We start from the raw sequence: 55699 nt of genomic DNA, 5'->3' as shown, positions 1-55699 counted from the left end.
AGGGCGGCCACCCGGCCGGGGTGGGCTGCGGCGGTACGTACCGCCTGGAGGCCGCCGATGCAGTAGCCGGTGACCGCGACGGGTCCTGCGGCGACCTCGGGCCGGGCGCCGAGGAAGTCGAGGTAGGCGTCGGCGTCGCGCAGTGCGCGCTCGGCGGTGTGCGCCTCGATCCACGGCATCAGCCGGGCGAAGATCGCGGGCCGGGCCTCGGCCCCGATGTGCCCGGGAAGGTCGAACAGCGGGGACGATCCTTGCCGGTAGAAGAGGTTGGGGACGAGTACGCAGTACCCGTGCCCGGCCAGCTCCCGGGCCATCTCGGCCAGCGCGGGCCGGATGCCGAAGCCGTCCGGGTACATCAGCACCCCCGGATGCCGCCCGCCGTCGTCGGGGAAGGCGGCGAAGGCGTCGGCCAGGCCGTCCGCGGTGGGAATCTGCAGCGTCTCGATGAGCATGAACTCTCCTGTCGTGGTTGATGTGTTGAGCCCGAGATCAACACGACAGAGGCGGAGCCCGCGCGGCGGCGCAGGATCCCCGACGGAACAGCGGGCCAGCCCCGGCCCGTACGGCGCTCAGCAGAGCACCGGGTCACCGATCCGTGCGCGGCCGAAGGCCATCCCGGTATCCATGGGCGCACACCCTAGTTCAGCCGGAATATGATCGCGTCGATCGGCCAGGGGGGTCGAATCTTTTAGGGCCTCTGGGGGCGACGCCGTGGGTGTCATCGTGGGTGCAATTGTCGGGGTATTTGTCTTCGTTGTCGTCTGGTGGGTCGTACGCACCTACAACCGGCTCGTCCGGCTGCGGAATCAGACGCAGGCTTCGTGGGCGCAGATCGATGTGCAGCTGAAGCGGCGGCACGAGCTGATACCGAATCTCGTCGAGGGCGCGCGCGGGTACGCCGCCCACGAGCGCGGCACCTTCGAAGCGGTCACCGCCGCGCGCGGGGCAGCCGTGAGCGGCGAGCTCGGTGTCAAGGACCGGGCTGCCGCCGAGGACGCGCTCACCGCGACGCTGGGCCGGCTGTTCGCGCTCGGCGAGAGCTATCCGGAGCTCAAGGCGGACCAGCACTTCAGCACGGTGCAGACCGAGTTGAGATCGGCGGAGGACAAGATCGCGTACGCGCGGCAGTTCTACAACAGCGCGGTGCAGAGCTACCACACCGCCCTGGAGAGCTTCCCGGGGAACATCGTGTCGGGTCTCGGCGGCGCGCACGTCCGGCGGGAGTACTTCGAGGCCGCAGGTGTGCCGCAGGAAGCCGCCCAGGTGAGATTCGCGTGACGCTCACCGAACAGCTCTACTGGGGCGGCGCCGCCCTGATCGTGCTCTGGCTCGTCGCCTTCGGGCTCTCTCTGCTCGCCACCCGCAACGGCGCGGTCACACCGGGACCCGCGACCCAGGAGTTCGGGGACGCCCCCGAACCGCCGGCCGTGGTCAGCCTGCTCGGCAACAACTGGCGCGGCGTGGAGTACGCCGCCGCGGCCACCCTGCTGGACCTCGCGGCCCGTGGCCTCGTCGAGCTGCGGCAGCCGGGCGACGACCCGGTCCGCAGCACCGTCCACCTCACCGAGGCGGGCCGGGTGGCGACGGGTCTCACCCCGTACGAGCAGCGCGTGCTGGACCGCGTCACCGCCCGCACGGCGAACGGCGGCGCCCCCATCGGGGCGATCGCCTTCCGCGACGACGAGCGCGCGGCCGCCTGGAACACCGCGCTGCGCAAGGAGATCATCGCCGAGGCCCGGCTGCGCGGCCTGTCCCGGTCCCGTTTCGCACCGCTGCTCGCCAGCACTCTGCTGACCTTCGCGTTCGTGCCGGGTGCGCTGTTCACCGTGGCCGCGGTCATGGGACATCACGGCATACGCGGCGCGATCTTCGTCGGTGTGGCCCCCGGTGCCGCGCTCGCCTACCTCCTCACCAAGGCGCTGGGCGAGCGGGCGACGCGCAACGGCCTTGAACGCGCCGGGCATTGGTACGGTCTGCGCGCCTGGCTGGCCGGGCACGAGGACTTCGCCCAGCTGCCGCCCGCATCCGTGACGGTCTGGGACCGCTATCTCGCGTACGGGACCGCGCTCGGCGTCACCAGCCTGACCGGCCGGCTCCTGGGCTTCGACTCCGGTGACCGGCGACGGGTCTGGTCCTCGTACGGAGGGACCTGGCGCCCGGTGCGTATCCGCTACCCGCGCCTGCGCCCCGCCTTCGGCGCCTCGACCGGCCGACTGCTGCAACTGGCGGCAGCGGCAGGCCTGTTCGCGGCCGCGCTCTGCGCCTTCGCGGTGCTCCGGCAGCCCGACTGGGCGGTCGCTGCCGAAGCGGGCAGCGGCTCGCTGCGCCGGCCGGGGCTGGTGCTGAGCGCCGGCTGGGTGGGCAGTGCGCTGCTCGGCGTGGTGGTGGCCGGCAAGTTCAGCCGCTGGACGCTGCTCGTGGCGTTCCTGTCGATGATGCCCGGCAACTTCGCGAGCGCCGACGATGGCTGGTTCCACGACGCGGCGGCCCAGGACGGGCCCCTGGCCGTCGAGTTGGCGGTCATCGCGGCCTTCGGCGCGCTGGCGGCGTACCTCCTGGTGCTCGCCTGCCTGGAGCGGCGGAGGCCCGACACGATCACCGGCGAGGTCCTGCGCATGGAGACGCGCAAGGGGCGGGGAGTGGCCCGTTTCCTGGCGCTGGACGAGGGGAACACGGACCTGACCACCGCCTGGGCGCTGCCCGCCGCCGCACAGGGCATCGCGACCGGTGCCCAGGTACGGCTGAGGGTCTCGCGCGGCACCCGCACCATCCGCTCCGCGGAGCTGGTGAAGTACGCGGCGCCGGAAGGCGACCGGGCGAAGGCACCCACCCAGTCCTGAGCCCCCACGACACGGATCAGGCCCGGTACCGAGAAGTCGGTACCGGGCCTGATCCGTGTGTCCGGTCCGTACGCGTCAGGCCCCGGCCTGAAGGCGGAGTCCCGCCAGGGTCAGGTCGAGACCGGCGAGGAACTGTGCCTTGTCGTCGTGCCCGTCGAACTCTTCGACGATGTCGTGCACGAACGGGTACTCCTCGGTGTCGAGCTCACGCCACATCGCGGCGTAGCGACCGAGGAACTCGTCGCGGTCCACGACGCCGTCGAGCACCTCCGGGGGCGGTTCCTGTCCCATGTCGGCGGCGTTGGCGACCACGGTGCCCACGATCGCGGACACGGCGTAGAACCTCTGCTGCGGTGTGAGGTCGAGCCGGAGCGCCTGCTGCCCCAGCTTTTCGTAGAGCCGCAGCGAGTTGCCCTCGACGCCGATGTCGCGCATGAAGTGCGCCCCCAGCCACGGCCGGTCCACGATCGCGTCGAACAGCACGACGGCCATCATGCGCAGGTCGTCGATCGGGTCGCCGCTGTCGGTGTGCCCTTCGATGGTGGTCAGCACCCCGCTCAGCACATGGTCGACGGCGCGCTCGAACAGGTCGTCCTTGCCGGAGACGTACCAGTAGATGCTGCCGACGCCGGTGCCCAGCCGGGTCGCGAGGGCGCGGAGGGTCAGCGCCGGCGCACCCGCCTCGTCGAGCAGGGCCACGGCCGCGGTGAGAACGGTCTCGATGGAGTGCGAGGCCCGCTGCCGCCCCCGGGAAGGGCGGTCGGCGGGGCGTGGTCGCGGGCCTGTCATGGTTCCCATCCAATCACAACTTGCGCATTTATCGAACTACGTTCTATGGTCGAACCACGTTCTATTGTAGAACGTCGTTCGATAGTCGGCGACGTTCCGAGAGGAGGTCGCCATGACCACGCCCGCCACCGATACCGCGCCCGCCGCCGCATCGCGCACCTATCCGTCCCTGCGCGCCGCATGGATTCCGCTGGCCGCGCTCTGCCTGGCCTTCTTCGTCGAGATGGTCGACAACACGCTGCTCTCGATCGCACTGCCCACCATCGGCCGGGACCTCGACAGCAGCACGACCTCGCTGCAGTGGGTCACCGGCGCCTACTCGCTGACCTTCGGCGGCCTGCTGCTGACGGCAGGCTCGATGGCCGACCGGCTCGGCCGCCGACGCGTGCTCCTGGTCGGTCTTGCGGTGTTCGGCCTGCTGAGCCTGGCCGTCGTCGCGGTCAGCACCTCGGGCGAGCTCATCACCCTGCGGGCCGGCCTCGGCATCGCCGCGGCAGCGATGGCCCCGATCACCAACTCGCTGGTCTTCCGGCTGTTCGACGACAAGGCGCTGCGGATGCGCGCCATGACCCTGATGATCATCGTCGGCATGTCCGGCTTCATCCTCGGCCCGCTGCTGGGCGGCACCGCCCTGGCCCACTTCGAGTGGCAGTGGCTCCTCGTCGTCAACGCCCCGATCGCGCTGATCGCGGCCATCGGCGTACGCCTCGGAGTCCCGGCCGACCGCCCGGAGGACCTCACCAAGGACAAGCTCGACCTCCCCGGCGCCGCCCTGAGCGTCACCACCATCGGCCTCGCCTGCTACTCGCTGACCAGCGGCGTCGAGCACGGCTGGCTCTCGGGTGTCACCCTCGCTTCGGTCCTCGGCGCCATCGCCGCGGGGATCGCGTTCGTCTGGCACGAACGCCGCAGCGCAGCACCCATGCTGGACCTCCGCCTCTTCTCCGACGGCACCGTCCGAGGCGCCGCCATCGCGCAGATCGGCACGGCCATCGCGATGGCCGCCGTGATGTTCGGGCTGATCCTGCACTTCCAGTACGCCTACGGGTGGAGCCCCGTGAAGGCCGGCCTGGCGAACCTGCCGCTCATCCTGACGATGATCGCCGCGACCCCCCTGTCGGAGTGGCTCGCGAAAAGGTTCGGCCACCGCATCGCCTGCCTGGTCGGCGCGGCCTGCCTGGCCGGCTCACTGGCCGGACTGTCCTGGGGTGTGTCGCACGGGTACGCCGCCATCGCGGTCTGCATGGTCGTGATGACCATCGGCCTGCGCACCGTCATGACGATCTGCGCCGTCGCGCTCGTCGACGCGATGCCGGCCAACCGCACGTCGATCGGCACGGCGCTCAACGACACCGCCCAGGAGGTCGGGACCAGCATCGGCACCGCAGTGGTCGGCACCATGATCGCTGCGCTGGTCGCCACACAACTGCCCGCGGGGACCTGGAGCGACGATCTGGTGGCGTCGTTCTTCCACGGCGAGCGGATCACCTACGGCGTACTGGCGGTCGTCGTCGGCCTGATCGCGGCAGTCGGCGCACTCACGCTCACCGACTCCCACTCCACCGAAGAGCACCCCGCCTGAGCCGTCAGCGGCGGTCGATCTCGGCGATCAGCGCCTCGACGCGGACCCTGATCGCGTCGCGGATCGGACGTACGGCCTCGACGCCCTGGCCGGCCGGATCGTCCAGGGCCCAGTCGAGATACGTCTTCCCCGGGAAGACGGGACAGGAATCGCCGCAGCCCATGGTGATGACGTAGTCGGAGGCCTGGACGGCCTCGGTGGTCAGCACCTTGGGCGTGGCGGCGGAGATGTCGATGCCGGCTTCCGCCATGGCTTCCACGGCGGCCGGATTGACCCGGTCGCCGGGGACGGAGCCGGCCGAGCGGACCTCGATGCGGTCGCCCGCGAGGTGGCCGAGGAAACCGGCGGCCATCTGCGAGCGGCCCGCGTTGTGGACGCAGACGAACAGCACGGAGGCGAGCGGGGTGTGCGGCGGGGTCGGCATGGGTTCTTCCTTCGCGGTGAACTGACATCAGTCCGGAGTGATGTGAAAGTATCAGTCCATGATGACGTCAGCCGACACTGACCTGATCCGGATCCTCGCCGACCCGCTCAGGCTCAGAATCGTGAACCTGCTCGCCCACGAGACCCTGTGCACCACGCACCTGGTCGAGGAGACGGGGGCCAGGCAGACCAACCTCTCCAACCACCTCAAGGTGCTGCGCGAGGCCGGGATCGTGGAGACGGAGCCGTGCGGCCGGTTCACGTACTACCGGCTCAGGCCAGACGTCATCGCCGCCCTGGCCGGGCAGTTCACGGAGCTCGCCGAGACCGCCCGTACGACCGCCGAGACCGGCCGGAAGCGAGCCTGCTGATGGCCGCCACCGCGCAGGCGAGGGCCGAGGACGGCTCGATCGTCGCCGGACTCTCGACGCTCGACCGCTTTCTGGCGGTGTGGATCCTGCTCGCCATGGTGGTCGGCCTGGGCCTCGGCCGGCTGATCCCCGGCATGGACGACGCCCTCGCGAAGGTCGAGATCGGCGGTATCTCGCTGCCGATCGCGATCGGCCTGCTGGTGATGATGTATCCGGTCCTGGCCAAGGTCCGCTACGACAAGCTCGACGCGGTCACCGGCGACAAGAAGCTCATGCTGTCGTCGCTGGTCGTGAACTGGGTCGTCGGACCGGCGGTGATGTTCGCACTGGCCTGGATCTTCCTGCCCGACCTGCCCGCGTACCGCACCGGCCTGATCATCGTCGGGCTCGCCCGCTGCATCGCCATGGTGATCATCTGGAACGACCTGGCCTGCGGCGACCGCGAGGCCGCCGCCGTGCTCGTCGCCCTCAACTCCGTGTTCCAGGTGGTCGCGTTCGGCCTGCTGGGCTGGTTCTATCTGGACCTGCTGCCGCAGTGGCTCGGCCTCGGAGACGGCCAGGGCCTGGACGTGTCCGCCGGGCACATCGCCCTGAACGTGATCGTCTTCCTCGGCATCCCGCTCGTCGCCGGATTCCTCACGCGCCGCATCGGCGAGAAGAAGCTGGGCCGGGAACGCTACGAGTCCGACTTCCTTCCGCGGATCGGCCCTTGGGCGCTGTACGGCCTGCTCTTCACCATCGTGATCCTCTTCGCCCTGCAGGGGAAGACGATCACCTCGCAGCCGGTCGACGTCATCCGCATCGCGCTGCCGCTGCTCGTCTACTTCGCGGTGATGTTCTTCGGAACCTTCCTGCTGGGCAAGGGGATCGGCCTGCCCTACGACCGTACGGCCACCCTCGCGTTCACCGCGGCGGGCAACAACTTCGAGCTGGCCATCGCGGTCGCCATCGGCACCTTCGGGGTGACGAGCGGCCAGGCGCTCGCCGGTGTCGTAGGACCGCTCATCGAGGTGCCCGTGCTGATCGGGCTCGTGTACGTGGCGCTCAGGCGGCGGAGCGCATGGTGAGCAGCTGCCCCATGGCGGCGAGCACGGACGCCTCGACCCGGTAGTAGACCCAGGTGCCGCGCCGCTCGGAAGTGAGCAGGCCGGCCTCCTTGAGCTTCTTCAGGTGGTGGGAGACGGTCGGCTGGGAGACCCCGACGTCGGAGATGTCGCACACGCAGGCTTCCCCGCCCTCGTGGGAGGCGACGAGCGAGAACAGGCGCAGGCGCACCGGGTCGCCGAGCGCCTTGAACATCCGGGCCGCCGTGTCCGCCTCGTCGGCGGTGAACGGCCGCTCCGTGAGCGGCGGGCAGCAGGGTGCGGCGGCCTGGCCGTCGGCAGGCCGGCCGAGCGGCAGCACCTTCGTATTCGACATACGTCTATGTTGACACACATCGATTCGATAAACGTCTATGTTGACGCTTGTCGAATCAGGTGCCATCCTGACCGCACGCCACATCGACAAACGTCGAAACAAAGGGGAATCACCGTGCCCGCCACCGCCAACGCCACAGCCGGCGCCACCGAGAACCTTCCTGTCGTCGTGATCGGGGCGGGCCCCATCGGTCTGGCCGCCGCCGCTCACCTGGTCGGACAGGGCATCGAGCCGCTGGTCCTGGAAGCCGGGCCGCAGGCCGGAGCGGCGGTGCGCGCGTGGTCGCATGTACGCCTCTTCTCCACCTGGGGCGAGGTGGTCGACCCGGCCGCCGAGAAGCTCCTCGCCCCCACGGGCTGGACCCGCCCGGACCCGGCCGCGTACCCCTCCGGCGGGGACTGGGCCGAGAGGTACCTCCAGCCGCTGGCCGACGCCCTCGGCGACACGATCCGTACGGGAGCGCGCGTCACCGGCGTCTCCCGCGCGGGCCGCGACCGCATCGTCGACGCCGACCGCGGGACCCAGCCCTTCACGGTCCACATCACCTGCGCCGACGGCCGCGAGGAGCGTCTCCTCGCCCGCGCCGTCATCGACGCATCCGGCACCTGGTCCACCCCGTCCCCGGCAGGTGCCGACGGCCTCCCGGCGCTGGGCGAGAAGGCGACCGCGGACCGGATCTCCTACCAGGTCCCGGACCTCAAGGACCCGTCCGTACGGGCCCGTTACGCGGGCAGGCGCACCGCCGTCATCGGCTCCGGCGCCTCCGCCTTCACCGCGCTGGCCACCCTCGCGGACGTGGCCGAGGGCGCCCCCGGCACCCACGCCGTATGGATCCTGCGGCGCGGCATCTCCGGCTCCACCTTCGGCGGCGGCGCCTCCGACCAGCTGCCCGCCCGCGGCGCGCTCGGCCTGGCCGCGAAGGCCGCGGTCGACGACGGCCACGCGGACGCGGTCACGGGATTCCGTACCGAGACGATCGAGCGCGACTCCGAGGGCCGGCTGATTCTGGTGGCCGAGGACGGACGCCGCCTCGATGCGGTCGACGAGGTCATCGTCCTGACCGGCTTCCGCCCCGACCTCTCCTTCCTCTCCGAACTCCGCCTGAACCTCGACGAACGCCTCGAAGCCCCCGTGGACCTGGCCCCGCTGATCGACCCCAACCAGCACTCCTGCGGCACCGTCTACCCCCACGGCCACAACGAGCTCTCCCACCCCGAACAAGGCATCTACCTGGTCGGCATGAAGTCCTACGGCCGCGCCCCCACCTTCCTCGCCATGACCGGCTACGAGCAGGTCCGCTCGGTCGCAGCCGCGCTCGCGGGCGACCCGGAAGCCGCCGACCGCGTCGAACTCACCCTCCCCGAGACCGGTGTCTGCGGCGGCGCGGGCCTCTTCGACACCCCCGAAGCCGAGCAGGGCGAGTCCACCGGCGGCTGCTGTGCGACTCCCGCCACCCCGTCTCTCATCCAGCTCGGCGTCGGCGCTCCGGCCACCTCCGGAGGCTGCTGACCCACGTCCGGCCCACCCCGCCCAGTAGGAGGTATTCCATGTCCCGCGTCCAACTCGCTCTCCGAGTGCCGGACTTGAACGCGTCCATCGCCTTCTACAGCAAACTGTTCGGCACCGAACCGGCCAAACTCCGAGACGGCTACGCCAACTTCGCGATCACCGAGCCCCCGCTCAAACTCGTCCTGATCGAAGGCACCGCTGAGGAGACGACCCGCCTGGACCACCTCGGCGTCGAAGTCGAGTCGACCGACCAGGTCCATGCGGCGACTGGACGCCTGGCCGAAGCGGGCCTGGCGACCACCGAGGAGAACGACACCACCTGCTGTTACGCCCTCCAGGACAAGGTCTGGGTCCATGGCCCCGGCCAAGAGCCCTGGGAGGTCTACGTGGTCAAGGCCGATGCCGACAACCTCACCAAGCAGCGGAACAGCCCCTGTTGCACCACCGCTGCCGACGCGGAGACCGCCGAACCGGTAGCCGCAGGCAGCGGGTGCTGCTGACCGCCGATGGCTGACGTCCGCATCAGCGGGGCCGCGACCGACACCGAATCCTGGTCGCGGCCTCGCGCCGTCCTGCCCGCGCTCTGCGCCACCCAGATCACCAGCTGGGGCATCGTCTACTACGCCTTCCCCGTCCTGAACCCAAGGATCACCGCAGACACCGGCTGGTCCACCACCTCCACGACCGCCGCCTTCTCCGGCGCGCTCCTGGTGTCCGCCCTCGTCGGGATACCGGTCGGCCGCATCCTCGACCGCCAGGGCCCACGCGCGGTCATGACGGCAGGCTCCGTGCTCGCCGTCATCGCGCTGCTCACAGTGGCACACGCCACCAACATCCTCGCCTTCGCCGCAGGTTGGACCCTGGCAGGCATCGCCATGGCGGCCACCTTCTACCAGCCCGCCTTCGCGGCCGTCACCCGCTGGTGGGGCGACCAACGCATCCGCGCCCTCACCGTCATCACTCTCGCAGGCGGCCTCGCCTCAACCGTCTTCGCGCCCATCACCGCAGCCCTCGCCGCCCACCTGGACTGGCGCACCACCTACGACATACTCGCCATCACGCTGGCTGTCGTCACGATCCCGGCGCACGCTCTGGCTCTACGAGCACCCTGGCCAACTCGTCCATCGCCACTTCACTCGCGCCGTGACAGGACGGCCGAACCGATAGTCCGCACTCGCCCGTTCCTGCTCCTGGCCGCCGCCCTCACCCTCAACGGCTTCGCGATGTACGCCGTCGTGATCGCGCTCGTCCCGCTCCTCACCGAACGCGGAGCGAGCCCTGCCGTCGCCGCATGGGCCCTCGGCCTCGGCGGTGCCGGCCAGACCCTCGGGCGCATGGCCTACGCCGCCCTCGCCCGCCGCACCGGCGTCACCACCCGCACAACACTCCTCATCGCAGCAGGCGGCGCCACCACGGCAGCACTCGGCCTCGTACCTGGACCTATTCCGCTCCTCGTTCTGCTCGCCGTCACGGCCGGCATGGTCCGCGGCAACCTCACCCTCTTGCAGGCCACAGCCGTCACCGACCGCTGGGGCGCCACCGACTACGGCCGCCTCTCCGCACTCCTGGCGGCCCCCGTCACCATCGCCTCCGCCCTCGCCCCTTTCGCCGGCGCGGCCTTGGCGCACGACCTGGGCGGCTACCCGGTTCTGTTCGTCCTTCTCTCGGCGATCTCGCTCGCGGCGAGTGCTCTGGCCCTCGCGTCCCGACCTCGTTGAGGCGCGCCTCGCGGTGCCCCAGCTTCGCGAGAGAACAGAACCCGAGCAGCTAGTCGCCGCAGTTCGCGGCGTACCCCGCACCGGGCGCCTGCGAGAAGCCGACCAAGATCTTCTCCCAGATTTGTCCCAGGGGGCCGACTGCCTGCGGGCTGAGCGGCGCGGTTACCGCAGCCAATGTCCGTATCAGGTGAGGCTCTTGCGGCGCGCGCGCATGGAGTATGTCGTCGCCCCGCCCGGCCTGCTGCTCCTCGACCAGCCGCCGCTCGTGGCGATGGCCCAGCCCTTCTGCTCCTTCATTTGCGCGGCGAAGGTACGGAGGTCGTTGATGGAGCAGCCGCAGGTGAAGGTGACGTCGATGTCGAGGTACTGGCTGCGAGGGTTGTCATCGCCGTACGGCGCCTTGATCCATTCCACCTTGTGGATGTGGTCCTTCAGGCCCGTTCGATCCTCGTCATGCTTGATTCCGAGTGCCTTGGCGAACTCGTCCAGGACGTCGATCTCGAAGAGGTCGCTCGACCACTGGCCGGGCCAGACGGCGAAGAGCCGGGACTTTCCGGCGACCGCGCGCTCGTAGGCGGCGCGCTGGTCTCCGTGAGTCACGGTGCCGTCCCCATGGACCTCGATGTAGCACGTGGTACTTGAGGTGTACGGGAAGTCTCTGCCGGATGCGGCTGCGCTTCGTGGTTCCATCGGCCCCCCATGTGGCTCTACGACGGTGTGCTTCGTTCGATGCCAGTGAACAACAGGTGGGCGCTGCCGGGGCACATCTGGTGAAGGGACTGACGGCATCCAGTGAGGCGGCAAGTTGGGCCGGCTCACGTGTCGAACAGGCTCTCCTGGACGTTCTCGACGACACCCCGATGCGGGTAGTGCAGGCCCAGCAGCATGAAGGTCTTGGGGCGAGAAGCGACGTTGCCCACGAAACAGTGCACGGCCTTCTCCGGAGTGATCATCCGGTCGAACCAGCGCTCACGCAGCTTGTCCTGCACGGCTTGCTTCCCATATCGACCAAGGAACTTGCGATACGACTCGCCGGCCTCCCAATCTCTCAGCCCCATGTCGTGTCCGCTGCACTGCTCGTCGGCGCATCGGAAGGAGTATCGAAATTCCAGCGGTACCCACTCCAACTGGCGGAGGTCCTGGTCGATGAGGTCCAACTGGTTGGCGATGGCGGCTTTCGATGCGGACCAGGGCTCTGCGGGCTCGAAGCGGAAGCCGGTGAACTCCGCCGGGCGGAAGATGCCGAGTGAGGTGCCGCGTGCTGCTTGGTCCCGCTTGATGGCGCACAGAGATGGGGCCACGAGTGGCCGGACATGTGAGAACCGCTCGTGCCAGCCGTCCGCCGTCCCGATACGGTCGATGACCTTGAGGGTCTCCAGGTTGGGGCGCAGGCTCTCGGGGCGGCGGTCCCCGCGGTGCCGCTGCACGTCCACTTCGACGATGGAGTACTTGGCGAACTGGCTGTCCTCGCCCAAGAGACGGAAAGGTACCGGGAAAAGGCGCACGTGTTCTGGCGCCCCTTGGTCCAGCCGTATGCCGGCCACGCAGCTCGTCTCGTGGTACTTCGTGGACAGCTCCGGATACGTCTTGACCGTGATCATGATGCGTGCCCGCTGCCAAGTTCCAACCATTGCCGCCCCCAACTCCCCACCACCTGCGGGAGATTGGAAATCATGGCCGGTGTGAGCGCAAGGGGGCGTGCAGGCAGAGCAGGTGTGGTCAGGCCAAGGGGGTAACTTGCAGCGAGGTGCGTTTGCGGAGCGTCTCCAAGACGACCTGGCGGTGGCAGCGCTCCTCGTCCTTCTCGAAACAGAGCACCGCGACGCGTGACTGAACGGCGTGTTCCGCCAACGAGTCGAGGTCGGACTGGGCAGTGTCGGAACGCAGCAAAGTCCGGAACTTGGCGCGTCCCTCGGTGATGCGTCCCTCCCAGAACGGTGCCCGGTTGTCCTTGGGATTCCCCAGGCCACGCAGGTGGGTGTACTCGATTCCCGCCTCTCCGAGGGCCTGGTCGAGGCGGGTCTTGCTGAAGCCTGGCTTGCGGCTGATCGGTGTGAGACGCACGTCGGCCACCACGCTGATCCGCGCGTCGAGGAGAGAAGTAACGAACGAGCCGATGTCCCGGCCCTCGTACCCGGCAGACCATAGTCCTGGGCTCGCTTTGCACTGGTGGAACAGCTCGTCGAGGGAGAGCTGTAGAGCTTCCGCGAGCGCACCCATGGTGAAGAAACCTGGCTGGATTGCTCCCACGTTCTCAACGCGGGCGAGCGTGCTGACGGAGATGCCCGCTTCCTCGGCCAGGCGCTCACGCGTCCATTCGCGCTCCTCGCGCAAACTGCGTACACGCTGTGCAAGCATTCGGGCACGAGCGCGCTCGTCGGGATTTGCAGGGTGACGATGGGCCATGAAGCCGGAGCTTAACGGAGTTTCGCATCACCACTTGGCACGCGGTGACACCAATTCCCAAAGACCGCAGCACAGTTGGTGGTGCAGCACTCATAGAGGTCGCGCTACGTGGTGGGTGGGAGAATGCGCATCGCCATGACGGAGCCGTCGGGGCGAATCGACACCGGCCCCCACTTCGGGGCTGTCGTTGAGGTTGGCCAGTCCGCCCGCTCTCGGTATACCTCTTGCCTGTACGACGCGACGTCTCCGTGCTCCAGGTGGTTGAACAGTGGCTCCGCCAGGCCCGAGAAAGCTTCCACGCGGGTCTTGTTGAGACGGAAGACATGATCGGTGCCCACGAAATTGGTGCCGTGGATCGTGTACTCCGCGTCCTTCACGCTGTCGGCACCTGCATACATCGGCAGGTCGAAGTGCCGTTTGCCCTGTTCTTTCGTCAGGTACTGAGCGGTGGGCCGCCCTCCTCCTGTGAATGCGGTCAGCGCGGCTGCCTCCGTGCGGGCCAGCACCTGACTGAACCAGCCGAAGAGATCGGTGCTCACCTGAAACCCGAAGTCGTTGACGTCGCTGCTGCGCGCTTGTGACGGCATCTTCATGGTGGTGTGTTCGTTTCGGTCCGTGAGCTCGATATCCAGGTTCGGTGTGTCCTTCTCCCCGCGGCCAGGCCGGAGCAAGACCTCTCCAGGCGCCTCGACTACGTGTACGACGATGCTTCCCTTGTCGGCGAGCTCGGTACCGAGGAGGAATCCGGGAGTGCGCCCGTAAGCCCCGATATGTACCGAATCCAGGTGGGCCGTGCCTGTCGCAAGCTGGGCGTACACCTGCGCGGGCTTGCCGTGGGTCCCCTTGCTGGCGATCAAGAACACACGAGACGGTTCCCCTGGCCGCCAGACCTCCAGGATGAAGTTCGGACGCCGAAGCAGGGCCTCCGGTCGCCGACCCTTCGCGGGGCCCTTGTTCCTGAGGGCCCAGCCGGCCTGCAAGGCGATGTCGGAGTCGATGAGGGAGACCATGTGGTCGGGATACCGGTCCTTGAGGAACTGCTCGGCCACGAGGACGGCGAAACCGATGCCGATCTCCGACGATTGGTTCGCTTTGTAATACCGTTCCGGGTTCCGTCCCTCACTCGACAGTTCCAGGTATCCCGCCCGGTCCTGACCGAGTGCCTGGCAGTACTTCAAGCTCTGCCAGTGTTCGGCAAGACCCCGGCCTGCTCCCTGCCGCGCCAGAACGAGCCCTCGCCCGATGGCATGCAGTGCCTGCCAGGGGGTGATCTCGATTGTTTGGGCGGCACCGCGCCCCTGGACTGGGCGGAGGCCCGAGCGTCGGCGCAGGACCGGTAGTTCTTTTCCCTTGCGCTTCTTGTCCTCTGCCTGCGCTTCGGTCGCCACGTTTTCGACCAGGTCCCGTGACGAGCGAACCTGCACGTGCGCCCGCCTGGTCAGGCCGTCCAGGATCTGTGCTGCCGGCTTCGCTCCATCAGTCATAGCTCCCCCTCTGACCGTGCTCCGTCAGTGCCGTCCAGGGCCGGACGGTATGGCTGAGTCAGTGGGCGCACACAAGTGCGCATCCATGAGGGGCTGGCTGGTTTGCATCTGCGTGGGGCGGTAGAGACCGCCGCCGAGTCGAAGCCGACGTGGGCCGGGCGGACAGCTGGGAGAACCCGACCAAGATCTTCTCCCAGATTTCTCCCAAACGATCTCCGGAGACGCAGAAAGAGCCTGACCCTCAGAGAGGATCAGGCCCTTGACCTGGTGTTTCAGCTGTCGGGGTGGCGGGATTTGAACCCACGACCTCTTCGTCCCGAAGCAATCCGATCATGTCGTTGCGCTGTGATCTGTACGGGCCTGAGCTGGAGGAACTGTCCCTGAACGTCCGTGGTTGTGCGCTGCGGTGCGAGCCCGTTGTGTGTCAGTTGGTGTTACACGCTTCAGGTCTCGTCCTGTGCGGCCGGCGGATCAGGGAGCGATGCCTTGTTGGCCACGGCCTCAGCAATCGCGGCCACAAGTTGCTCCGAGTGAGTGTTCAGCCATCGCGTAAAGGCCTCGCTTACCGCGGCTCCCATGGTGTCCGGGACCGAGACGTTATGCAGGTAGAGCCAGTCGGCGAATGCTTCCTTGACTGCTTGCTGTGTGGCTTCGTGCTTCGCGCCCATGGCGCTCTCAGGCTGCGAATCCGTCTCGCTGTCTGGCGTCACAGGGAGGCGGCCGCCCCAGGCGCGGTCAGTCAGGTCGCCCCAGACGCCCGGGGCGACAGTGCGGGGATCAACGCCCTCGCTTGGGGTGGTGGTCTTGTAGGTCCCACGAGGCTGTTCGGAGCGGTCGTAATCCTTCACCCAGAACACGCGTCGGACGAACCCGCCCGGCGAATCTCCGCTCGGAGAGCCCGGCTTGAGTACGGAGTACCCGACGCGACGGCCTTGTCCGCGCCAGGACACAGGACGCCGACGGGTGCTGGCGTCGACAACGAGCGTCTGGCGTACGTAGTCGAACGTACTGATGTCCTCGGTCCAGATGATGCCGTCTTCGTGGCAGATAGCTTCGCGATCTTTGGTCACGCTGTTCCCTCCCCGGGTGCGTTGTGGCAGGAGAGATTCCCCTCTGTCGGCCTCGGCACTCATCACGACAGAGGGGACACAAGAGATCAGTACGGAAGTCGCCTTCGGCGCCTACGCCCTCAGGGGTCGGCTTCGCCGACGGGCTGCAACACCCCGGGGTGTTACAGCCCGTCGGGACTGGACAGCCCGGACAGCTGCTGTTTCTGCTGTCCGGTTGGTTATCCCAGGTCAGAAGGTGTATCCGGACAGCCGGACAGCTGGGACACCGATCCATGCAGATTGCTATCCGCTACCTCCTGGCTATCGGCGGATGGTTGGTCGCGTGATCCGCATGCTCGGTATGGATCCCTTCCCGTCGCACGCAGTCCTGCCATCCTTGTGTAGTTCCTTGATGGCTGCCCGGATGTGCATCTGCCGCGCCTCGCCCAGAGCGCTTCCCATGATCTCTTCGTGATAGCGATCTACGCCGACGACAGCGCGCTGCTGCAGCAGACCGAGTATGTTCCGCTTGATTTCATCAATCCATCCACGCGCCCTCTGCTCCTCCTCTTGCTCGAAGAGGTCGGATTCGTCGAAGAGAGTGCCGTTCCTCGACGGAGGGAGGATCTCGCGGCGCCATTGCGCTTGGGCGTGGCTAATTGCCTCACCGAAGAGCCAGAGGCCATCTCGGTGGCGGCTGAACAACACCAAGTGGTAAGCCGGTTGGTGGTGCTCTCGATTGCGCACTGGGAGGGTCCATGAGTGAGCTCTAACGGCGGCTCCTACTCGTTGAGCGAAGCCACCAGCGATGCGCTCGACTGCCTCGCGGTTGTCAGCTGAGTCCAAGAACTCGTCGCGCCACCAGTCTCCTCCGCAGGCCGCGTCCATCGCTTGGAGGGTTGCTTGCTTCCCTCGTGGTTCTTTGGTGCTGGTCAGCAGCCCACCAATGCGGCGTACGGCATTGGCGTTGAAGTTCAGCAGCACTTCGGTTGCGTCCCGGCCTGTAGCCCCAGCGGGTTCCCGTGATCCAAAGAGTTGGGTGGTCAAGGCGTCGAAGCTGAGCCCCAATCCGAATGGGTCGATGAAGGCAAGTAGTGGTGCCCCCTGGGCCTGCTCTAGCACGTAGCTCAGATGCTTCTCGACCTTGCCGCTGAGCGCCTCCGCCGTAAGACCGCGCCCGCGGGCCTCTGAGACGAGCTGGTCCAGTCGCCTGTAGTCCGCTCGGCGCCGTTCTATGAAGTAGCAGTCGAGCTGGCGGATGCTGGCTACCTCGGCGGCGGAGTCCAAGATCAAAGCTGGCGACCCGGGTGTCCCGTCCTCGTAGCGTCCCGGACCTGCGTATCCGTCGAGGTACACGACTCGGCCGCCTGGTGCCCACCGGCCTACCTTGGCGGCGAAGGGCTTCACATACCGCTGGAGAATCTCGTGTTTCAAGAGGGCGGCTGCCTTCTTGCTCACAAAGAACTGGCGTGTGGCATCGGTGACTTCCTCGCCCGCCGACTCGCCACTGAGTAAGAGCTCTTCGCCATCTGCAAACTCGGGCTCGATCAAGATCCCGCCCCCTCCATGTTGGATGCAGTTGCATCTGACATTTTGGGTCGGGTCGCGCGCGAGCGCATCCATCTTGCCGTGTTCGATTGGACGAGTTCTCGGGGCTGAGTCTGGCCTAGGCCTTGACGGGAGCGGGGAGTTCGTCCCAGGTGCGACCCTGCAGCAGACGCCCGTTGGCCTTGGGGGTGCGTCCGCCCCACTGCTTGAAGAAGAACGCCACACCGTCTGCCTGGCACGCATCACGGATCGAGGTTGCCCAGTCCTCGTGCATCGGTCGGTGACGAGGGCCGGATTCACCCCCCGTGATCACCCAGTGAATCCCGTCCAGGTTCAAGTTCCTCAAGGGGCCGAGCAGGGGCTCACACGAGAGGAACCGAACTGCGGCCGGCACTAAGCGCAGGTCGTCAACCCGCGGTAGTTCCTTCGCAGTCTCGACTGACACCCCCATCCACAGGTTCGATGGCCACTCCAGGCGATCGGCAACCTGGCGCAGGCGGTGGGCTCGTTTAGTGAGTACTTGATATGTGTGCTGGGGGGTATCGGCCATGACCTGAAATACCTGTTGCACGTAGTCAAGCGGTACGCGCGCATGGAACAGATCAGACATGGAGTTCACGAAGACGGTGCGAGGACTACGCCATTGGTACGGCACCTGAAGGGCGTCCTGGTGTAACGAGACGCCGAACCCTGGTCCGGATGTTCGTGGGTCCCCGTCGGTTTGGTACTTGCTTGAGCCCATTGCCTTCAGCCGCTTTGACAGCGCCAAGGCATAGCAGTTGTCGCACCCCGGGGAAACGCGATCGCACCCGGTTGTGGGATTCCAGGTGGCTTCCGTCCACTCGATGCTGCTGTGATCGCTCACAGACTGCCTCCCCTCCTCGCACCACACACGTCTCACGGTCGTGTGCGACTACATCAACGACTTAGGCCCGGATCAGGCACCTCATCCAATCACTCGGGCTCCGATGCTTGGGCTCTCTCCGCTACTTGCTGCTAGGTCAAACCGCCTGCACCATGCAATCGAGCTTGTGTTCGATTCTACGGGGTTGGTGGGCATATGGCACCAGTAAGTTCGGCTGTTGTGTGGCGACGAAGCTTGAGCGTGTGACTCCGAAGTCTGAGGAGACGTAAAGCTGTGCCACCGGGGGTGGTTGATTGCGGTGATCGCAGCACCTCAGGGGAGTTGCCCCGGTAGCCTGCGGACTGGTCTGTTCTATGAACATGCGGTCCCACACCATGCGGAGGCACTAGATCGTGGCGTTGCATCCCCTCCAAGGCCCGCTGGACCGCATGGTTGACTACCTGAGCGACGCTCAGCGGCTACATGATGTGATCCAAGAGCGTCTCCAGCAGACGACGGCGGACCGCCGTGCGAAGGGGAAGACTGGCGGTGGACAGCCGGGGAAGCAGCACTCTTCCCTGAATCGTGCCGTCGTAGTGGCTGCCGTTGGGGCGCTCGAAGCATTCAACGAAGATCTTGCGTTGACCGCGCAACCACTCGATCCGCAGGCAACTCCGCCATCGCCCTGGTACCAGATCGATGGCAAGTACGGGATGGTGCAGACGCCGAGCCCCTACAACCTGCGCAAGCTCTATTGGACCTTTTTTCGATACGACCCGACGCCCGACTGGGAGTGGGCAGTAGAGGTTGCCCCTGCCGAGTTGGGAAAGGGCAGTACTTGGCGAGTAGGAGCCACGAACTACCAAGGGGCCGATGCCGCGTCGTTCCTGGACGCCATGGTCAAGGTTCGTCACGGCTTCGCTCATCAAGACAAGGCTCAGAAGCCTCCTGCCTATGCGGGAATCGTGACGCTGACTCCGGCTGCCAAGATTTCTATCCATTCACACCACGCCAGGAACGCCCTCAGCGTCCTGCTCCAGTTTGCTGTGCTGACTACGCACGGACTGGCTGATCAACTGCCGATCGCAGGGCGATTTCGATGGTCCAACAAGATGGTGGCCGCAGGCTGAGGGGACCTGCTTCGGAGTACGCCAGCGGGCACCATGGTCACAAAGAACTGGAAAGGCGCGCCCTCGCTGTAACTGGCGAAGCCCGTGTCCTTCGGCGTTGGCCCACGCTGCAACACGCTGAGGCGCAGGGCGCTGACGCCTCAGCGACCATTGTTGGCCGCGCCTTGCGGTAGATAACAGGCTGGACGCTGGGGTCAATTGGCACGCCTTCGGTAGCGGCCATCGCAGACCCGGACAGTCCGTCCGGGTTCCTTTGAGTCACGTCTTTCACTATCGAGTGAAGCAGGCAGGTCAGAGACCGTCTGTCCGCTTCGCCACCGCCTCGGTACGGTGAAGCAGGCCCCTACTCGCCAGGAGGCAGTACGCATGCGTGGTCTTGGAGATCACCTCAGCATCGGGGAACGGATCGCCTTCTACCGCAAGCGCCGTGGCTACACCCAAGAGGTGTTGGCTGGGCTTGTGGGCCGTAGCACTGACTGGCTTGCCAAGGCGGAGACCGGCCGGCGTCAACCGCCCCGCATCGACATGCTTGCCGAGCTGGCGCGGGTGCTGCGGATCTCGCTCGGGGACATCGTCGGGCAACCCGTCCTGATGGAAGACGACAAACAGCAGGACGACGTACCGGCCGTACGTGATGCGCTCATGAGCCCACGTCGTCTCTCCCGGCTGCTCTTTGGCCCGCAGGCCGATACGCAACTCCCCGCCCCCGGGCCGGTAAGGCCGATCGTTGAGCGGACGTGGGACGACTACCAAGCGGGTCGGCTTGGGAGCGTAGTAGCTGCGCTCCCTGGCCTGCTCCAGACGGCTCAGGAGTTGGAGGACCGGGCGGTCCGTTCGGCAGAGGAGCGCCGGGACTGCTGGGCTGTCTCGGCGCGGGCCCATCATCTCGCGGCGACCACCCTGGCGAAGGTGGGCGAGTCAGATATCTCTTGGCTCGCTGCTGAGCGTGCGATGCGCGCGGCGGATGAGTCTGGTGATCCGCTGGTACTCGCATCTGCGGCGCGGTCCGGCACTCACGCGCTGCTTGCTAACGGTCGCTATGACGACGCGATGGAGCTGGGGGAGACCACTGCCACGTGGCTGGCACCTCAGATCCAAGAGGATGACCCGGAGGCTCTGAGCCTGTTGGGCATGATCTATCTGCGTGCGGCCATCGCTGCGGCTCGCCACCAAGACCGGGGCACCGCGACGAATTTGCTTGGGCGTGCGGAAACACTGGCCAATCGGCTGGGCTCCGACGCGAACCACTGGCAGACAAGCTTCGGGCCGACAAACGTCATGCTCCATAGGCTGTCGGCGGAGCTCGACTTGGAGAACATCTCGTACGTTGTGGAACACGGTCAGGTCGATGTGGACCACATGCCACCGGAGCGCGGTGTCTCCCACCGGATCGACTACGCCCGCGCGCTCACCCTCGCGGGTCGTGGGGACGACGCCTTCACTGAGCTGCGCACCGCAGAGAGCACATCGCCTCAGCTCGTGCGGAACAATCCCCGGGTACGGGAGACGTTGCGTGATCTCATCAAGCAGTCCCCCGTGACGGGTGGAGCCCGGTCAGCCGAGGTGTTCGTCATGGCTCAGCGATGCAAGGCGGTGCAGTGAGTACGAAAGCGCGCGGGGTGCTTGGAGTCGTGGGTACAGGGGCCGGCGGAGTGGAGGCCTTGCGGACAGGGCTTGTTGAGCCCGCACTCGATCGCGGTTGGCAGGTGGCGGTGACGCTGACGCCGACCGCGGGCGAGTGGCTGCGGGCGCTCGGAGAGGTCGAGAAGCTGGAAGACTTGACGGGCCTGCCCGTACGCGATGCGCCGCGGCTGCCGGGGGAGGCGCGACCGCACCCGCCCGTGGACTGCTTCGTCGTTGCGCCGGCCAGCGCGAACACGGTGGCCAAGCTGGCAGCGGGAATCGCCGATAATCAGGCGCTCACGCAGGTAGGGGAGGCGATCGGCACCCTTGATCTGCCAGTCGTTATCTTCCCGCGCATCAACGCTGCGCACGCGCGTCATCCCGCGTGGAATCGACACATCGAAGCGCTGCGCGAGGCTGATGTACGTCTCGTCTACGGGCCCGAGGTCTGGCCCCTGTTCGAGCCGCGCGAGGCGACACCCGGCAGGGGGCTCCCTTGGGGAGCAGTGCTGAACATGGTCGACGCCACCTGTTGCTGATGCTTCGTCAACCTGCTTGACCTGCAAGGAGATAGGACCCGGACACACTGTCCGGGTCCTCTGCATTTCCCGGTCGCATGCTCATTCGCATGTCAGGGACCAGCGTGCGATGGAACGAGCGGGGCGGAATCACCCCCGCTGAGCTCGCTTTGATCAGAGCGAGTCTGAGTGAAGCGCGAGCCACAGCCGAACGGCTGCTGCATCGCGCTGACGCACTCACGGTGAGGGCGGAGTCTCGTGCCCAACGAGCCGCTCAAGGCGATCGAGCCGGGCATCGAGTTTCTGGAGCGTCTCGTGAATCACGCTGAGCTCCGAGGCGAGCGCGGTGAACGCCGGGCTACTCCCGCTCTGGGTGCCGAGCGGAACGGCAGGGTCGCGAACGAAGGTGCCACGGCCCTGCTGGGAGAGCGCCAACCCTTCATCCCGAAGCTTGCCGTAGGCGCTCTGAACTGTCATGAGCTGAACGCCAAGCTCCTTGGCCAGCCCGCGGGCGGCGGGGAGTTGGGAGCCAGGACCGTACGTGCCATCTGTGATCTGCGCGCGGAACTTCGCTGCGATCTCCTTGGCCGTCGGCTTGGGTGCTTCGGGGCTGGATTCCATGCCTCCGAGCGTAACTGTCCTAGGTCAATTTCGGATTCCCGCAGCACCTCCTCTTGACAGACAGATTGACCTAGGTCAATCTCTAATCACGCCCGGAGGGCCCCGTGAAACGGGCTCGAAGGAAGCGCCCGTTCCTTGAGAACTGAACAGCGTGAAGAGGCCACCGCCACCTCCGATGGCGGCCCGCGCAGGGCAAGACCCCCGCGCACTGACGCATCCACCAGCGGTTCCGACCGCTGGCGGTTGCCCTGAGCGTCCGCGGCCGCGCGGTCGGTCAGGGGAGCCGAACGGTTCGGACTTCCACTCTCTGCCCGGTGGCTGGACTCCCCAGCAAAGGTCGCCTGCCGCCGGGTTTCTCCCTGTTCCTCCGTCATCAGGAGTGATCCACATGCGTGCATACATCGGCGGTCATCAGGCCGTCACCGCAGAAGACTTCGTAGAGCTTGCCCTTGGCACACCGGTTGAGTTGTGGCTCGGTGTCGAGGGCGAGAGCGAGATGGAGCGCATGGCCCGCGAGGACGCGGCCCGCGACATCCTCGCGGACGAGCCGGATTTGCCCGACCGAGTGAGCCGGGTTGCCGCGCAGGCCATTGAGGCCCACGCCCCGGAACTCTTCAACATCACCCCGCTGCTGCGCCCGCTCTCTCGCGGTGCGGTCCACGCTCTCCCGCTGGGTATCACCCGACGCGGCAAGGGGGTGGCGGCATGACCACCGCAACCGATGTCGCGCGGCCGCAGGTTCCGCCGTTGTCGACGCCGGAGACGTGGCTGTTGGGCGTGGTCGCGGTGCTCGCGGCAGGGGTGGGCGGCCTGGGTCTGGCTTCCTCGTTCGAGGCGGTGTCGACCGCGGGCGCCCGCTGGGGATTCGCCTCTCCGTGGATGCTGCCCGTCGGTATCGACACGGCGATTCCCGTGTTCACCGCCGCGTTCCTGCTGCTGATCCGCACTGACATGCCGTTGGGCTGGGTGCGGTTCGTGCCCTGGGTGCTGACCGGGGTGACGTGCTGGCTGAACATCGCGGCCGGACAGTCCGTGTCGGCAAAGCTCGCGCACGGCACGATGCCACTGCTGTGGGTGGTCCTCTCCGAGGTCGCCGCCCACGTGTACGCCTCGCGGATCGGTGCAGTGACCGGCCGGCGGATGGAGAAGATCCGCCGCTCGCGCTGGCTGCTCGCTCCGCTGTCGACGTTCTCGCTGTGGCGTCGGATGACGCTGTGGGAGGTCACCTCCTACTCCGTGGCGCTGGGCAGGGAGCGCGAGCGTCAGTTGGCCCGTGCGCAGCTGCGGCAGGAGCATGGGCGCCGCTGGCGCTCGAAGACCCCGCGCCCGGAGCGGGTGCTCCTCAAGCTCGGGGAGTTGTCCCCGGCAGCGGAGAAGCCCGCACCGCTCCCGCAGGAGGAGAGCGCCAAGCCGCCGCGCAAGCGCACCGCCAAGGCCAAGGCGCCCAAGGCGGCTCGGACTCCGGCTGAGCTGCTGGCCGAGACGCGGAAGGCCACAGCCGAGTGGGCGGACGATGCGATCAACGCTGAGGCCATCCGCACCACGCTGCACTGCTCCGCTGCTAACTCCCGTGTCCTGCGCGACCTGTTGCTGGGGGAGCGGTCTGACGGGCGACGGTTGCACACGGTTGACGCGGACGGAGCAGCGGCCTGATGTCCCTCACCTTCGCCCAGTGCTACGACCCGACCGGCGCCCAGTTCGGGGTTCCCACCTACCCGTGGCGCCTTGCCCCCGAGGGCTACGCCACCCGTCGACAGCTCCGTACCCAGGGTTTGCGCCCCGGAGGTCAGCCCATCGCTGCACAGGCGATGCGCCGCCACCGCGGCCGTAAGGCCGGGGTGCAGGTCGCCTACCTCTACCGCGTCGACCTCGCGCTGCCCGTGCGGCCGATGACGTCGCGCAAGTGGGGTGCGCTCGCGCTGGCGATGCTGGCCCGCCGCACCTGCCCCGAATGCCACGTGATCTACAGCTACTGCCTGCCGACCTCACTCGGCATGTGCCTGCTCTGCGCCTACCCCGAGGAACAGCGCGCCGCCTGAACCATCCCGCCCCGGCATCCACGCCGTGAGGGTGCCGGATCGAATCCGGCCCGGGGCACGCACAGCCAAGCGGGGTCCGGACGGTAAGCCGTCCAAAGCGTCGTCCGGACCCCTTCCAACCGCAGTACGGAAGGAACCCTCAGTGAAGCACCCCGATGACAACGAGCTGTTCAAGCGGCTCGAAGCAGAGATGAACACCGACTCCAAGGGTGAGGTAGTCGACCTCGGCAAGGCCCGCACCGCGCGGACCGGGTCGGGCGACTCCACCCCTGTCGGGTCGGGCAACTCGTCGGCCGACTCGGTGCCCGACTCCAAGGGGTCCGGGTCGGGCGACTCGGAGCCGACCGGGTCGGATGCCTCCGCCCCGACTTTGGTGGATCCCCGGACGCCGACGGTGTCGGGCCCGGGTCTGATCGACCGGATCAAGAACTCCAAGCGGCTGGACGTCATCCCCGGATGGGCGAAATCGCGTGCAGAGTTCAAAGACGCGATGGGCTGGCTGGCCGGACACGCCGGGCACACCATCGCCTTCCACGCGGTGCGCGTGCCGTTCCAGTACGGGCCCAAGCTCGTCTGGCGCTCCCCGAAAGGTGCTCTCAACACCCTGGGCCGCGTCGGTCGGTGGGCCGTGGACGCGGAGGGCGAGCCGCTGCGACAGGCTGAGGCCCGCCGCGAGAACACCGAGCTGTACTTGAAGCTGTCCAAGCAGCGCGATCGCCGGGTGCGCCTGCGGATGATCCTGACCGCCATGGGCGGCGTCTTCGCCCTGGTCACGCTGCTGTTCCTGGTCTTCGGCGCTGCACCGATGACGCAGTTCATTGCCGTCGTGGTGGCCGTGTTCGGGTTCGGTCTGGCGGGGGCGCCGGCCGATGCGCCGCTCGCCTCGCGGGCCGTGGTCAAGACCGAGGTCCAGAAGCTGACCAGCGACATCGTCGTCAAGGCGATGGCGTCCATCGGCATTGGCCAGATTGCCACCGCGGTCGCCAAGGGACAGGACGGCATCCGGTTCGTCTCCCCGATCACTCGCGAGGGACCGGGCTGGCGCGCGGACATCGACCTTCCCTTGGGCGTGACCGTCGCGGATGTGGCCGACCGTCGGGCCCGCCTCGCCTCCGGACTCAGGCGTCCGCTCGGGTGCGTGTGGCCCGACGCCGACCCCAACGAGCACGAGGGACGGCTCATCCTGTGGGTCGGTGACCGGGACCTGTCCAAGACCGGCATCGTCAAGTGGTCGCTGGCCAATGCCCGCCGTCATGACATCTTCAAGCGCATCCCGTTCGGCATCGACCCGCGCGGCCGTGCGCAGTCGGTCCCGATGATCCAGCACAACGTTCTGATCGGCTCGCTGCCTGGACAGGGCAAGACCGCCTCCGTGCGGGTGCTGGCGTGCGGGGCGGCCATGGACCCGTCCGTGGAACTGTGGCTGCACGAGAACAAGGGCACCGGTGACCTGGACGCACTGGAATGCGTCAGCCACCGGTTCGTCTCCGGAATCGATGACGAGTCGATCAAGTACGCGGCCGACTCCCTCAAGCTGCTGCGCGAGGAGGTCATGCGCCGGGCTGCGTCGATGAAGAAGCTGCCTCGGGACCTGTGCCCGGACAAGCGCATCACCCGGCAGATCGCCGATAAGCGGGCGCTGAAACTGTGGCCGCTGCTGGCCATCTTTGACGAGTGCCAGAACCTGTTCGCCCACCCCAAGTACGGCAAAGCCGCAGGTGAAGACGCAGAGTTCGTCATCAAGCTGGGCCGTGCGCTCGGGGTCATGCTCGTACTGGCCACGCAGCGCCCCGACAAGGACTCGCTGCCGACTGGGATCAGCGGCAACGTCTCCATCCGCTTCGCCCTACGCGTCGCGGGGCAGGTCGAGAACGACATGATCCTGGGCACCTCCGCGTACAAGAACGGTGTCCGGGCCACGTCCTTCCGCCCGGAGATCGACGCCGGAAACGGCTACCTCGCCGGCGCCGCCACGCTGCCCGTGGTGGTGCGCACCGCCTACCTGGACGACAACGCCACCCACGCCATCGCTCAGCGTGCCCTCGCGCTGCGCAAGGCGGAGGGCACTCTGTCGGGGATCGCGATCGGAGCGGAGTCCGAGACGGCTTCGGGCCCGTCGTACGACCTGCTTGCCGACATTGCCGCGGTCGTTCCCGCCGCTGAGGAGCGGGTGTGGAACGAGCGGATCGCCGCTCGCCTCTCCGAGCTGCGCCCGGAGGTCTACGGCGGGTGGAAGGGCGAGAACGTCACCTCCGCGCTCAAGCCGCACGGCATCACCACCCGCGGTATCGCCGGGACATCCGACGAAGGGGAGCGCACCACCCGGCGCGGCATCGTCCGCGCGGACCTCCTCACCGCCATCGCACAGCGTGACGAAAACCGGGGCGCTGCCTGACCCCGGAGCGGTGCTACCGGTAGCGGGCCCACCTGCTACCGGTAGCACCCCCGCTAGCACCCCAAAGCGCACCCCATCAGGGATCTAGCAGATAGCACCCCACCTGCAGAAACCCCGAAAACAGCCCGGGAGGGCCCCCGATGACCCCCATCACCGCTGCTATCGCCTGCCTGTTCGCCATCACGTTCTGTTACGCGACGATGTGTGCGGGCAGCCCGTTCGGCCGCTGCCGCAAGTGCAAGGGCTTCGGCTACCAGCTCACCACCGACCGCAAGGGCAACGCCAAGCGCGGCAAGGACTGCCGCCGCTGCAAGGGCTATGGGCGCCGGATACGCATCGGCCGCTGGCTCTTCAACCGTGCCCAGCGCATCTACCGCGAAGGCACCCACTGACCCTCACCCCAACCCACCGAAAGGAGGTTCCGCCCATGGCCGTCACCGTCTCGCTCGTGGCCCTGTTCGGACTGGTCCTGTTCTTCCTGCTGCGTTCCAACACCCTCGGCTACGGGGCCGCGTTCATCGCCGTGATGTTCGGCTTCTACCTCGCCAGCACCGGAGCAGCGGGCCCGATGAACCAGCTCAGTACCGCCGTGATCGACGCCATCCGCAACCTGTGAGGAGCACGTCATGAACGAACCGATCATCGCCCGCCACTGGCTCGCCCTCGCGGCGCCCAAGGCCGCCCCAGCTATCGCCACTTCCACCGTGCTGATCCTGGGCCGGATCTGGAACGCCAACGGAGCCGAACACAGCACCGGCAACGCCGCGTTGATGGTCGTCCTGGCCGCCGGATCGGCAGTGGCTGGCGCATTCGCCGCGGGCGGCCGCTCCGGTGACAGCACCCTCGCCGGGACCGCGTTCGCGACCTCCGGAACCCTGGCCCTGGCCGGGGTCGCCGGATACGCCGACGGCATCTCGCTTCCGCTGCTGCTGTGGGCGCTCGCCACTGCGGTTGCCTACGGACTCGCGGCCCGCTACTGGCGCACCGACCGCCGCGAAGCCGTGGCCTACGAGCGCCAGAACAGCGAGCGGCACGAGACCCACGCCCATGTGGAGCGCGTCGAAGCCCTGCGCGCCGGGGCACAGATCGAGGTCGCCCGCAGCGGCGCCGCGTACGCCGAACAGCTCGCCACCGCGCTCATCACCCGCGCGACCCTGCCCGGCTACGACCCCGCCGCACTCACCGCGGCCGGACTGCCCGAACTCCCCGCCCCCACCCACCTGGAGAAGTGATGGTCTTCAACCCCGCGCACTACGCATCGCATTGGCCTACCCCGGAAGCCGCGTACGCGCTCGCTCCGAGCATCCTCCGCGAGATCGGATGGACTGCCGACCAGGCCCTCACCTACGTCCGTACCGACTTCCACAGGCGAGTGGCGGACCGGGAGTTCTGGCTCCGCAAGGCTGCTCTGCTTGACCGCATCGCTGTGACCGACGAGAAGGCGGGCATCTACGCCGACGCGATCGACGTCGCGGTGAATGCGGCCCGCCGCCTGCTGAGCATCGACCGCGAACAGGGACTCGGGCCCTCTGGATTCGGCGACGGCCCGTACGTGCCCGAGCACCCGGACAGCATCGCTGAGCCGCGCGGCTACGTCCGCCAGGAGTACGCGATCTGGGCCAAGAACCCGAACAACCACTAGCAACGCCGCGGCGGCGGGACTCCCCAGCAAAGGTCGCCCGCCGCCGCGGTTCTCCCCGCCCCGTCCGAAGACAGAACAGGAGAGGTCCAGAATGCCTCAACCCACACCGTCCGCGCTGCCCCAGGCCGCGCAGGATGCCGCCGCCCGCGGCTGGCACGTCTTCCCGCTCATCCCCGGCGACAAGCGCCCCGCCATCCGGGATTGGGCCCAGCGCGCCACCACAGACCCGGAGCGCATCGCCCGCTGCTGGGCCCACGCCCCGTACAACATTGGCATCGCAACCGGCCCTTCCACTTTGATCGTTGTTGATCTGGACCGGCCCAAGACCGAGGGCGACACTGCGCCGGCCGAATGGGCCGCGCATGGCGTGCATGACGGAGCCGACGTCCTCGCGGTGCTGTGCGAGCGCCACGGTCAGCCCTTCCCCTGCGACACGTACACCGTGCGCACGTGGAGCGGCGGCACCCACCTCTACTTCACCGCACCCGAGGGGGAGCCGCTCCGCAACACGACCGGGGACAGCGGCAAGGGACTGGGCTGGAAGGTCGATACCCGCGCCGTGGGCGGTCTCGTGGTCGCCGCGGGCAGCACCTTCAACGGGCTCCCGTACGAGACCGCGCACGAAGCGCCCGTAGCTCCGCTGCCATCCTGGCTGGCTGAGATTCTGCGTCCGGCCCCGTTGCCCGCGCAGCAACCCATCGCCATCACGCTCGCCACCGACCGGCGCGGCAAGTGGCTGCGCGCTGCGGTCGACGGGGAGCTGACGCGCGTCACCGCCTCCGGGGCGAAGCAGCACAACAGCTCGCTCTACCTCGCCTCCGTCGCCCTGGGACAGCTCGTTGCCGGGGGAGAGCTGACCGAAGCCGACGTCACCAGCCAGCTCGCGGCTGCCGCCGCGCAGGTCGGGCAGAGCGAACGCGAGGCACTGCGCACCATCGCGTCCGGCCTGCGCGCCGGCGCCAAACGCCCCCGGACGGTGGCCGCATGAGCACCAACCCGATTCCCCCGCTGCACCTGTACTCCGTGCCCAGCGACCCCCAGCCCGCCGCCACCCCGCCGCCGAAGCGCGAGCGCCCGCGGACCGCATGGACCGCTGACCAACTGATGGCCGCGGACTTCCCCGAGCCGAAATGGGCTGTGCCCGGCATCCTCGCCGAAGGCGTCAGCCTGCTGGCCGGACCGCCCAAGGTCGGTAAATCCTGGCTCTCTCTGGGACTTGGCCTCTCCGTCGCTGCGGGCGGTATGGCGTTCGACTCCGTGCCCGTCAAAGGCGGACCGGTGCTCTACCTCGCTTTGGAGGACACCCCGCGCCGTCTCCAGACCCGTATGGGCAAGCTCCTTGGAGGTCAGCCCGCTCCTGCTGGGCTGACCCTGGTCACCGAATGCCCGCCTTTCCCTCAGGGCGGTGTGGAGGCCATCGCGCAGTGGTTGGACCGCAACCCCGATGCCCGCATGGTCGTCATCGACGTGTTCGCCAAGATGCGCGGCGCCTCTCCCCAGGGAGCTTCCGCGTACGACGCGGATTACGTCGCGGTCGGGTACGCGAAGCGCATCGCGGATCACTACGGCATTGCCGTGGTTCTGGTCCACCACGTCCGCAAGATGGCCTCCGAGGACTTTCTCGCAGAGGTCTCCGGGACCAACGGCATTGCAGGCGCGGCCGATGCGACGCTCGTGCTCAAGCGCGCCCGTGGGCAGGCTGACGGCATCTTGCACGTGACCGGCCGCGATGTGGACGAAGCCGAATACGCGCTGTCCTTCCAACCTGCCTCCGGAGCGTGGCACTTGCTCGATGGACCGGCCACCGATCACACCGTCGGGGACACCCGCGCCGCGATCCTGCGCCACGTCCGTGCGAACCCCGGGGCTAAGCCCAAGGACATCGCTGATGCGCTGCCCCAGGTCGACGTCGACACCGTGCGCCGCACCTGCTCGCGCATGGCCGCAGACGGACAGCTGACCAAGGACGGCAGCGGCCGGTACTTCCCCGACACCGAGACCCGGACACAAGGGGGCACCCCGCAGGTGTCCCAGCTGTCCGACTGTCCGGTTACCCCCACTGACCAGCACGAACGACCCGGACAGTCCCAAGAGGAGCTGTCCGGGCTGTCCGGTTCCGAGCGCGCGCCGCTCCCGCTGAGGAGGACCCCGTGACCCTCGCCGTATCCGAACGGGCCGTGCTTGCCGAGCCGCTTCTCTACCGGGTGGTGGACGCCATGCGCGTTCTGAGCATGAGCCGGACCGTCATCTACGACCTGATTCGCGCGGGCCGTCTCCGCACCGTCAAGCAGGGCCGTACGCGGCTTATCCCGGCATCCGCCATCACCGAATACGTCGCGCTGCTGGAGCGCGAGGCAGGGGGTAGGAAGTGACCAAGCGCAGGAGCCGGGGGGATGGAAGTCTCTTCTGGCACGAGTCTCGGAAGCGTTGGATTGCCGTCGCGAGTCTCGGCTACGACCCGAGCGGAAAACGGATCCAGAAGCGGGCAAGCGGCAAGACAAAGACGCAGGCCAAAGACAGGCTCAAGGAAGTCCTGCGCGACCACGAGGACGGGCTTGCCATCGCGCCCACGGGATACACCGTGGAGGCCGCGGTGAACGACTGGCTGATGTACGGCTTGGTCGGGCGGGACACGGCCACCTTGAACGCCTGCACCATCCTCAGCCGGAAGCACGTGATTCCGTCGCTCGGTGCACGGAAGCTTCGCGATCTGAGTGCGGAGGACGTGGACAAGTGGCTTGCTGTCAAAGCCAAGTCGCTCAGCACTCGTACTCTGCAAGGCATCCATTCCTGCCTCAACCGCGCGGTCAAGCGCGCGATGGCGCGGGACAAGGTGAAGCGCAACGTCGTGGAGTTGTGCTCTATCCCGACGGGTCAGCCCGGACGGCCGTCCAAGGCGCTGACGCTCGCGCAGGCTGAATCCGTACTGGCCGCAGCGGAAATGACGTCGATGTATACGTACATCGTGCTCGCGCTTCTGACGGGAGCGCGTACGGAAGAACTGCGGGCGCTCACGTGGGACCACGTCTTCCTCAAGGGCAAGCCGAACGTGACGCCGGCCGTTCCGCCGTACATCGCGGTGTGGCGGTCGGTCCGTACGGGCGGGGACACCAAGACGCGGAAGTCACGGCGCACGCTCGCCCTTCCTGCCCGCTGCGTGGAAGCGCTCTGGCAGCAGCGGGAAGACCAGGGGTGGGACCGCCTTGCCGCTGGTGACGCTTGGGAGGAAACCGGCCTGGTCTTCTCCTCTGCTGTCGGCAAGGCACTGGACTCCACGAACGTACGGAGAGCCTTCCGAGTAGCCATCGAGAAGGCGGACGGAGTGATCGCAGCGGAGTGGACGCCTCGCGAACTGCGGCACAGCTTCGTCTCGCTGCTCTCGGACAGTGGCGTACCGCTGGAGGAGATCTCACGGCTCGTCGGGCACTCCGGTACGGCCGTCACAGAGGAGGTCTACCGGAAGCAGATCCGTCCGGTGATCCAGACCGGAGCGGTCGCGATGGACGGCATCTTCAAGCAAGATCCAAAACGCTAGTGTGTCAGTTAGTGTGACAACGCAAATCAGGCCCGGTACTGATTTCTCAGTACCGGGCCTGACCTGCTGTTTTAGCTGTCGGGGTGGCGGGATTTGAACCCACGACCTCTTCGTCCCGAACGAAGCGCGCTGCCAAGCTGCGCTACACCCCGATGTCCGCCCGCTCGCGCGGCGACATCGATTACTTTAGCGGACCAGCCGCCGTAGGCGAAATCCGGTTTCCGCTGCCGTGCAGGTAGGGGCGGATCCGGTCCAGGCCGACGATCGCCAGGGCCAGGGCGTAGAAGATCAGGCCGTAGATCACCGCGTTGCCGAGCACTCCCGCGTATCCGTGGAGCTCCACGTCCAGGAAGGGGTACGGGTAGCGGGCCGTCGAGCCGGGGGCCAGCAGGGCGCCTCGGACCAGGACGAAGGCGAAGTACGCGAGCGGGTAGAGCAGCCAGAGGCCGGCGTGGCGGGGGTGCAGGCCGCCGGGGGGTGTGAGCAGGAGCCAGTCGAGGAGGGCTGCGGCGGGGGTGACCATGTGGACCAGGACGTTGGCCACCTGGCTCCAGCCGGTGGGGGACTGGACCGCCGGGTCGCCCGTCAGGACCAGGTTGTAGATGAGGCCCGTGATGCAGATGAAAAGCAGCGCGCCGGCGGTGGCCCAGGCGGGCAGCGGCGGGCGGCCGGTCCAGGCGCGGTACGCGGAGGGGGCGCAGGCGAGGGCGAGCAGGATGTTCGACTGGATCGTGAAGTAGCTGAGGAGGTGGCCGGGGCTGACCCCCGTGGAGAGGTAGATCACGATGCCGGTGATCACTGCCGCGCAGATCAGCGCCCGGAAGACTGCCGCGTACGGGCGGCGGAGCGGGGGGATGACGGCTGCCGGTGGGACGTGGGTGGGGAGTGGCGCGACCATGCTCCCCACCGTAGGGGCACGGTGATCAGTCGCGCGCGGTGAGGGTGAGGAGCGTGACCTCGGGGGGGCAGGCGAAGCGGACGGGGGTGTAGCGGTTGGCGCCGCAGCCTGCGGAGACGTGGAGGTAGGAGCGGTTGCCCTCGGCGGTGTGGGAGGAGAGGCCCTTCACCCGGGCGGGGTCCAGGTCGCAGTTGGTGACCAGGGCGCCGTAGAAGGGGATGCAGATCTGGCCGCCGTGGGTGTGGCCCGCGAGGATCAGCGGGTAGCCGTCGGCGGCGAAGGCGTCGAGTGCGCGCAGGTAGGGGGCGTGCACCACGGCGATCGAGAGGTCCGCGCCCGATTCGGGGCCGCCCGCGACCTGGTTGTAGCGGTCGCGCTTGATGTGCGGGTCGTCGAGGCCGGTGAAGGCGATCTCCGCGGAGTCCAGCTTGAGGCGGCCGCGCGTGTTGGTGAGGTTCACCCAGCCCGCCTCGTCGAAGGCGTCGCGGATGCCCTCCCAGGGGTTGTGGATGACTCGCTCGGCGGGCGGGTTTCCGTTCAGGCCGGTCTTGCCGTGGGCCTTTTCGAGGAGGTAGCGGCCGGGGTTACGGAAAATAGGTCCGTAGTAGTCGTTGGAGCCGAAGACGTACGCGCCGGGGAACTCGAGCAGCGGGCCCAGCGCGTCGATGACCTCGGGGACCGCCTCGGGGTCCGAGAGGTTGTCGCCGGTGTTGACCACGAAGTCGGGGCGCAGCCCGGCGAGGGACTGCAGCCAGCGCTGCTTCTTGCGCTGACCGCGGACCATGTGGATGTCGGAGAGCTGGAGGACGCGCAGCGGACGCGCGCCCGGCGGGAGCACCGGGACCGTCACTCTGCGCAGGCGGTACGAACGTGCCTCGAAACCCGCGGCGTAGGCGAGGCCGGCCGCGCCAACAGCGGTGATTCCTGCGGTGACTTTGAGGGGAACTCCGTAACGTGCGCGCATACCGCCATCGTCGCAGACGGGCCCGGGGCGGGAAATCGGCGGGCGGCAGGCGGCCCGCACCTGCGACACTTGGCCGCATGACCACGCTCAAGGACAGGCTGAAGGACGAACTCACCGAGTCGATCCGGGCGCGCGACGAACTGCGCTCCTCGACGCTCCGGCTGACGCTCTCCGCGATCACCAATGAAGAGGTGTCGGGCAAGACCGCCCGCGAGCTCTCCGACGACGACGTCCTCAAGGTGATCGCCAAGGAGGCGAAGAAGCGCCGTGAGGCGTTCGAGGCGTTCGACCAGGCCGGTCGCACCGAGCAGGCCGCGCGGGAGAAGGCGGAGGGCGAGCTGCTCGCCGAGTACCTGCCGAAGCAGCTGACCGACGACGAGCTGGGCGCGATCGTCGCCCAGGCCGTCGACGAGGCGAAGGCGGGCGGTGCCGAGGGTCCGCGGGCGATGGGCGCGGTCATGAAGATCGTGAACCCGAAGGTGGCGGGGCTCGCCGAGGGCGGCAGGGTGGCCGCCGAGGTGAAGAAGCGCCTCGCGGGCTGAGCAGACGCAAACGCAGACGCAGACGGGGTACGGCGAAGGGGCGTCCGGATCGAGCCGGGCGCCCCTTCGTCATACGTACGCGGTGCCGGGGTCAGGGCCCGTTTCCGCCGCCGTCGTTCCCGCCGGCCCGGCCGTTTCCGCCGCCGACCGTGTTGCCCCCTATGGTCAGCCCCGGGATGGAGATGCCCGGGTCGGGGGTGTTGCCGTCGCCCGGCTTGCCGTCGTCGCCCGGCTTGTGCTTGCCCTTGCCCTTGCCGTCCGGGTTCTCCGGCTCGGTGTTGCCGCGCGGCACGTCGATGTAGTTGAAGCCCGGCGCGTCGGCACCCAGCGCGCCCGTCATCGCGGTCCGCCAGATCGGCCCCGGCAGACAGCCACCGCAGACCTTGTCGTAGTACTGGCCGCCGATGGTGATGTCGAACATCGGGATCTGCTTGGCGCCGTCGCTGCCCACCCAGACCGCTGTGGACAGGTTCGGGGTGTAGCCGACGAACCAGGCGTTCCTGCGCTCCTCGGTGGTACCCGTCTTGCCCGCGTTGTCCCGGTCGCTGAGCCCGGCCCGGGTTCCGGTGCCGTCCTCGACCACGCCCTTGAGCATCTGGTTGATCGTGTCGGCGCTGTTGGTGCTCATCGCCTGGCTGCACTGCGACTGCGGTACGGCGATCTGCTTGCCGTCGCGGCCGGTCACGGACTCTATGGCGATGGGCGTGCAGTACGTACCCCGGTTGGCGAAGGTCGCGTACACCGAGGCCATCGCCAGCGGCGTGGACTCCTGACCGCCGAGCGTGGTGGACGGCGTGTACATCAGCGGCTTGTTGTTGCCTCGGATGTAGCCGACCTTCTGCGCCATCGTGACCGTCTCGCAGAGCCCGGCCTTCTGCTCCAGCGTCGCGAAGTAGGTGTTGATGGACTTGCCGAGCGCGCTCGTCATGTCGAACGCGCCCTTCTCGCTCTCGGTCTCGTTCTGCACCGACCACGTACCGCCGTCGGCGGGTCCGTTGTCGCAGGTGCGGAAGCTCGCTCCGGGCAGCCCGATCTTCCAGTCCGTGTCGAAGACCGTGTTCGGGCTGATGCCCTTCTCCAGCGCGGCGGCCGCGGTGATGGGCTTGAACGTCGAGCCCACCTGGAAGCCGGCGTAGGTGCCGCCCATCTTGTTGTCGACGGAGAGGTTGAGTACCGTCTCGTGCTTCTTCTGGTCCAGGCCGTACGGACGCGACTGGGCCATCGCGAGGATCTTGCCGGTGCCGGGCTGGACCTGCACCACGGCGTCCGCGATCTTGTCGTCCTTGTTGACCTTGGACGTGGCGGCTTCGTTCGACGCGGACTGGTTCTTCGGGTTGAGCGTCGTCCTGATCGTCAGCCCGCCGGTCGCCCAGACCTTCTGGCGGTCCGACTCGGTCTTGCCGAAGGCGGGATCGGTCAGGAAGGTCTTGCGTACGTAGTCACAGAAGAAGCCCGCGCCCTGGACGGACGTGATGCAGCCGCTCTGCGGCTTGGTGACCTTCAGCTTGATCGGGGCGGCCTTGGCCTTGGCCGCTTCCTCCTGCGAGATGTCGCCGACGTCCGCCATCCGCTTGAGCACGGTGTTGCGGCGGAGCGTGGCCTCCTCCTTGTCGTTGACCGGGTCGTACCGGCTGGGCGACTGGACGAGGCCGGCGAGGAGCGCCGACTCGGGGAGCGTGAGGTCCTTGGCGGACTTGGAGAAGTACCGCTGGGCGGCGGACTCGATGCCGTACGCCTGCTCACCGAAGAAGGTGATGTTGAGGTAGTTCTCCAGGATCTTCTTCTTGCCGAGCTTCTCCTCGACCTGGATCGCGTACTTCAGTTCGCGGATCTTGCGGCCGAGGCTCTTCATCTGGGCTTCGGCGACCTTGGTCGGGTCGTCGCCCGCCTCTTCGACGAAGACGTTCTTCACGTACTGCTGCGTCAGAGTGGAGGCACCCTGCGCGGCGCCGCCCTCCTGGGCGTTGCGGTTGACCGCACGCAGGACGCCCTTGAGGTCGACCGCGCCGTGCTGGTAGAAGCGCGCGTCCTCGATCGCGACGATCGCCTTCTGCATGTACGGGGAGACCTTGGTCAGCGGCACCACCGTGCGGTCGCGCTCGTACACCGTGGCGATCTGACCGCCCGTGGCGTCCAGGATGCGGGTGCGCTGACTCAGCGGCGGGGTCTGCAAGTTGTCGGGGATGTCGTCGAATCCCTTGACCGTGCCCTTGGCCGCGAGCCCCAGCGTGCCGAAGGCCGGCAGCGCGATGCCTGCCAGCACGGCTCCTGAGAGCGCGGCGACACCGAGGAATTTGGCGGCCTGCTGGGTCTGGGTCAGACCCCCGCCGGAGCGCTTCTTTGCCATGGAGGGCAGCCTACGTTGTCGGGGAGGAACAGCCTCGTTTGCCGGACACACGCAGATGCCTTGGCCTAAGCTGCACTCAACTGTCACAGCAGTGCGGTTTCGTATCAACCCCTCAGACGTAACAACAGCGTGGTTCCGCTCGCCCCGAATCGAGTGGATGCATGTCCGAATCTGCCCCATGCGTCATTCTGTGTCCCATGTAGCGCGCCCCAACTGTCCTGGTTGGGCGGCTTTGTTACGCATGTCCGCGGCTCACTCCGTCGGGTGATCTGCCGCTTACGCATAGTCCGTTCGGGCCATTCAAGATTGGGCCCGAAGGGGGTGTTGCGCTGTGCCCACCTTCCGTAACGTCCTCAACTGGCAGCGGTGAATATGCCGCTGTCGCCGTGGGGGAGCCTCGATTCGGGAGAGGACGGCGCCGGCATGGGCTGGGTAACTGACTGGAGTGCGCAGGCTGCCTGCCGCACTACTGATCCGGATGAACTGTTCGTACAGGGTGCGGCGCAGAACAGGGCCAAGGCGGTGTGCACCGGCTGTCCGGTGCGGACCGAATGCCTGGCCGATGCGCTCGACAACCGCGTCGAGTTCGGCGTATGGGGCGGAATGACCGAGCGGGAGCGCCGCGCACTGCTGCGCAGGCGTCCCACGGTCACCTCCTGGCGCCGGCTGCTCGAGACAGCGCGGACCGAGTACGAGCGCAGCGCGGGCATTCTGCCTGCGGTCATCGTGGACGACGAAGCGTTCGAGGAGACGTACGCCGCCGTGGGGTAGGACCACCGATGCGGTGCGGGGAAGACCAGCTCAGGCCGTAGAGGCACCACCGGCCGCGAGGCGGTCACCGATGGCCCGGAGTCCTGCGAGGTCGTGTACGTCGCCGGGCAGGGCGGCCACTTCGGTCACTGCCACCTCGGGGTGGAGTGCGGAGAAACGGTCGCGCGTTCGCTGTTCACGCGCGAGCACCTGCATGCGTTCGGCGTGCAGGCGCAGCAGACCCGCCGTCAGTGTCTCGGTGGTCAAGGTGGTGGTCGGGTCGGTCAACTCTTCGGCGCCCTCGGGAACTTGGGGTGCGGTTGCGTCGGTGACCTCTGAGCTCCGCACGTCTGAGGCTGTTTCATCGAGGAGCGTGGGAGAGGCGGCGGCAGAGCTGGAGTCACGAAATCCAGCCTTCCCGTCCCCCTGATCCACAATGCCGCTCTCTTCAAGATTTTCCGCGGCGGCAAGCGCCCGCTCGGCGGACAGCCGGGCGGCGCCGCTGCCGTGCACCCGGTTGAGCACCAGACCCGCCAGCGGCATCTCCTCGGCGGCCAGGCGCTCCACGAAATACGCGGCCTCGCGCAGCGCGTCCCGCTCCGGGGCCGCGACCACCAGGAAGGCGGTGCCGGGCGCCTGGAGGAGCTTGTACGTCGCGTCCGCGCGCGTACGGAAGCCGCCGAACATCGTGTCCATCGCCGTCACGAAGGTCTGCACGTCGCGCAGGAACTGGCCCCCGAGGAGCTTGCCCAGCGTCCCCGTCATCATCGACATCCCGACGTTGAGGAACGCCATCCCGGCGCGCCCGCCGACCTTCGCCGGGGCCATGAGCAGCCGGATGAACTTCCCGTCCAGGAACGACCCGAGCCGCTTCGGCGCGTCCAGGAAGTCCAGCGCGGAGCGCGAGGGCGGGGTGTCGACGATGATCAGGTCCCACTCGTCGCGCGCCCGCAGCTGGCCGAGCTTCTCCATCGCCATGTACTCCTGCGTGCCCGCGAAGCCGGCCGACAGCGACTGGTAGAAGGGGTTGCCCAGGATGGCGGCGGCCCGCTCCCCGTCGGCGTGCGCCTCGACGATCTCGTCGAAGGTCCGCTTCATGTCGAGCATCATGGCGTGCAGCTCGCCGTCGCCGCCTTCGCTGTTCTTGATGCCGTCGACGCGGCGCGGGACGTTGTCCAGCGAGTCGATGCCCATGGACTGGGCGAGCCGGCGGGCCGGGTCGATGGTCAGGACGACGGCCTTGCGGCCCCGCTCGGCTGCCCGTACACCCAGGGCCGCCGCGGTCGTGGTCTTGCCCACCCCGCCGGAGCCGCAGCAGACGATGATGCGCGTCGCCGGGTCGTCGATCAGCGGGTCGATCTCCAGGACGGGTGCCGGTGTCATGGTCATGTGGTGACGTTCCTCCGCAGTTCCCTCGCCAGCCGGTAGAGCCCGCCCAGGTCCAACCCCTCGCCGAGCAGCGGGAGTTCGTACGTCGGCAGACCCAGCTCTTGCAGTACGCCGCGCTGCTCGCGCTCCAGCTCCACCCGCTCCGCGTGCTCGGCGGCCTCCGCGAGCAGCGGGGTGACGAGCTTGGCCGAGCCGCTGACCCCGGCCCGGGTGAGGGCCTTCGCGACCTCCTTGCGGCGCTCGCCGGAGACGGAGCGCACCGCGCGGTCGTCGAGGAGGGTGGGGCGGACCATGTTCACGATGACGTTCCCGACGGGGAGCTTCGCGGCGCGCAGTTCCCGTACGCCGTCCGCGGTCTCCTGCACCGGCATCTCCTCCAGGAGCGTCACCAGGTGCACCGCGGTCTCGGGGGACTTCAGCACGCGCATCACGGCCTGCGCCTGATTGTGTATCGGGCCTATCTTCGCCAGCCCGGCCACCTCGTCGTTGACGTTGAGGAAGCGGGTGATGCGGCCGGTGGGCGGGGCGTCCATGACCACGTAGTCGTAGGCGTACTTGCCGCGTTTGTCCTTGCGGCGGACGGCCTCGCAGGCCTTCCCGGTCAACAGGACGTCACGTACACCGGGGGCGATCGTCGTCGCGAAGTCGATCGCGCCGAGCTTCTTCAGGGCACGGCCCGCCCCGCCCAGCTTGTAGAACATCTGGAGGTAGTCGAGGAGGGCGCGCTCGGCGTCTATGGCCAGGGCGAACACCTCCCCGCCGCCCGGTGCGACGGCGATCTTCCGTTCCTCGTACGGGAATGCCTCCGTCTCGAAGAGCTGCGCGATGCCCTGTCTGCCCTCGACCTCGACGAGGAGCGTGCGCTTGCCCTCGGTCGCGAGGGCGAGCGCGAGGGCTGCGGCGACCGTGGTCTTTCCGGTGCCGCCCTTGCCGCTGACCACCTGGAGCCTGCTCACGTCTTCGAGCCTAACCAGTGAAGGCCACCTCTACGCCGGGGGCTGTCAGTGACAGCGACTACAGTCGGCACATGAGCAAGAAGTGGGAGTACGCGACGGTGCCGCTGCTGGTGCACGCGACGAAGCAGATTCTGGACACCTGGGGCGAGGACGGCTGGGAGCTGGTCCAGGTCGTGCCCGGGCCGAACAACCCCGAGCAGCTGGTGGCGTACCTCAAGCGGGAGAAGACCGCGTGAGCGGGGCCGTCGAGGCGCGGCTGGCCGAGCTCGGTCTGACGCTGCCGCAGGTCGTGCCGCCGCTGGCCGCGTACCAGCCGGCCGTGCAGTCCGGTGTGTACGTGTACACGGCGGGCCAGCTCCCCATGGTCGAGGGCAAGCTCCCGACGACCGGCAAGGTCGGCGCCGAGGTCACCGCCGAGGAGGCCAAGGAGCTCGCCAGGACCTGCGCTCTCAACGCGCTGGCCGCGGTCAAGTCGGTCGCGGGCGACCTGGACCGCATCGTGCGCGTCGTGAAGGTCACCGGCTTTGTCGCGTCGGCCACGGACTTCACCGGCCAGCCGGGTGTGCTGAACGGCGCGAGCGAGCTGCTCGGCGAGGTCCTCGGTGACAAGGGCGTGCACGCCCGCAGCGCCGTGGGCGTCGCGGTGCTCCCGCTGGACGCACCGGTCGAGGTCGAGATCCAGGTCGAACTGGACAAGGCCTAGAGCATGTAGGGCGCAGGCGTTAGCCTCCGCCCATGGCATCTCAGCAGGCCAACGGCCAGTGGTACCCCCCGGAGTGGCCCGACCGGATCCGCGCGCTCGCCAGTGGCGAGCTCACCGCGGTCGAGCCGCGCCGGGCCGCGACGGTCATGCTGCTGCGTGACACCCCGTCCGGACCCGCCGTCCATATGCTGCGCAGACGCGCCTCCATGGCATTCGCCGGAGGCGCGTACGCATATCCGGGCGGCGGCGTGGACCCCCGTGACGACGACCGCCCCGTCGGCTGGGCGGGGCCCGCACGGGAGGCCTGGGCGGAGCGCCTGGGCGTGGAGGCGTCGACGGCGCAGGCGATCGTCTGCGCGGCCGTACGGGAGACGTACGAGGAAGCCGGCGTGCTCCTCGCGGGCCCCACCGCCGACACGGTGGTCGACGACCTCTCCGGCGAGGACTGGGAGGCGGACCGCGCGGCCCTCGTCGCCCGTGACCTGTCCTTCGCGGACTTCCTGGACCGGCGGGGGCTCGTGCTGCGCTCCGATCTGCTCGGGGCGTGGGCGCGCTGGATCACCCCGGAGTTCGAGCCGAAGCGGTACGACACCTGGTTCTTCGTCGCCGCGCTCCCGCCGGGCCAGCGCACCCGCAACGCCTCGACGGAGGCGGACCGTACGGTGTGGACACGGCCGGAGGAGGCCGTCGAGGGCTACGACAAGGGGGAGCTGCTGATGATGCCGCCGACCGTGGCGACCCTGCGCGCACTCCGGCCGTACGCGACGGCGGCGGACGCACTGGCGGGGGCGGGTGACCAGGACATGACCGCGGTGCTGGCCCAGGCCCGTTTCGAGGACGGTCAGCTGGTCCTGAGCTGGCCGGGCCACGAGGAGTTCACGAAACGCATCACCCCCACCACGTGACCGCACCCGCGGCGACCGCCTTCGCCCGCCGTGTGCCGCCTCGCGCACCCTGCACACCGCCCCCCGAAAGGGACACCGCATGACCGACGCCGCAGCCTTGCCCGGCCAGCCCAGGGGCGGGGTGCTGTCCGGTCAGGCCACCGCCCGTACCGTCAACGTCCTCGCGCCCAACGCCTCCGCGATGACCCTCGACGGCACCAACACCTGGATCGTCTCCGAGCCGGACTCCGACCTCGCGGTCGTCGTCGACCCGGGCCCCCTGGACGACGTACACCTCAAGGCTGTCATCACGGCCGCCGAGCGCGCCGGCAAGCGCGTCGCGCTGACCCTCCTCACCCACGGCCACCCCGACCACGCGGAGGGCGCGGCCCGCTTCGCCGCCCTCACCCGTACGAACGTCCGCGCCCTCGACCCCGCCCTGCGTCTGGGCGACGAGGGACTCGGGGCGGGTGACGTCGTCACCACCGGCGGTCTGGAGCTGCGCGTGGTGCCGACCCCCGGCCACACCTCGGACTCGCTCTGCTTCCATCTGCCCGCAGATCAGGCGGTGTTGACGGGCGACACGGTCCTCGGCCGCGGTACGACGCTGGTCGCGCACCCCGACGGACGCCTCGGCGACTACCTCGACTCGCTGCGCCGCCTGCGCTCGCTGGCCGTCGACGACGGGGTGCACACGGTGCTGCCCGGCCACGGCCCCGTACTCGACGACGCGCAAGGAGCCGTCGAGTTCTACCTCGCGCACCGCGCGCACCGCCTCGCGCAGGTCGAGACGGCGGCCGAGAAGGGCATGACGACGCCGTCGGAGGTCGTGGCCCATGTCTACGCCGATGTGGACCGCTCGCTGTGGCCCGCGGCCGAGCTGTCGGTGCGGGCGCAGCTGGAGTATCTGCGGGAGCACGGGCTGATCTGATCCCGGCCTGGCGCACGACGAGGGGCCCCGCCACCGGCGGGGCCCCTCGGTCGTACGTCGTGCTTCGTACAGGCGTCAGCGCGAGCGCTTCGCCAGCCGCTCCACGTCCAGCAGGATGACGGCGCGCGCCTCCAGGCGCAGCCAGCCGCGGCCTGCGAAGTCCGCGAGGGCCTTGTTGACCGTCTCGCGGGAAGCGCCGACCAGCTGGGCCAGCTCTTCCTGCGTGAGGTCGTGCACCACGTGGATGCCTTCCTCGGACTGCACACCGAAGCGGCGCGACAGGTCGAGGAGGGCGCGGGCGACACGGCCGGGTACGTCGGAGAAGACCAGGTCGGACATCTGGTCGTTCGTCTTGCGGAGGCGGCGCGCGACGGCACGCAGCAGGGCGGTGGCCACCTCGGGGCGGACGTTCAGCCAGGGCTGGAGGTCGCCGTGGCCGAGACCCAGCAGCTTGACCTCGGTGAGCGCGCTCGCCGTGGCGGTACGCGGGCCCGGGTCGAAGAGCGACAGCTCGCCGATGAGCTCGCCGGGGCCCAGGACCGCCAGCATGTTCTCCCGGCCGTCGGGCGAGGTGCGGTGCAGCTTCACCTTGCCCTCGGTCACCACATAGAGCCGGTCGCCGGGGTCGCCCTCGTGGAAGAGGGCGTCGCCGCGGGCGAGCGTCACCTCACTCATCGAGGCGCGCAGCTCAGCGGCCTGCTCGTCATCGAGCGCCGCGAAGAGCGGGGCGCGCCGCAGAACGTCGTCCACGAGTTCTCTCCTTGTCGACCTGCTCGGGGGTCCGTGACCCCCATCATGCCGGACGTGTATATCAGTGTGATCGATCACAAGTCTGACGTACTGGGGCGCCTCGTCGTGCGGCAGGGGGCCGATTGGGGTGGTGATTGCCTGTGACCGGGGCGGATGTCAGTACCTGGCTCTAGGCTGGCCAGGTGTCCAAATCGCCGGTGAGAGCACAGGCCAAGGGGGCTGAACGGGTGTCAGCGAAGCGTGATTCTGCTGTGGGCGAACAACCCACCACCCGTCCTCCGCGTGCCGCAAGAACGACAGAAAAGACGAAGCCGAAGACGCAAGCCAAGGCTCAGCCGAAGACGAAGGCACAGCCCGAGTCGCGGACGGCGCTGGTCCGACGGGCGCGCCGTATCAACCGCGAGCTCGCGGACGTCTACCCGTACGCCCACCCCGAGCTCGACTTCGAGAACCCCTTCGAGCTCCTGGTCGCCACGGTGCTCTCCGCCCAGACCACCGACCTGAGGGTCAACCAGACGACGCCAGCGCTCTTCGCGAAGTACCCCACGCCCGAGGACATGGCGGCAGCGGTCCCCGAGGAGCTGGAGGAGATCCTGCGGCCCACGGGCTTCTTCCGCGCCAAGGCCAAGTCCGTCCTGGGCCTTTCCGCGTCGCTTCGGGACAACTTCGGCGGCGAGGTCCCCTCGCGCCTGGAGGACCTGGTCACGCTGCCCGGAGTCGGCCGCAAGACGGCCAATGTGGTCCTCGGCAATGTCTTCGGGGTTCCCGGCATCACGGTGGACACCCACTTCGGCCGCCTGGTGCGCCGCTGGAAATGGACGGCCGAGGAGGACCCGGTCAAGGTCGAGGCGGTCGTCGCCGACCTGTTCCCGCCCAAGGACTGGACGATGCTCTCGCACCGCGTCGTCTTCCACGGCCGCCGCATCTGCCATGCCCGCAAGCCCGCCTGCGGCGCCTGCCCCATCGCCGCGCTCTGCCCGGCGTACGGAGAAGGGGAGACGGATCCGGAGAAGGCGCAGAAGCTTCTCAAGTACGAGAAGGGCGGCCAGCCCGGCCAGCGGCTCAAGCCCCCGCCGGACTATCCGGGCAAGCCGGCGTCCCCGCTGGGCGCCGGATGACGGATGCGCCCAGTGGAACGATCAGGCCTGTCGCAGGCGTTGTGAGAGACGGGGGTGCCCATGACGCGAGCACATGAGACGTACGACGGCCGGATCGCGGCCAGGGTCACAGTCACGGCCGAAGGACTGCCCGACTGGCTGGCCCCGGTCGTCAGCGCCGCCGAGACCGTCAGGCCGGAGCAGCTCAGCCGCTTCCTGCCGCCGGAGAGCGGCAGCGGCCGCCAGTCCGCGGTGCTGATCCTCTTCGGTGAAGGCCCCAAGGGCCCCGAGCTGCTCCTGATGGAGCGCTCCAGCAGCCTGCGCTCCCATGCCGGCCAACCCTCCTTCCCCGGCGGCTCCCTGGACCCGGAGGACGGCGACCCCCGGACCGACGGGCCGCTGCGCGCCGCCCTGCGCGAGGCCGAGGAGGAGACCGGGCTCGACCCGGAGGGCGTCCAGCTCTTCGGGGTGCTGCCCCGCCTCTACATCCCCGTGAGCAGCTTCGTGGTGACGCCCGTGCTCGGCTGGTGGCGCGCACCGACCCCGGTCCGAGCTGTCGACCAGGCGGAAACGGCCCGGGTGTTCACGGTTCCCGTGGCCGATCTCACGGACCCGGCCAACCGTGCGACCGCCGTCCACCCGAGCGGCCATCACGGCCCCGCGTTTCTCGTCGAATCGGCTCTGGTCTGGGGTTTCACCGCCGGAGTCATCGACCGCATCCTGCATTTCGCGGGTTGGGAGCGCCCGTGGGACCGCTCCAAGCAGGTCCCGCTCGACTGGCGCGCATGACAGGCTGGCGACCGTGAACGTCCTGGACATCCTGCTGATACTGGCCGCCGTGTGGTTCGCGATCATCGGCTACCGCCAGGGATTCGTCGTCGGCATCCTGTCGGTGATCGGCTTCCTCGGCGGCGGTCTGGTCGCCGTCTTTTCGCTGCCTGTCATCTGGGACCAGCTCACCGACAAGTCCGAGGTGTCCACCGCGGCCAAGGTCGTCTGGGTCGTCCTCGTCATCGTCTGCGCCTCGATCGGCCAGGCCTTCACCACCCACCTCGGCAACAAACTCCGCCGCTACATCACCTGGTCGCCCGCCCGCGCCCTGGACGCCACAGGCGGCGTCCTGGTCAATGTCGTCGCCATGCTCCTCGTCGCCTGGCTGATCGGCTCGGCCCTCGCGGGCACCACCCTGCCGACCCTCGGCAAGGAGGTGCGCAGCTCCAAGGTGCTGCTCGGCGTCTCGCGCGCGATGCCCCCACAGGCTCCCGGCTGGTTCTCGCGCTTCTCCTCGGTCCTCGCCCAGAACGGCTTCCCGCAGGTCTTCTCGCCCTTCTCGAACGAACCGATCACCGACGTCCAGGCCCCCGACCCGGCGCTCGCCAACAGTGCCGTCGCGGCGCGTGCCCGTAAGTCGATCGTCAAGGTCGTCGGTACGGCGCCGGGCTGCGGCAAGGTCCTCGAAGGCTCCGGCTTCGTCTTCGGCGAACGCCGTGTGATGACCAACGCCCATGTCGTCGGCGGCGTCGACGAGCCCACCGTCCAGATAGGCGGGACGGGCCGGCTGTACGACGCCAAGGTCGTCCTCTACGACTGGGAGCGCGACATCGCCGTCCTCGATGTCCCCGATCTGCACGCCCCCGTCCTGCAGTTCGCCGACACCGACCACGACGCGCACAGCGGCGACAGCGCGATCGTCGCGGGCTTCCCGGAGAACGGCGCCTACGACGTCCGCTCGGCCCGTGTCCGCGGCCGGATCAGTCCCAACGGCCCCGACATCTACCACCGCGGCACGGTCCGCCGTGACATCTACTCCCTCTACACCACGGTCCGCCAGGGCAACTCCGGCGGACCGCTCCTCACCCCCGAAGGCAAGGTCTACGGAGTGGTCTTCGCCAAGTCCCTCGACGACGCGCACACCGGTTACGCCCTGACCGCCGACGAGATCCGCCAGGACATCGACAAGGGGCGCACCGCGGGACAGCAGGTCGACACCGAGGGATGCGCACTGTGAGGACGAAAGCGTGAGGACGGAACTGTGAGGCTCACGATCCTGGGCGGCGGAGGCTTCCGCGTACCGCTCGTGTACGGCGCGCTCCTGCGCGACCACGCCCCCGGCAGGGTCACCCACGTCACCCTGCACGACCTCGACCCGGCCCGCCTGAAGGCGATCGCGAAGGTCCTCGGGGACCAGGCGGGGGACACCCCGGACGCCCCCGAGGTCACCGTCACCACCGACCTCGACGAGGCCCTGCGCGGCGCCGACTTCGTCTTCTCCGCGATCCGCGTCGGCGGACTCGCGGGCCGCGCTGCCGACGAGCGGATCGCGCTGGCCGAGGGCGTCCTGGGCCAGGAGACGGTCGGCGCGGGCGGCATCGCGTACGGACTGCGTACCGTCCCCGTCGCCGTGGACATCGCCCGCCGCGTCGCCAGGCTCGCCCCCGACGCCTGGGTCATCAACTTCACCAACCCGGCCGGCCTGGTCACCGAAGCCATGGCCGCCCACCTCGGCGAGCGCGTCATCGGCATCTGCGACTCCCCGGTCGGCCTGGGCCGCCGCGTCGCCCGGACGCTGGGCGCCGACCCGGACCTGGCGCGCCTCGACTATGTGGGCCTCAACCACCTGGGCTGGCTGCGCGGTCTGTACGTAGGCGAGGAAGACCTCCTCCCGCGCCTCTTCGACGACGAGAAGCTGCTCACCTCCTTCGAGGAGGGCAAGCTCTTCGGCGCCGACTGGCTGCGCTCGATCCGCTCCGTCCCCAACGAATACCTGCACTACTACTACTTCAACCGCGAGACGACCGCCGCCTACCAGCAGGCCGAACAGACCCGCGGCGCCTTCCTCCACACCCAACAGGCGCGGTTCTACGAGGAGATGGCCTCGGGCACACCCAGCGCATGGGACGCCTGGGACCGCACCCGCGCCGAGCGCGAGGCCACGTACATGGCGGAGAACCGCGAGGCGTCGGGCGCGGGCGAACGGGCGGCGGACGACCTGGAGTCGGGCGGGTACGAGAACGTGGCGCTCGCGCTGATGCGGGCCATCGCCCGCGACGAGGAAGCCACCCTCATCCTCAACGTCCCCAACCGCTCGGCCCTCACCGTGCTCGACGAGGCAGCCGTCATCGAGATCCCGTGCCGGATCGACGCGAACGGCCCGCGCCCGCTGGCCGTATCGCAGCTCACCGGCCACGAAGCCGGTCTGGTGACAGCCGTGAAGGCCGTCGAGCGCTGCGTACTGGAAGCGGCGGAGAGCGGATCGGCGCGAGCGGCGGCGAAGGCTTTCGCACTCCACCCGCTGGTCGATTCCGTGAACGTGGCGCGGAGGCTGCTCGACGGATACCGGGGCGTGCACCCCGGCCTCGGCTACCTCACCAGGCCCTGAAGGCCCCGGAGTTCTGCCGGAGTTCTAGATGCGCTGATGGCGCAGCCGCGCCGAGACCCAGCGCGCCCTGCGCCGGAGGATCAGCGGGATGCCGAGACGGGGATCGTGCCCCTGATCATGGGGTCCGCCCCTCTCGTGGGTGCTCAGGCCCGTGGCCGAGCGGCGGTTGCGTGCTGCGTCACCGTAGTCGTGCGTCCAGCCCATACTCCGACGTCTGCCCGTGCCCCAAGGTCGGTAATCGCCTCTCGGGCAGCCAATTGGCCTATGCGCGAGGCATTTGGCTGTTCGCAGGACAGACGTTCGTTTACGGCTACCGGTCGGGCTCGGGGTCCTTGAGCCAGTTCACCAGCTCAGCGCTGAAAGCCGCCGGATCCTCCTCATGCGGGAAGTGTCCGAGACCGTCGAACAGCCGCCACCGGTAAGGCGCTTCGACGTACTCGCCGGATCCCGCCGCACTCCGCGTCCGCATCACCGGGTCCAGCGATCCGTGCAGATGCAGCGTCGGTACGCGTACCGGCCGCTTCATCCTCCGGTTGAACTGGATCCCGTCCGGCCGCGCGAGCGAACGCACCATCCAGCGGTAGGGCTCCACCGAGCAGTGCGCGGTCGACGGGATCGACATGGCGCGCCGGTAGGCGTCCACGGCCTCCTCCTCGGGAGGCGTGGGCCCCGACCACTCCCGCATCAGCCGACCCACCAACGCCGCGTCATCCGCGACCAGTTGACGCTCCGGCAGCCACGGCCGCTGAAAGCCCCACACGTACGACCCCGACCGCGACTGCGAGAAGTCCGAGAGCATCGCCGAGCGCCACCGCCGCGGGTGCGGCATCGAGGAGACGGCGAGACGGCGTACGAGCTTGGGCCGCATCACGGCCGCCGTCCACGCGAGATAGCCGCCCAGATCGTGGCCGACGAGCGCCGCGTCCGGCTCGCCGAGGGAGCGGATCACCCCGGTGATGTCGAGGGCGAGGTTGGCCGGGTCGTAGCCCCGGGGCGTACGGTCGCTGCCGCCCACCCCGCGCAAGTCCATGGCGACCGCCCGGAATCCGGCGTCGGCGAGCGCGGTGATCTGGTGCCGCCAGGTCCACCAGAACTGCGGGAAGCCGTGCAGAAGGAGCACCAGCGGGCCGTCACCGGCCTCGGCGATATGGAAGCGCGCACCGTTGGCGGCGACATCGCGGTGGGTCCAGGGCCCGTCGAGACGTACGACGGAACCCGATTCTGCTGAGGCGGTCATGCAGACGAGCGTGCCACAGCCGAGGACTCCCCATTGACCGCTGCTTCGATGGCCGCCTGGTCGAGGACCTTGTCCAGCTCCACGGCCGGACGCGGGTGCGGCTTGACGCCCTGGAGTACGGCCGTCGTCTCCTTGACCGAAGCGGCGACCTTCTGCGGGCCCTTGCCCTTCTTGGCCTTCTTGACGAAGACCGTGCCGATCAGCGCGAGCAACCCGGCCACCAGCACGTTCACGCCGAAGGAGAGGAGGAAGCAGAGCGCCATGTTCCAGTGCGTCCAGGTACGGAACCCGTACGCGAGGGCGAAGCTCAGCATCGGCAGCGAGAAGAGCAGCACCGCACCGGCCGCCGCGAACGCCCCGCCGCCGGTCGCTCCGCGCTTGACGTCCTGTCGCAGCTGGGCCTTGGCCAGGGCGATTTCGTCGTGTACGAGCGCTGACATCTCGGCTGTCGCCGAGGCGACCAGCTGCCCCAGGCTGCGGTCGGTGGCGCCGACGTCGACTCCGACGGTCGTGCCGGCAGTGCTGCCAGGCTCGCTCATGACTGACTCTCCCTCATCTTCGTCTCCCGGATCTCCACGTCCGTTGTCAGATCATGCCGGACGCTCGCCCTTGTCGCCCGCCGCCCCCGCCACTTCTGCCGCTTCGGCCCGACGCCGGTGCTCGGCCGCCTTCCCCTCGTAGATCGCGGCCATGCGCAGGTGGTACTCGGGCTTGTCCTGCTCGTAGATGTCGGGAATGCCGTCGTGGTCGTCGTCCCGCTCCTCTTCCTCGCAGAGCGCGCGGTACTTGCGGTTGCGCGCCTTGAGGAGGACGGAGGCGATGAGGGCCGAGACCAGCGACCCCACGAGGACGGCGGCCTTCACTTCGTCGGTCATCAACTCGTCGCCGTCGAAGGCCAGTTCGCCGATGAGCAGCGAGACCGTGAAGCCGATCCCGGCGAGCGAGGAGACGGCGAGCACGTCCGCCCAGGCCAGTTCCTCGTTGAGCTCGGCCCGGGTGAAGCGGGCGGTGAGCCAGGTGCCGCCGAAGATACCGACGGCCTTGCCGACCACCAGGCCGAGTACGACACCGAGGGTCTCGGGCTTGCTGAACACATCCGCGAGCACCCCGCCGCCGATGAACACCCCGGCGGAGAACAGCGCGAACAGCGGCACCGCGAGCCCGGCGGAGATCGGCCGTACAAGGTGCTCGATGTGCTCGCCGGGGGAGTGCTGTTCCCCGTCCCGCTTGGTGCAGCGGAGCATCAGGCCCATGGCGACGCCCGCGATGGTGGCGTGGATGCCGCTGTTGTACATCAGGGCCCAGATGGCCAGGGCCAGCGGGACGTACACGTACCAGCCGCGTACGTTCTTGCGCAGCAGCAGCCAGAAGACGGCGAGGCCCACGACGGCGCCGCCCAGCGCGGCGAAGTTGATGTCGCTGGTGAAGAAGACCGCGATGATCAGGATGGCGAAGAGGTCGTCGACGACGGCGAGCGTGAGCAGGAAGGCGCGGAGCGCGGACGGCAGCGAAGTGCCGATGACCGCGAGCACGGCGAGCGCGAAGGCGATGTCGGTGGCCGTGGGGACGGCCCAGCCGTCCATGGATCCGCCGCCGACGGTGTTGACGACGAAGTACACCAGGGCGGGTGCCGCCATGCCGCAGATCGCGGCGACGACGGGGAGCACGGCGGCCTTGGGGTCGCGCAGTTCGCCCGCGACCAGTTCGCGCTTGAGCTCGATGCCGGCCACGAAGAAGAAGACGGCGAGGAGTCCGTCGGCGGCCCAGTGCTGGATGGAGAGATCGAGCCCCAGGGAGCTGGGCCCGAGGTGGAAGTGGCTGACGGTGTCGTAGCTGCCGCCCCAGACGTTCGCCCAGATCACGGCGACGACGGCGGCGACGAGCAACAGGACACCGCCGACGGTCTCGGCGCGCAGCGCGTCCGCGATGTAGGTCCGCTCGGGGAGCGAGAGCCGTCCGAGGACCTTGCGGCCGTCGTTGCTGGGGGCGGGCGCGGTCATCGGTGGGCGACCTCCGGTCGGTTGGGCAGCACGAAACACATGCCGACCAGACTTCCCGGCGCACCTTTTGACGCGATGTTGACGCGGCAATCACTCTACCGGGTAAGCGCACAGGCTCGGCTGGTGATCGTCACCTTACGGACAGATCACCCCGCAGGCGCGCCGGAAAGGCCATACCGGGCATACGCCCGCCCGGGACCACGTAAGCCGAAATCAAACGACGGGGGCCCGGCCGCGCGCCACGCGCGGCCGGGCCCCACGCACCCCAGCGATCAGTCCTCGCTACCCGCACTCGGCAGCTTGTTCTGGATCAGGTCCATGACCGAGGAGTCGGTCAGCGTCGTGACGTCACCCATCTCGCGGTTCTCCGCGACATCCCGCAGCAGCCGCCGCATGATCTTCCCGGACCGCGTCTTGGGCAGCTCCGCCACCGGCAGCACCCGCTTCGGCTTGGCGATCGGGCCGAGCACCGCGCCGACGTGGTTGCGGAGCTCCGTGGCCAGGTCGTCCGACTCCGCGGCCGTGCCGCGCAGGATCACGAAGGCCACGATGGCCTGGCCCGTCGTCTCGTCCGCCGCGCCGACGACCGCCGCCTCGGCGACCGCGGGGTGGGAGACGAGCGCGGACTCGACCTCGGTGGTCGAGATGTTGTGGCCGGACACCAGCATCACGTCGTCGACGCGCCCGAGCAGCCAGATGTCGCCGTCGTCGTCCTTCTTGGCGCCGTCGCCCGCGAAGTACTTGCCCTCGAAGCGCGACCAGTAGGTGTCGATGAACCGCTGGTCGTCGCCCCAGATCGTCCGCAGCATCGACGGCCACGGCTCGGTCAGCACCAGATAGCCGCCCCCGCCGTCGGGAACCTCGTTCGCGTCGTCGTCGACGACGGTCGCCGAGATGCCCGGCAGGGCGCGCTGCGCGGAGCCCGGCTTGGTCTCGGTGACGCCCGGCAGCGGCGAGATCATCATCGCGCCGGTCTCGGTCTGCCACCAGGTGTCCACGATCGGGCAGGTGTCGGCGCCGATGTGCTTGCGGTACCAGATCCAGGCCTCGGGGTTGATCGGCTCACCGACGGACCCCAGCACGCGCAGCGACGACAGGTCGAACTTGGCGGGGATGTCGTCCCCCCACTTCATGAAGGTCCGGATCGCGGTCGGCGCCGTGTAGAGGATCGTCACGCCGTACTTCTGCACGATCTCCCAGAAGCGCCCCTGGTGCGGGGTGTCCGGGGTGCCCTCGTAGATCACCTGGGTGGCGCCGTTGGCGAGCGGTCCGTAGACGATGTACGAGTGCCCGGTGACCCAGCCGATGTCGGCCGTGCACCAGTAGACATCCGTCTCCGGCTTGAGGTCGAAGACCGCGTGGTGGGTGTACGACGCCTGGGTGAGGTAGCCGCCGGAGGTGTGCAGGATGCCCTTCGGCTTACCCGTGGTGCCCGAGGTGTAGAGGATGAAGAGCGGCTGCTCCGCCTCGAAGGCCTCGGGGGTGTGCTCGGCGGACTGACGGGCGACGATGTCGTCCCACCAGACATCGCGTTCCGCGTTCCATACGACGTCCTGGCCCGTACGCCGTACGACCAGCACGTTCTCGACCTGCGGGCACTTGGCGACGGCCTCGTCGATGGCCGGCTTCAGCGCCGAGGGCTTGCCGCGGCGGTAGCCGCCGTCCGACGTGATGACGAGCTTGGCGTCGGCGTCCTGGATGCGGGAGGCGACGGCCTCGGCCGAGAAGCCGCCGAAGACCACCGAGTGGGCGGCGCCGATGCGGGCGCAGGCCAGCATCGAGATGACGGCCTCCGGGATCATCGGCAGATAGACGGCGACCCGGTCGCCCTTGACCACACCCAGCTCGGTCAGGGCGTTCGCGGCGCGCGACACCTCGTCCTTGAGCTCGGCGTACGTGATGGCACGGCTGTCACCCGGCTCGCCCTCGAAGTGGATGGCGACGCGGTCGCCGTTGCCGGCCTCGACATGGCGGTCGACGCAGTTGTACGCGACGTTGAGCTTGCCGTCCGCGAACCACTTGGCGAAGGGCGGGTTGGACCAGTCGAGCGTCTCCGTGGGCTCGGTCGCCCAGCTGAGCCGCCGGGCCTGCTCGGCCCAGAAGCCGAGGCGGTCGGTCTTCGCCTGCTCGTACGCCTCCGCCGTGACGTTCGCGTTCGCGGCCAGCTCGGCGGGCGGCGCGAAGCGACGCTCCTCCTTGAGCAGGTTGGCCAAGCTCTCGTTGCTCACGACATCGCCCTTCTCCATAAAACCCTCGTGTCCCAGGTCATACCTCATCAGCCCGTGACGCTCCCTGACAAGAGCTCACGGTAAGAAATTGGTGTAGACCTGTTGTGGCGCCGGGGCTACGCGGGAGCGACCTCGGCGAAGACACCCTTCATCTCATGGTCGTGCGCATCGGTGAGCAGGTACGCCTGGGCCTCGCCCACATGGAAGTACATGCCGTGCAGCTCCAGGGTGCCCTCGGCCAGCCGCCTGGCCACCGACTCATGGCTCCGCAGGTGTTCGAGCTGCTGCACCACGTTGGTCAGACAGAGCTGTTCCACCGCATCGGCGGGGAGCCGTCCGGAGATCCGCGCCCAGGAGTGGTGCCGGCTCCGCATCCGCGCCAGGCTGGGCAGCCCGTGCCGCAGCCAGCGCCGCAGCGGGGTCATCGGGGCGTCCGGGGAGGCGTTGAGCAGTGCCTGCATCGCACCGCACCCCGAGTGCCCGCAGACGGTGATCGAGTCGACCCGCAGGATGTCCACCGCGTACTCGATGGCGGCGGCGACCGAGTCGTCCCCGGCCTCCGCGCCGGGCAGCGGCACCAGGTTTCCCACGTTCCGTACGGTGAAGAGATCGCCCGGGCCGCTGGACGTGATCATGCTGGTGACCACGCGGGAGTCGGAGCAGGTGAGGAAGAGCTGGGAGGGTGTCTGGCCCTCGCGGGCGAGGCGTGCCAGTTCTTCCCGTACCAGCGGAGCCGTATTGCGCTGGAACGAGCTCACTCCGCTGGCCAGCCGGCGGTTCGCTGGCCGCTGCTCGGGGTGGTGGTCGTCGCAGTGGTGGTTGCGCCAGGCCGTCCAGGGGCGGCAGCAGCTCTGCGCCGCGGAGGCGGGCTCGGCGATACGGCCACCGGCGCGACCCGTCACCTCGACGCGGCCGCCGCGCGCGGTGTGCGCCTCCTGCCAGTGCTGCAGCGTCTCGTACGCGGCGTGGTCCATGAAGGAGCCGTCCAACTCCACGACCACATGGGCCCCCTGGGGAATGTGCCCCAGCGTCCGGCTCAGCCGCGGGACCGCGAGGAACGTCAACTGCCCGCGCGCCCGCACCCGGTGGACCCCGCTCTCTTCCTCCGTGCAGATGATCCGCGTCCTGGCGAGGCGGTGCAGCGCGACACCGACGGCCACCGCGATCCCCAGGACGACGCCCTGGAGCACACCGAGAAGCACGACACCGCAGACCGTGGCCGCGTACACCAGGAACTCGCGGTGCTTGTGGACGTTGCGGATGTGCGCGAAGTTGACCATCTGGATGCCGACCATCATCACGAGCGCCGCCAGCGCGGCGAGCGGGATCCACTCCAGGACGGTGACCAGCAGGCCCGCGGCCAGCAGCACCCACACCCCGTGCAGCACCGTCGATGCGCGGCTCGTGGCTCCGGCCCGCACATTCGCCGTGCCGCGCACGGCGCCGCCCGACACGGGGAGCCCGCCGAGCAGTCCGGACACGGCATTGGCGATGCCCTGCCCACGCAGCTCGCGGTCGAGGTCCGCCTTGCCGCCGGTGGCGCCGGGCCGGTCGGCGCTCATCTTGTCCACGGCCACCGCGGAGAGCAGCGACTCCAGGCTGGCCACCAGCATCACCGTGAAGACGGCCGTGATCAGTCCGAGCACCGGCCCCTTCGGCATCTCCGGCAGCGCGTGCGAACTCCAGGACGGCAGGTCGACGCGGGCGATGCCGGGCGCCGCGACGGCGGCCACGGCGGTCGCCAGGACGACCGAGGTGAGCGCGGCGGGAATCTTCCGCAGCTTCTTGCCGATACGGCCGGGAAGGCGGGGCCAGGCCACCAGTACGGCGATGGTGAGGGCGCCGATGAGGGGTGCGGCGGGTCCCACGCGGGCCAACTGCCCTGGCAGAGCAAGTGCGTTGTCCATGGCGGAGCTCTGGGGTGTACCGCCGAGGACGATGTGCAGCTGGGCCAGTGCGATGGCGACGCCGATGCCGGCGAGCGTGCCGTGCACGATGGCGGGGGAGACGGCGAGTGCGCCGCGCGCCGTACGGAGCGAGCCCAGGACGACCTGGAGCAGACCCGCGCAGATGGTGATGGCGCAGGTGGTGCGCCAGCCGTACACCTGGATCAACCCGGCGGTGACCACGGTCAGTCCGGCCGAAGGGCCACTGACCTGAAGGGCCGATCCGCCGAGCAGTCCGGCGAGGATTCCGCCGACGGCAGCGGCGACGAGGCCTGCCTCCAGCGGGGCGTTGATGGCGACCGCGAGCCCCAGAGACATCGGGACGGCGATCAGGAAGACGGTGATCGAGGCGGAGAGGTCGGCCCCGGCGATACGGAGCCTGAAGCGCGGCCGACGACCGTTCCCGTCTCCGTCTCCGCCGGGCGGCGGGGAGTGGGGGCGCTGGGAGCGCGGAATGCGCAGACGTGTACGGGTGCGAGTGGGGGCGCAGGCAGACATGGTTTCCCGTCTCCTCCGGGGCAGCGCGGTCGCGGACAAGTGGTGACGCGGCCGTGGGTCACGGCGTGCAGCGGCGGGATTTATCAACTCTCGGTAAACGAATCGTAATGCAGAGTAAAGATCGGGGCCGGGTAATACGGACAAATGGCGCAATGGTTCACCCGATTCAGTGACTGTGTCGCCTGGCATCGGTCAAGACGGAGGGGCAAGGGTTGGGCCCATGATGGACACCCCCCGAAAAATCGCACTCTGGTCGATTTCCGCGGCTCTGCTCGCCGGCGCCGCAGGCTGTTCGGGCGCGGAGCAGGCGGCCCCCGGCGGTAAAAAGGGCGCTGCGGCCCAGCCGCACCAGGCCCCGGCCGTCGCGCCGGTCCGCCTGATCGGCGACGGCTCCACGGCGTACACCGGAGCACAGCCAAACGTCCTGCGTCCCGAGCGGCTGAAACCCGGGCAGCAGCCACCACAGTTCGTCGTCTTCTCCTGGGACGGTGCGGGTGAGGACAGCCAGAAGCTCTTCTCGCACTTCCGCAAGGTCGCCAAGGAGAACGACGCGACGATGACCTTCTTCCTCAGCGGCGTCTACATGCTGCCGACCGAGAAGCGCGACCTCTACTCCCCGCCCCGGCACTCCCAGGGCAGCTCCGACATCGGCTTCAACGACATCAAGTCGATCCGCAACACCGCCGATCAGATCCGCGCGGCCTGGCAGGACGGC

The 55699-nt window shown here is 68.6% G+C and carries 58 protein-coding genes and 1 tRNA gene (2 of these 59 running past the window's edge); 34 read left to right on the top strand and 25 right to left on the bottom strand.

Annotation, left to right across the window (positions count from 1 at the left end; genetic code table 11):
* Positions 1–452 carry the 5' portion of a dienelactone hydrolase family protein gene (locus AB0H78_RS01035; protein WP_363232057.1) on the bottom strand. The gene continues 295 nt to the left of window position 1, outside the view, so only the first 452 of its 747 coding nucleotides appear in the window; the start codon lies at positions 450–452; its stop codon lies beyond the left edge, outside the window.
* Between the two features lie 271 nt (positions 453–723).
* Here AB0H78_RS01035 and AB0H78_RS01030 point away from each other — a divergent pair, with 271 nt between their 5' ends.
* Both AB0H78_RS01030 and AB0H78_RS01025 read left to right on the top strand, forming a co-directional pair.
* The gene (locus tag AB0H78_RS01030; RefSeq protein WP_363232056.1) at positions 724–1278 is read left to right on the top strand and encodes a LemA family protein; all 555 of its coding nucleotides are present in this window, start codon (positions 724–726) and stop codon (positions 1276–1278) included.
* Positions 1275–2840, top strand: a complete 1566-nt coding sequence (locus AB0H78_RS01025; protein WP_363232055.1) for a hypothetical protein — start codon at positions 1275–1277, stop codon at positions 2838–2840. The genes AB0H78_RS01030 and AB0H78_RS01025 overlap by 4 nt, the downstream gene beginning before the upstream one ends.
* A 75-nt stretch (positions 2841–2915) precedes the next feature.
* Here AB0H78_RS01025 and AB0H78_RS01020 read toward each other — a convergent pair whose 3' ends face one another.
* Positions 2916–3563: a helix-turn-helix domain-containing protein gene (locus AB0H78_RS01020; RefSeq protein ID WP_363232685.1), complete on the bottom strand. Its 648-nt coding sequence runs from the start codon at positions 3561–3563 to the stop codon at positions 2916–2918.
* Between the two features lie 178 nt (positions 3564–3741).
* On the opposite strand from AB0H78_RS01020, the gene AB0H78_RS01015 reads away from it, so the two are divergent.
* Positions 3742–5211 (top strand): MFS transporter, encoded by a 1470-nt coding sequence (locus tag AB0H78_RS01015; protein WP_363232054.1) that lies wholly within the window; start codon positions 3742–3744, stop codon positions 5209–5211.
* 4 nt (positions 5212–5215) lie between these two features.
* On the opposite strand, the gene AB0H78_RS01010 is transcribed toward AB0H78_RS01015, so the two are convergent.
* Positions 5216–5635, bottom strand: coding sequence for an arsenate reductase ArsC (locus AB0H78_RS01010; protein WP_363232053.1), 420 nt, complete (start codon positions 5633–5635; stop codon positions 5216–5218).
* Positions 5636–5693: 58 nt separating this feature from the next.
* Between AB0H78_RS01010 and AB0H78_RS01005 the strand changes: the two genes are divergently transcribed.
* Together AB0H78_RS01005 and arsB are read left to right on the top strand one after the other, a co-directional pair.
* The gene (locus AB0H78_RS01005) at positions 5694–6005 is read left to right on the top strand and encodes a metalloregulator ArsR/SmtB family transcription factor (protein ID WP_363232052.1); all 312 of its coding nucleotides are present in this window, start codon (positions 5694–5696) and stop codon (positions 6003–6005) included.
* Positions 6005–7072 (top strand): ACR3 family arsenite efflux transporter, encoded by a 1068-nt coding sequence (gene arsB / locus AB0H78_RS01000; protein WP_363232051.1) that lies wholly within the window; start codon positions 6005–6007, stop codon positions 7070–7072. The genes AB0H78_RS01005 and arsB overlap by 1 nt, the downstream gene beginning before the upstream one ends.
* Here the strand turns inward: arsB and AB0H78_RS00995 are convergent.
* A complete protein-coding gene (locus tag AB0H78_RS00995) occupies positions 7050–7424 on the bottom strand; it encodes a metalloregulator ArsR/SmtB family transcription factor (protein ID WP_363232050.1) in 375 nt (124 codons plus the stop codon). The genes arsB and AB0H78_RS00995 overlap by 23 nt on opposite strands.
* Positions 7425–7538: 114 nt before the next feature.
* On the opposite strand from AB0H78_RS00995, the gene AB0H78_RS00990 reads away from it, so the two are divergent.
* Genes AB0H78_RS00990 through AB0H78_RS00980 form a run of 3 tightly spaced genes read left to right on the top strand, consistent with a single transcriptional unit; the run spans position 7539 to position 10651 of the window.
* The gene (locus AB0H78_RS00990; protein WP_363232049.1) at positions 7539–8933 is read left to right on the top strand and encodes an NAD(P)-binding domain-containing protein; all 1395 of its coding nucleotides are present in this window, start codon (positions 7539–7541) and stop codon (positions 8931–8933) included.
* A gap of 38 nt (positions 8934–8971) precedes the next feature.
* Positions 8972–9433, top strand: coding sequence for an ArsI/CadI family heavy metal resistance metalloenzyme (locus AB0H78_RS00985; protein ID WP_363232048.1), 462 nt, complete (start codon positions 8972–8974; stop codon positions 9431–9433).
* Between the two features lie 6 nt (positions 9434–9439).
* On the top strand, positions 9440–10651 hold the full coding sequence (locus AB0H78_RS00980; RefSeq protein WP_363232047.1) for an MFS transporter: 1212 nt from the start codon (positions 9440–9442) through the stop codon (positions 10649–10651).
* A 183-nt stretch (positions 10652–10834) separates the two neighbouring features.
* Here AB0H78_RS00980 and AB0H78_RS00975 read toward each other — a convergent pair whose 3' ends face one another.
* The 7 genes from AB0H78_RS00975 to AB0H78_RS00945 all read right to left on the bottom strand — a co-directional run bounded on the left by AB0H78_RS00975 (position 10835) and on the right by AB0H78_RS00945 (position 18003).
* A complete protein-coding gene (locus AB0H78_RS00975) occupies positions 10835–11251 on the bottom strand; it encodes a hypothetical protein (protein WP_363232046.1) in 417 nt (138 codons plus the stop codon).
* Between the two features lie 215 nt (positions 11252–11466).
* On the bottom strand, positions 11467–12126 hold the full coding sequence (locus AB0H78_RS00970) for a hypothetical protein (RefSeq protein WP_363232045.1): 660 nt from the start codon (positions 12124–12126) through the stop codon (positions 11467–11469).
* 244 nt (positions 12127–12370) lie between these two features.
* On the bottom strand, positions 12371–13057 hold the full coding sequence (locus tag AB0H78_RS00965) for a DUF488 family protein (protein ID WP_363232043.1): 687 nt from the start codon (positions 13055–13057) through the stop codon (positions 12371–12373).
* A 104-nt stretch (positions 13058–13161) separates the two neighbouring features.
* Positions 13162–14541, bottom strand: a complete 1380-nt coding sequence (locus AB0H78_RS00960; protein ID WP_363232042.1) for a hypothetical protein — start codon at positions 14539–14541, stop codon at positions 13162–13164.
* A gap of 443 nt (positions 14542–14984) precedes the next feature.
* Positions 14985–15611 carry a DUF6009 family protein gene (locus tag AB0H78_RS00955; RefSeq protein WP_363232041.1) on the bottom strand — a complete coding sequence of 209 codons (627 nt, stop codon included), beginning with the start codon at positions 15609–15611 and terminating at the stop codon, positions 14985–14987.
* A gap of 300 nt (positions 15612–15911) precedes the next feature.
* Positions 15912–17141, bottom strand: coding sequence for a three-Cys-motif partner protein TcmP (tcmP, locus tag AB0H78_RS00950; RefSeq protein ID WP_363232040.1), 1230 nt, complete (start codon positions 17139–17141; stop codon positions 15912–15914).
* A gap of 115 nt (positions 17142–17256) precedes the next feature.
* Positions 17257–18003: a phage Gp37/Gp68 family protein gene (locus tag AB0H78_RS00945; protein WP_363232039.1), complete on the bottom strand. Its 747-nt coding sequence runs from the start codon at positions 18001–18003 to the stop codon at positions 17257–17259.
* 428 nt (positions 18004–18431) lie between these two features.
* On the opposite strand from AB0H78_RS00945, the gene AB0H78_RS00940 reads away from it, so the two are divergent.
* From AB0H78_RS00940 to AB0H78_RS00930, 3 genes are all read left to right on the top strand, one after another.
* Complete coding sequence (locus AB0H78_RS00940; RefSeq protein WP_363232038.1) at positions 18432–19112, top strand: hypothetical protein; 681 nt, start codon at positions 18432–18434, stop codon at positions 19110–19112.
* Between the two features lie 366 nt (positions 19113–19478).
* Positions 19479–20714, top strand: coding sequence for a helix-turn-helix domain-containing protein (locus AB0H78_RS00935; RefSeq protein WP_363232037.1), 1236 nt, complete (start codon positions 19479–19481; stop codon positions 20712–20714).
* A complete protein-coding gene (locus AB0H78_RS00930) occupies positions 20696–21274 on the top strand; it encodes a flavoprotein (RefSeq protein WP_363232036.1) in 579 nt (192 codons plus the stop codon). The genes AB0H78_RS00935 and AB0H78_RS00930 overlap by 19 nt, the downstream gene beginning before the upstream one ends.
* A 216-nt stretch (positions 21275–21490) precedes the next feature.
* Here AB0H78_RS00930 and AB0H78_RS00925 read toward each other — a convergent pair whose 3' ends face one another.
* Complete coding sequence (locus AB0H78_RS00925; protein ID WP_363232035.1) at positions 21491–21874, bottom strand: winged helix-turn-helix domain-containing protein; 384 nt, start codon at positions 21872–21874, stop codon at positions 21491–21493.
* Positions 21875–22262: 388 nt separating this feature from the next.
* On the opposite strand from AB0H78_RS00925, the gene AB0H78_RS00920 reads away from it, so the two are divergent.
* The 12 genes from AB0H78_RS00920 to AB0H78_RS00865 all read left to right on the top strand — a co-directional run bounded on the left by AB0H78_RS00920 (position 22263) and on the right by AB0H78_RS00865 (position 31485).
* Positions 22263–22583, top strand: a complete 321-nt coding sequence (locus AB0H78_RS00920; RefSeq protein WP_363232034.1) for a hypothetical protein — start codon at positions 22263–22265, stop codon at positions 22581–22583.
* A complete protein-coding gene (locus AB0H78_RS00915; protein ID WP_363232033.1) occupies positions 22580–23527 on the top strand; it encodes a DUF2637 domain-containing protein in 948 nt (315 codons plus the stop codon). Before AB0H78_RS00920 ends, AB0H78_RS00915 begins: the two co-directional genes overlap by 4 nt.
* Complete coding sequence (locus AB0H78_RS00910; protein ID WP_363232032.1) at positions 23527–23913, top strand: RRQRL motif-containing zinc-binding protein; 387 nt, start codon at positions 23527–23529, stop codon at positions 23911–23913. Before AB0H78_RS00915 ends, AB0H78_RS00910 begins: the two co-directional genes overlap by 1 nt.
* 142 nt (positions 23914–24055) lie before the next feature.
* Positions 24056–26308 carry an FtsK/SpoIIIE domain-containing protein gene (locus AB0H78_RS00905; RefSeq protein ID WP_363232031.1) on the top strand — a complete coding sequence of 751 codons (2253 nt, stop codon included), beginning with the start codon at positions 24056–24058 and terminating at the stop codon, positions 26306–26308.
* 140 nt (positions 26309–26448) lie between these two features.
* Complete coding sequence (locus AB0H78_RS00900) at positions 26449–26700, top strand: hypothetical protein (RefSeq protein WP_363232030.1); 252 nt, start codon at positions 26449–26451, stop codon at positions 26698–26700.
* 35 nt (positions 26701–26735) lie between these two features.
* Complete coding sequence (locus tag AB0H78_RS00895; RefSeq protein ID WP_363232029.1) at positions 26736–26924, top strand: hypothetical protein; 189 nt, start codon at positions 26736–26738, stop codon at positions 26922–26924.
* 10 nt (positions 26925–26934) lie between these two features.
* On the top strand, positions 26935–27540 hold the full coding sequence (locus AB0H78_RS00890) for a hypothetical protein (protein WP_363232028.1): 606 nt from the start codon (positions 26935–26937) through the stop codon (positions 27538–27540).
* Positions 27540–27950 carry a hypothetical protein gene (locus AB0H78_RS00885; RefSeq protein ID WP_363232027.1) on the top strand — a complete coding sequence of 137 codons (411 nt, stop codon included), beginning with the start codon at positions 27540–27542 and terminating at the stop codon, positions 27948–27950. Before AB0H78_RS00890 ends, AB0H78_RS00885 begins: the two co-directional genes overlap by 1 nt.
* Positions 27951–28041: 91 nt before the next feature.
* A complete protein-coding gene (locus tag AB0H78_RS00880) occupies positions 28042–28938 on the top strand; it encodes a bifunctional DNA primase/polymerase (protein ID WP_363232026.1) in 897 nt (298 codons plus the stop codon).
* Positions 28935–30104, top strand: a complete 1170-nt coding sequence (locus AB0H78_RS00875) for an AAA family ATPase (protein ID WP_363232025.1) — start codon at positions 28935–28937, stop codon at positions 30102–30104. The genes AB0H78_RS00880 and AB0H78_RS00875 overlap by 4 nt, the downstream gene beginning before the upstream one ends.
* Positions 30101–30322 carry a helix-turn-helix domain-containing protein gene (locus tag AB0H78_RS00870; RefSeq protein WP_363232024.1) on the top strand — a complete coding sequence of 74 codons (222 nt, stop codon included), beginning with the start codon at positions 30101–30103 and terminating at the stop codon, positions 30320–30322. Before AB0H78_RS00875 ends, AB0H78_RS00870 begins: the two co-directional genes overlap by 4 nt.
* The gene (locus AB0H78_RS00865; RefSeq protein WP_363232023.1) at positions 30319–31485 is read left to right on the top strand and encodes a site-specific integrase; all 1167 of its coding nucleotides are present in this window, start codon (positions 30319–30321) and stop codon (positions 31483–31485) included. The genes AB0H78_RS00870 and AB0H78_RS00865 overlap by 4 nt, the downstream gene beginning before the upstream one ends.
* Before the next feature lie 78 nt (positions 31486–31563).
* Here AB0H78_RS00865 and AB0H78_RS00860 read toward each other — a convergent pair.
* The 3 genes from AB0H78_RS00860 to AB0H78_RS00850 form a co-directional block, all read right to left on the bottom strand.
* Positions 31564–31637, bottom strand: a tRNA-Pro gene (locus AB0H78_RS00860).
* Between the two features lie 29 nt (positions 31638–31666).
* Positions 31667–32383, bottom strand: coding sequence for a Pr6Pr family membrane protein (locus AB0H78_RS00855; RefSeq protein WP_363232022.1), 717 nt, complete (start codon positions 32381–32383; stop codon positions 31667–31669).
* Positions 32384–32408: 25 nt separating this feature from the next.
* Complete coding sequence (locus tag AB0H78_RS00850) at positions 32409–33347, bottom strand: metallophosphoesterase (RefSeq protein WP_363232021.1); 939 nt, start codon at positions 33345–33347, stop codon at positions 32409–32411.
* A 77-nt stretch (positions 33348–33424) separates the two neighbouring features.
* Between AB0H78_RS00850 and AB0H78_RS00845 the strand changes: the two genes are divergently transcribed.
* On the top strand, positions 33425–33889 hold the full coding sequence (locus tag AB0H78_RS00845) for a GatB/YqeY domain-containing protein (protein ID WP_363232020.1): 465 nt from the start codon (positions 33425–33427) through the stop codon (positions 33887–33889).
* Positions 33890–33980: 91 nt separating this feature from the next.
* On the opposite strand, the gene AB0H78_RS00840 is transcribed toward AB0H78_RS00845, so the two are convergent.
* Positions 33981–36236, bottom strand: a complete 2256-nt coding sequence (locus AB0H78_RS00840) for a transglycosylase domain-containing protein (RefSeq protein ID WP_363232019.1) — start codon at positions 36234–36236, stop codon at positions 33981–33983.
* A gap of 423 nt (positions 36237–36659) precedes the next feature.
* Here AB0H78_RS00840 and AB0H78_RS00835 point away from each other — a divergent pair, with 423 nt between their 5' ends.
* Positions 36660–37007, top strand: a complete 348-nt coding sequence (locus AB0H78_RS00835) for a WhiB family transcriptional regulator (RefSeq protein ID WP_329119408.1) — start codon at positions 36660–36662, stop codon at positions 37005–37007.
* A 30-nt stretch (positions 37008–37037) separates the two neighbouring features.
* Here the strand turns inward: AB0H78_RS00835 and AB0H78_RS00830 are convergent, their stop codons facing one another.
* Both AB0H78_RS00830 and AB0H78_RS00825 read right to left on the bottom strand, forming a co-directional pair.
* Entirely contained in the window at positions 37038–38375 is a 1338-nt protein-coding gene (locus tag AB0H78_RS00830) for an ArsA family ATPase (protein ID WP_363232018.1), read from the bottom strand.
* Positions 38372–39331 (bottom strand): ArsA-related P-loop ATPase, encoded by a 960-nt coding sequence (locus tag AB0H78_RS00825; protein WP_363232017.1) that lies wholly within the window; start codon positions 39329–39331, stop codon positions 38372–38374. The genes AB0H78_RS00830 and AB0H78_RS00825 overlap by 4 nt, the downstream gene beginning before the upstream one ends.
* Before the next feature lie 71 nt (positions 39332–39402).
* Between AB0H78_RS00825 and AB0H78_RS00820 the strand changes: the two genes are divergently transcribed.
* The 4 genes from AB0H78_RS00820 (at position 39403) to AB0H78_RS00805 (ending at position 41849) form a co-directional block, all read left to right on the top strand.
* Complete coding sequence (locus tag AB0H78_RS00820; protein WP_206961848.1) at positions 39403–39567, top strand: DUF4177 domain-containing protein; 165 nt, start codon at positions 39403–39405, stop codon at positions 39565–39567.
* Entirely contained in the window at positions 39564–40034 is a 471-nt protein-coding gene (locus AB0H78_RS00815) for a RidA family protein (RefSeq protein WP_363232016.1), read from the top strand. The genes AB0H78_RS00820 and AB0H78_RS00815 overlap by 4 nt, the downstream gene beginning before the upstream one ends.
* 32 nt (positions 40035–40066) lie before the next feature.
* Entirely contained in the window at positions 40067–40939 is an 873-nt protein-coding gene (locus AB0H78_RS00810; protein WP_363232015.1) for an NUDIX hydrolase, read from the top strand.
* Positions 40940–41018: 79 nt separating this feature from the next.
* Positions 41019–41849: an MBL fold metallo-hydrolase gene (locus tag AB0H78_RS00805; protein WP_363232014.1), complete on the top strand. Its 831-nt coding sequence runs from the start codon at positions 41019–41021 to the stop codon at positions 41847–41849.
* A gap of 75 nt (positions 41850–41924) precedes the next feature.
* Here AB0H78_RS00805 and AB0H78_RS00800 read toward each other — a convergent pair whose 3' ends face one another.
* Positions 41925–42599, bottom strand: a complete 675-nt coding sequence (locus AB0H78_RS00800; RefSeq protein ID WP_164258843.1) for a Crp/Fnr family transcriptional regulator — start codon at positions 42597–42599, stop codon at positions 41925–41927.
* Between the two features lie 227 nt (positions 42600–42826).
* Here AB0H78_RS00800 and nth point away from each other — a divergent pair, with 227 nt between their 5' ends.
* Genes nth through AB0H78_RS00780 form a run of 4 tightly spaced genes read left to right on the top strand, consistent with a single transcriptional unit; the run spans position 42827 to position 47075 of the window.
* Positions 42827–43717 (top strand): endonuclease III, encoded by an 891-nt coding sequence (nth, locus tag AB0H78_RS00795; RefSeq protein WP_363232013.1) that lies wholly within the window; start codon positions 42827–42829, stop codon positions 43715–43717.
* A 60-nt stretch (positions 43718–43777) separates the two neighbouring features.
* On the top strand, positions 43778–44485 hold the full coding sequence (locus tag AB0H78_RS00790; protein ID WP_363232012.1) for a CoA pyrophosphatase: 708 nt from the start codon (positions 43778–43780) through the stop codon (positions 44483–44485).
* Positions 44486–44498: 13 nt separating this feature from the next.
* Positions 44499–45704 carry a MarP family serine protease gene (locus tag AB0H78_RS00785; protein WP_363232011.1) on the top strand — a complete coding sequence of 402 codons (1206 nt, stop codon included), beginning with the start codon at positions 44499–44501 and terminating at the stop codon, positions 45702–45704.
* Positions 45705–45728: 24 nt separating this feature from the next.
* Entirely contained in the window at positions 45729–47075 is a 1347-nt protein-coding gene (locus AB0H78_RS00780) for a 6-phospho-beta-glucosidase (RefSeq protein WP_363232010.1), read from the top strand.
* Between the two features lie 24 nt (positions 47076–47099).
* Here AB0H78_RS00780 and AB0H78_RS00775 read toward each other — a convergent pair whose 3' ends face one another.
* From AB0H78_RS00775 to AB0H78_RS00750, 6 genes are all read right to left on the bottom strand, one after another.
* Positions 47100–47279, bottom strand: coding sequence for a hypothetical protein (locus AB0H78_RS00775; protein ID WP_363232009.1), 180 nt, complete (start codon positions 47277–47279; stop codon positions 47100–47102).
* Between the two features lie 106 nt (positions 47280–47385).
* Complete coding sequence (locus tag AB0H78_RS00770; RefSeq protein ID WP_363232008.1) at positions 47386–48312, bottom strand: alpha/beta hydrolase; 927 nt, start codon at positions 48310–48312, stop codon at positions 47386–47388.
* Entirely contained in the window at positions 48309–48851 is a 543-nt protein-coding gene (locus AB0H78_RS00765; RefSeq protein WP_363232007.1) for a phage holin family protein, read from the bottom strand. The genes AB0H78_RS00770 and AB0H78_RS00765 overlap by 4 nt, the downstream gene beginning before the upstream one ends.
* 51 nt (positions 48852–48902) lie before the next feature.
* Complete coding sequence (nhaA, locus tag AB0H78_RS00760; RefSeq protein ID WP_363232006.1) at positions 48903–50312, bottom strand: Na+/H+ antiporter NhaA; 1410 nt, start codon at positions 50310–50312, stop codon at positions 48903–48905.
* 272 nt (positions 50313–50584) lie between these two features.
* The gene (acs, locus tag AB0H78_RS00755; protein WP_363232684.1) at positions 50585–52558 is read right to left on the bottom strand and encodes an acetate--CoA ligase; all 1974 of its coding nucleotides are present in this window, start codon (positions 52556–52558) and stop codon (positions 50585–50587) included.
* 98 nt (positions 52559–52656) lie between these two features.
* Positions 52657–54984, bottom strand: coding sequence for a SulP family inorganic anion transporter (locus AB0H78_RS00750; protein WP_363232005.1), 2328 nt, complete (start codon positions 54982–54984; stop codon positions 52657–52659).
* Positions 54985–55204: 220 nt separating this feature from the next.
* On the opposite strand from AB0H78_RS00750, the gene AB0H78_RS00745 reads away from it, so the two are divergent.
* Positions 55205–55699: the 5' portion of a hypothetical protein gene (locus tag AB0H78_RS00745; protein WP_363232004.1), read on the top strand. 762 nt of this gene lie beyond the right edge of the window; 495 of the gene's 1257 nt are visible here — the first part of the coding sequence; the start codon lies at positions 55205–55207; the stop codon falls past the right edge of the window.

Origin of the sequence: Streptomyces sp. NPDC050738 (genome assembly GCF_040654175.1) — a bacterium.
GTDB lineage: Bacteria > Actinomycetota > Actinomycetes > Streptomycetales > Streptomycetaceae > Streptomyces.
The sequence above is the reverse complement of the archived record's forward strand: the minus strand, read 5'-3'. Positions and strand labels throughout refer to the sequence as shown.

Coding starts and splice junctions, on each gene's coding strand:
- AB0H78_RS00810 (WP_363232015.1), top strand. CDS start 40,067: ATGGCATCTCAGCAGGCCAACGGCCAGTGGTACCCCCCGGAGTGGCCC.
- AB0H78_RS00835 (WP_329119408.1), top strand. CDS start 36,660: ATGGGCTGGGTAACTGACTGGAGTGCGCAGGCTGCCTGCCGCACTACT.
- AB0H78_RS01010 (WP_363232053.1), bottom strand. CDS start 5,635: ATGCCGACCCCGCCGCACACCCCGCTCGCCTCCGTGCTGTTCGTCTGC.
- AB0H78_RS01005 (WP_363232052.1), top strand. CDS start 5,694: ATGATGACGTCAGCCGACACTGACCTGATCCGGATCCTCGCCGACCCG.
- AB0H78_RS00880 (WP_363232026.1), top strand. CDS start 28,042: ATGCCTCAACCCACACCGTCCGCGCTGCCCCAGGCCGCGCAGGATGCC.
- AB0H78_RS00875 (WP_363232025.1), top strand. CDS start 28,935: ATGAGCACCAACCCGATTCCCCCGCTGCACCTGTACTCCGTGCCCAGC.
- AB0H78_RS00930 (WP_363232036.1), top strand. CDS start 20,696: ATGCAAGGCGGTGCAGTGAGTACGAAAGCGCGCGGGGTGCTTGGAGTC.
- AB0H78_RS00980 (WP_363232047.1), top strand. CDS start 9,440: ATGGCTGACGTCCGCATCAGCGGGGCCGCGACCGACACCGAATCCTGG.
- AB0H78_RS00935 (WP_363232037.1), top strand. CDS start 19,479: ATGCGTGGTCTTGGAGATCACCTCAGCATCGGGGAACGGATCGCCTTC.
- AB0H78_RS00775 (WP_363232009.1), bottom strand. CDS start 47,279: ATGGGCTGGACGCACGACTACGGTGACGCAGCACGCAACCGCCGCTCG.
- AB0H78_RS00750 (WP_363232005.1), bottom strand. CDS start 54,984: ATGTCTGCCTGCGCCCCCACTCGCACCCGTACACGTCTGCGCATTCCG.
- AB0H78_RS00820 (WP_206961848.1), top strand. CDS start 39,403: ATGAGCAAGAAGTGGGAGTACGCGACGGTGCCGCTGCTGGTGCACGCG.
- AB0H78_RS00995 (WP_363232050.1), bottom strand. CDS start 7,424: ATGTCGAATACGAAGGTGCTGCCGCTCGGCCGGCCTGCCGACGGCCAG.
- AB0H78_RS00770 (WP_363232008.1), bottom strand. CDS start 48,312: ATGACCGCCTCAGCAGAATCGGGTTCCGTCGTACGTCTCGACGGGCCC.
- arsB (WP_363232051.1), top strand. CDS start 6,005: ATGGCCGCCACCGCGCAGGCGAGGGCCGAGGACGGCTCGATCGTCGCC.
- AB0H78_RS00890 (WP_363232028.1), top strand. CDS start 26,935: ATGAACGAACCGATCATCGCCCGCCACTGGCTCGCCCTCGCGGCGCCC.
- AB0H78_RS00830 (WP_363232018.1), bottom strand. CDS start 38,375: ATGACCATGACACCGGCACCCGTCCTGGAGATCGACCCGCTGATCGAC.
- AB0H78_RS00910 (WP_363232032.1), top strand. CDS start 23,527: ATGTCCCTCACCTTCGCCCAGTGCTACGACCCGACCGGCGCCCAGTTC.
- AB0H78_RS00920 (WP_363232034.1), top strand. CDS start 22,263: ATGCGTGCATACATCGGCGGTCATCAGGCCGTCACCGCAGAAGACTTC.
- AB0H78_RS00940 (WP_363232038.1), top strand. CDS start 18,432: ATGGTTGACTACCTGAGCGACGCTCAGCGGCTACATGATGTGATCCAA.
- AB0H78_RS00885 (WP_363232027.1), top strand. CDS start 27,540: ATGGTCTTCAACCCCGCGCACTACGCATCGCATTGGCCTACCCCGGAA.
- AB0H78_RS01015 (WP_363232054.1), top strand. CDS start 3,742: ATGACCACGCCCGCCACCGATACCGCGCCCGCCGCCGCATCGCGCACC.
- AB0H78_RS00850 (WP_363232021.1), bottom strand. CDS start 33,347: ATGCGCGCACGTTACGGAGTTCCCCTCAAAGTCACCGCAGGAATCACC.
- AB0H78_RS00925 (WP_363232035.1), bottom strand. CDS start 21,874: ATGGAATCCAGCCCCGAAGCACCCAAGCCGACGGCCAAGGAGATCGCA.
- AB0H78_RS00900 (WP_363232030.1), top strand. CDS start 26,449: ATGACCCCCATCACCGCTGCTATCGCCTGCCTGTTCGCCATCACGTTC.
- AB0H78_RS00895 (WP_363232029.1), top strand. CDS start 26,736: ATGGCCGTCACCGTCTCGCTCGTGGCCCTGTTCGGACTGGTCCTGTTC.
- AB0H78_RS00765 (WP_363232007.1), bottom strand. CDS start 48,851: ATGAGCGAGCCTGGCAGCACTGCCGGCACGACCGTCGGAGTCGACGTC.
- AB0H78_RS00805 (WP_363232014.1), top strand. CDS start 41,019: ATGACCGACGCCGCAGCCTTGCCCGGCCAGCCCAGGGGCGGGGTGCTG.
- AB0H78_RS00790 (WP_363232012.1), top strand. CDS start 43,778: ATGACGCGAGCACATGAGACGTACGACGGCCGGATCGCGGCCAGGGTC.
- AB0H78_RS00855 (WP_363232022.1), bottom strand. CDS start 32,383: ATGGTCGCGCCACTCCCCACCCACGTCCCACCGGCAGCCGTCATCCCC.
- AB0H78_RS00845 (WP_363232020.1), top strand. CDS start 33,425: ATGACCACGCTCAAGGACAGGCTGAAGGACGAACTCACCGAGTCGATC.
- AB0H78_RS00840 (WP_363232019.1), bottom strand. CDS start 36,236: ATGGCAAAGAAGCGCTCCGGCGGGGGTCTGACCCAGACCCAGCAGGCC.
- AB0H78_RS00965 (WP_363232043.1), bottom strand. CDS start 13,057: ATGGCCCATCGTCACCCTGCAAATCCCGACGAGCGCGCTCGTGCCCGA.
- nhaA (WP_363232006.1), bottom strand. CDS start 50,312: ATGACCGCGCCCGCCCCCAGCAACGACGGCCGCAAGGTCCTCGGACGG.
- acs (WP_363232684.1), bottom strand. CDS start 52,558: ATGGAGAAGGGCGATGTCGTGAGCAACGAGAGCTTGGCCAACCTGCTC.
- AB0H78_RS00960 (WP_363232042.1), bottom strand. CDS start 14,541: ATGACTGATGGAGCGAAGCCGGCAGCACAGATCCTGGACGGCCTGACC.
- AB0H78_RS00985 (WP_363232048.1), top strand. CDS start 8,972: ATGTCCCGCGTCCAACTCGCTCTCCGAGTGCCGGACTTGAACGCGTCC.
- AB0H78_RS00915 (WP_363232033.1), top strand. CDS start 22,580: ATGACCACCGCAACCGATGTCGCGCGGCCGCAGGTTCCGCCGTTGTCG.